Genomic DNA, 57,671 nt, shown 5'->3' with positions numbered 1-57,671 from the left:
CCGGGCGGTGAGGACGGCGGGCTCGGCCGGCGCCGCCGTGGCACGGGTCTTGCGCCGTCGCTGCGGCAGACCGTTGGTGGTCCGTTCGGTCACCAGGGGTGCGTGGTCGTCGGCCGGGCCCGTGGTCTGCGGGTCGGCCGACTGCGGACCGGTCGCCGGGCGCGCCGCGGGCGGTGTCTCGCCGGCGGCCGGTTCGACGGCGCCCCGGGGGCCCGAGGAGGTACCGATGCCGTGGGCGACGCCCGTGGCCGCGGACGCGGCGGTGATCAGTGCCTGCGGGACGACGAGGACGGCACGCACGCCGCCGTACGCGGAGGTGCGCAGGGAGACCTGGAAGCCGTAGGCCTGGGCGAGCCGGCCGACCACCGCGAGACCCAGCCGGGGCGTCTCTCCCAGGTCGTTGAGGTCGATGCCCTGCTGTGCCTGCCGGAGCATCCGCTCGGCCCGCCTGCGGGCCTCCTCACTCATGCTCACGCCGCCGTCCTCGATCTCGACGGCGATGCCCGCGTTCACGTCGACGGCGGTCAGATGGACCTTGGTCTGCGGCGGCGAGTAGCGGGTGGCGTTGTCGAGGAGCTCGGCCAGCGCGTGGATGAGCGGTTCGACTGCGGGGCCGACGACGGCGACCTCCGAGACCGAGTGGAGCTCCACGCGCTGGTAGTCGATGATCCGGGACATGGCGCCGCGCAGCACGCTGTAGAGCGGTACGGCCCTGCTCCACTGGCGGCCGGGCCGGGCCCCGCCGAGTACGGCGATGGAGTCGGCGAGCCGGCCGATGAGCGCGGTGCCGTGGTCGAGCCGCAGCAGATCGCCGAAGACGTCCGGTGTGCGGCCGTGCCGGTCCTCCATCTCGCGGAGTTCCTGGGCCTGCTGGTGCACGATCGCCTGGACGCGCCGGGCGATGTTCACGAAGGCGCGCTGCGCCGAGTCGCGCAGGTCCTCCTCGGCGACCACGGCCCCGAGCACCGAGCGCAGCACGGCCTGGTGCGCCGCCCTGAACTCGGGGGTCAGGCCCGGGTCGTGGGCGTGGGCGGAGTCCACGGAGGCGAGGACGTCCTCCGGGAACTCCCCCCTGCGCAACCGCGTGACGACATCGGGCAGCAGCACCTCGGCGAGCCGTACGGTCTCGGTCTCCTGGCGCGACAGGGCCGTGCGCTGTGCGGCCACGGCGGCCCGGAGTTCCGCGACGGTCCGGCCGCGCCGGGCGGCCACGCCACAGGACAGCGCGACCGCGACGAAGGCCATGGCGCCCAGCCAGGCCATCGGGGCGCGGGCCGGCGCGGCGACCAGCGAGACGGCGATGGCGGTGCCCGCGGCGGTCACGACGGCGGGCAGCGCCCATATGACGGGTGAGGTGGGCCCTGAACTACCGGGCGACGATCCCTCTCGAACCATCAGAACCCTCAAACGATCGAAAGTGAAAGATCATTGGTCAACGGCCCGGAAGCTTATCGGCTTTGTGCACGAGTCTTGACAGCGGGTCATGATGTGAACGTGTCACCGGAGTTGAGGCCTCGCCGCCTGCCCCGGAAACAGCCGGGAACGCCAAGGCGCCCCGGACCAGGGGCAGTCCGGGGCGCCTTGGCGTTCGTGCTTCTACTGGGCGGCGGCCGCGTCCGCCGCCTGGGCCTTCAGCGCACGCTCCACGCCCGCGCGCGACTCCGTCACCATGCGCCGCAGCGCCGGAGCCGGGTCGTTCGCCGAGATCCACGCGTCGGTCGCGTCCAGCGTCTCCTGGGAGACCTGGAGCGACGGGTAGAGGCCCAGCACGATCTGCTGGACGATCTCATGGCTGCGGGTCGCCGCGATGCCCTTGATCGCCGCGAAGTACTTCTCCGCGTACGGGGCGAGCAGCTCGCGCTGGTCGGTCTGGACGAAGCCCGCGATGACCGCCTCCTGCACGGCGTTGGCCAGCTTGTCGGCCTCCACGACCGACGCCCAGGCCTCCGCCTTCGCCGCCTCGGTCGGCCGGGCCGCGCGCGCGGTGGCCGCGTGGCGCTCGCCCGCCGCCGTCCGGTCGCGCTCCAGCTCGCCGGCGATCTCGGTCTCGTCGTAGACACCGGTCGCGGCCAGCCGCTCCACGAACGCCCAGCGCAGCTCGGTGTCCACCGCCAGGCCCTCGATCGTCTCGGTGCCCTCCAGCAGGCCCGTCAGCAGGTCCAGCTGCTGCGGGGTGCGGGCGGTCGCCGCGAACGCGCGCGCCCACGCCAGCTGGTGGTCGCTGCCCGGCTCGGCGGAGTGCAGATGCGCCAGCGTCGCCTCGGTCCACCGCGTCAGACCCGTCTCGCGCCACTGCGGCGCCGCGTACACGTCGATCGCGAGCTTCACCTGGCGGTGCAGCGACTGCACCACACCGATGTCGCTCTCCTTGCCGATGCCCGAGAGCACCAGCTCCAGGTAGTCGCGGGCGGCCAGCTCGCCGTCCCGGGTCATGTCCCAGGCGGACGCCCAGCACAGCGCCCGAGGCAGCGACTCGGTGAAGTCGCCCAGGTGCTGGGTGACGTTGGCCAGCGAGATCTCGTCCAGGCGGACCTTCGCGTACGACAGGTCGTCGTCGTTGAGGAGCACGACGGCCGGACGGGCGGTGCCGGCCAGCTGCGGTACGTCGGTCAGCTCGGCGGCCGCGATGTCCAGCTCGATCCGGTCAGTGCGGACGAGCTTGCCGTCCCGGAGCTCGTAGAGACCGATCGCGATCCGGTGCGGGCGCAGCGTCGCCTCGCCCTTGGCGCCCGCCGGCAGCGCCGGGGCCTCCTGGCGGACCTGGAAGGAGGTGATGACCCCGGCCGCGTCCGTCTCGATCTCCGGGCGCAGGATGTTGATGCCGGCCGTTTCCAGCCACGCCTTCGACCAGGTCTTCAGGTCACGCCCGGAGGTCTCCTCCAGCGCGCCGAGCAGGTCGGACAGGCGCGTGTTGCCGAACGCGTGGCGCTTGAAGTACGCCTGCACGCCGGCGAAGAACTCGTCCTGGCCCACGTAGGAGACGAGCTGCTTGAGCACCGACGCGCCCTTGGCGTAGGTGATGCCGTCGAAGTTGACCAGGACGTCCTCGAGATCGTTGATCTCGGCCATGATCGGGTGGGTGGACGGCAGCTGGTCCTGGCGGTAGGCCCAGGTCTTCTCCGAGTTGGCGAAGGTGGTCCAGGCGTTGGGCCAGCGCGAACCCTCCGCGTACGCCTGGCAGGCGACCGAGGTGTAGGTGGCGAACGACTCGTTCAGCCACAGGTCGTTCCACCACTCCATGGTGACCAGGTCGCCGAACCACATGTGGGCCAGCTCGTGCAGGATGGTCTCGGCCCGGCGCTCGTACGCCGCGTCCGTCACCTTCGAGCGGAAGACGTACTGGTCGCGGATGGTCACCGCGCCCGCGTTCTCCATCGCGCCCGCGTTGAACTCCGGCACGAAGAGCTGGTCGTACTTGGCGAAGGGGTAGTCGTAGGCGAACTTCTCCTGGAACCAGTCGAAGCCCTGCCGTGTCACCTCGAAGATCGCGTCCGCGTCCAGGAACTCGGCCAGCGACGGACGGCAGTAGATGCCCAGCGGAACGGACTGGCCGTCCTTCTCGTACGAGCTGTGCACCGAGTGGTACGGACCCACGATCAGCGCGGTGATGTAGGTGGAGATGCGCGGCGTCGGCTCGAAGACCCAGATGTCGTCCTTGGGCTCGGGCGTCGGCGAGTTGGAGTTCACCGTCCAGCCGGAGGGCGCCTTCACCGTGAACTGGAAGGTCGCCTTGAGGTCCGGCTGCTCGAAGCTGGCGAAGACCCGGCGCGCGTCCGGCACCTCGAACTGGGTGTAGAGATAGGCCTGGTTGTCGACCGGGTCGACAAACCGGTGCAGGCCCTCACCGGTGTTCGTGTACGCGCAGTCCGCGACGACCCTCAGCTCGTTGCGGCCCCGGCGCAGAGGGCCGAGGGCGATCCGCGAGTCCCGGAAGACGGCGGCCACATCGAGCGCGTGCCCGTTCAGTACGACCTCGTGGACGGCGGGGGCCACCAGGTCGATGAAGGTCTCCGCGTCGGCCTCGGCGGAATCGAAGCGGACGGTGGTGACGGACCGGTAGGTGCCGCCCTCCTGCGCGCCGGACAGATCGAGGTCGATCTCGTACGCGTCCACCGTCAGCAGCTTCGCCCGCTGCTGCGCCTCTTCACGGGTCAGGTTTGTGCCAGGCACCCGGTCATCTCCTCGGTTCGTGACGTTTGCGGCCATCCTTCCACGCCGTCCGGATGGCGGACCGGGCTCCGGTTCGGCCCCGGGCGAACGCCACGACCGAATTCCGCCAGCGTGGGCCCGCGCACGCGCGGAGGCTGGTCCCATGACCACCTACACCGCGCTGCCCATCCACCCCGACGCGCTGAAGCAGCTCCGCGACAGCGACGACGCGGGCCGTCCCTGTGAGCCCTACACCGACCTCACGGGCGGCGACCCGCTGCGCTGCTGCCTGCGGCCCAGCCGGATAGGGGAACGGATCGCGCTCGTCTCCTACGCCCCGCTGCGGCGGTGGGCCGCCGAGACCTGGGCCCGTCCCGGCGCCTACGACGAGCAGGGGCCGGTCTTCATCCACGCGGAGGAGTGCGAGGGGCCCGGGGAGCCGGAGGCGTACCCCTTCGCCAGGACCGGCGCCCTGCGCACCGTCCGGCGCTACGACTCCGAGGGCAGAATCGCCGGCGGCCGCCTCCTGGAGATCCCGGAGGCGGCCGACGAGGGGTTCGACGCGGCGTTCGCGGAGGCCTTCGCCGACCCGGAGGTGGCCCTGGTGCACGTCAGGGCCGTCGAGTACGGCTGCTTCCACTTCGAGGTCAGGCGCTGAACGCTCGGGCACCCAGAGGTCAGGCGCCGAGCTCCGCCGCGACCAGCTCCGCTTCGAGGTCAGGCGCTGAACGCTCGGGCACCCAGAGGTCAGGCGCCGAGCTCCGCCGCGACCAGCTCCGCGATCTGCACGGCGTTCAGCGCCGCGCCCTTGCGGAGGTTGTCGTTGGAGAGGAAGAGGGCGAGGCCGTTGTCGACGGTCTCGTCGACGCGGATGCGGCCCACGTACGAGGCGTCCTTGCCGGCCGCCTGGAGCGGCGTCGGGATCTCGGAGAGCTCCACGCCCTCGGCGTCCTTCAGCAGTTCGTAGGCGCGCTCCACGCTGATGGGACGCTCGAAGCGGACGTTGACCTGGAGGGAGTGGCCGGAGAAGACCGGCACTCGCACGCAGGTGCCCGAGACCTTGAGCTCCGGGATCTCCAGGATCTTGCGGGACTCGTTGCGGAGCTTCTGCTCCTCGTCGGTCTCGAAGGAGCCGTCGTCGACGAGGGAGCCGGCGAGCGGGACCACGTTGAAGGCGATCGGGCGCTTGTAGACACCCGGCTCGGGGAACTCCACGGCCTCGCCGTCGAACGCCAGCTGGTCGGCCTTCTCGGCCACCGCGCACGCCTGGGTGCGCAGCTCCGCGACGCCGGCCACGCCCGAGCCGGAGACGGCCTGGTAGGTGGTGGCGATCAGCGCGACGAGGCCGGCCTCCTGGTGGAGCGGCTTGAGGACGGGCATCGCGGCCATGGTGGTGCAGTTCGGGTTGGCGATGATGCCCTTGGGGCGGTCCTTGATCGCGTGCGGGTTGACCTCGGAGACGACGAGGGGCACCTCGGGGTCGCGGCGCCAGGCGGAGGAGTTGTCGATCACGACGGCGCCCTGGGAGGCGACCTTCTCGGCGAGGGCCTTCGACGTGGCGCCACCGGCGGAGAAGAGCACGATGTCCAGGCCGGTGTAGTCGGCCGTCGAGGCGTCCTCCACCGTCACGCCGTCCACGACGCTGCCGGCGGACCGGGCGGAGGCGAAGAGGCGCAGCTCGGTGACCGGGAAGTTGCGCTCGGTGAGGATCTTGCGCATGACCGTGCCGACCTGACCGGTGGCTCCGACGATTCCGACCTTCACCTGGAACTCCTTCATACGTGCGTGCGGCGTGGGTGCCGCGTCCATGATGCGTATGACCACGGCCGCCTTGTCCAATCCATTGTCCGATGGACGGACGGTGGCGCACATGAGAAGGGCGGGCGCCCTACGGACGCCCGCCCCCGTGTTTCTCACAACAGTGCTACGGCGTGACCTTGCCGATCACGACGCTGCCGGTGCCCGCGACGGTTCCGCGCGCGTTCACCAGCTGCACCTCGCCGAAGAACTGCCGGCCCTCGGGCGCGGCGCCGGCGACCAGCACCTCGGCGCCGACCTGGGCGCTCGCGCCGTTCGCCAGCTGTACCGACTTCGACTCGTCGACCTTCACGGTGCCGAGCGCGGCGGAGTAGTACACGTCCTTGTAGTCGTACGTGGTGCCCTCGGCCGCCTGGACCGAGTAGCCGTCGATGACGACCGTGTACGTGCCGGCGGCCGGCTTGACCAGGGAGACGGCCTCCTCCGAGTCACCGTCCGCGGACTGGCCGACCCTCGTGGCGCCCTTGTAGACCGTGAGGTCCAGGTCGGCCGCCTTGTCGGAGGTGTTGCCGATGACGACGTCGAGACGCTCGACGCCCTCACCGATGGTGATCTCGCGGGTCTGCTGCTCGTGGTGCTTGATGGTCGGGGTCTCGACCTTCGCGGAGCCCAGCGAGCCGCCCTTCAGCTTGCCCTCCAGCGCGGCGAAGCCGTTGGTGACCTTCCACTCGACGGCGGCCGGGGTGCCGACCTTCGCCTCGGGGACGGTCTGGGTGGCCGGGTCGAACGCGGCACCCAGCACCGTGACGTCCAGCTTGTACGGGTTGTCCAGGTCCGGCGACGTGCGACGGGCCTCGACCTCGATCTCCCAGACGCCCGGCGTCGGGTCCGCGTACGAGCGCAGGTCCGGACGGCAGGTGTTGGCCGGGTTGTAGTGCGGGTAGCAGACGTTCGACGCGGTGTCCTCGAGCGCCACACCGTACGGGTGGATGGAGATGAACCGGGTCTGGCTCTTCTCCTTCAGCCCGCCGATCGCCACCTCCAGCGACTTGGCGCCCTGCGGCACGGTCACGAAGTACGACTTGTGGCTGTTGCGCTGCACCGAGCCGGTCGCCGAGTAGGAGTAGCCCGGCTTGGCCAGCTGCTGGGAGGCGACCACGGTCGACAGGATCTGCTTGTCGATGCCCTCGGTGCGCTCGTCGTCCAGCTGCAGGATCGCGCTGTGGACGCCGGCGGTCTTCGCCGTGGCCTCGACCTTGACGGTCACCGGCTTGTTGAGCGGCAGGGTGATGTAGTCGTACGCGGTGGCGGCCTTGAAGGTGCCGTCGTTGTACTTCCAGCTCAGGTCGTGCCGCACGCCGTAGGACGGGCCCGAGGTCCGGGTGATGGTGACGTCGTACGTCTTCCTCTTGCCGGTCTTCAGACCGCCCTCGCGGTCGTAGATGCCGGTGCCCGTGTGCGGGGCCGGGAAGATCGCGGTGTCCACCGGAGCGGTGACCTTGTAGTCGTGCGCGGTCGCGCCCGCCTCGATCGACTGCCAGGCTTCCTTGATGTCGATCAGGCCGGAGCCCTGCTCGTGCGCGGCCACACCGGCGATCTTGTTCGCGGTGCTGGTGAGGGCGGTGCGCAGGGTGAGCGGGGAGAGCTCGATCTTCTTCTGCTTCGCGGCGGACAGCAGCAGCGCGGACGCGCCGGCGGCCTGCGGCGACGACATCGACGTGCCGTTGAGCATGCCGTAGCCGGCGGGCAGCGTGTAGCCGGCCTCGGCGACGCCCGAGCCCGCCTGCCAGGTCGGCGTGGTGTTCACGGCCGAACCGGGGGCGGTGATCGTCGGGGTGAAGCCGCCGTCCTCACGCGGACCGCGCGAGGAGAAGGGGAACATGGCGTACTTCTTCTCGACGGCCGAGCCGTAGTTGGCGGCCCAGGTCTCCTTGGAGATGGCCGCGCCGACCGAGATGACCTTGTCGGCCAGGCCGGGGTCGCCGATCGTGTTGATGCCGGGGCCCTCGTTGCCGGCCGAGATGACCAGCTGGACGCCGGTCTCGTCGATCAGGCGCGTGTAGAGCCGGGCGCGGACGTTGTCGCCGTCGTTCTGCGCGGGCAGGCCGCCGATCGACATGTTGACGATGTCGACGCCACGCTTCTCGACGAGGTCCGTCATGCCCTCCATGAGGGCGGTGTTGGTGCAGCCGCCGGACCATGTGCAGGCACGGGCGGAGACGATCTTCGCGCCGGGCGCGGCGCCGTTCATCCTGCCGCCGAACAGGCTGTGGGCGGCGGTGATACCGGCGACGTGCGTACCGTGCGAGGACTCGACGATGCCGATGTTGACGAAGTCGGCCTTCTTGCCCTCCCAGTCCGGACCCGCGGCGTCCATCGGGACGTCCTTGCGGATCTCGATGACGAAGGGGGTGCGCTCGGCGACCGGCGTGGACGGGTTGTCGGTACCGAAGTAGCCGATCTGGTACCCGTCCTTGTACGGCTTCATCGGCTCGTTGTCCGTGAAGTCGTTGTTCTGGTCGGTGTCCACGCGGACCGTGCCGGCGGCCGCGTCGTACAGCATGCCGAAGAGGTCGGTCTTGTCGCCGTCGCGGTTGATGTCACCCGCCGGGTCGCCGCCCGCGGTGATCGCCTCGTTGAAGCGGCTGAACTGGTAGGAGCCCGCAGGTGCCTTCCAGCTCTGCTGCGCGGCGGTGAAGACCGGGCCGTCGACCGGGGAGATCTGCGCGCGCCAGGTGGCGTCGCCCTCGGTCAGCGGGTCGGTCGCGGTGATCCAGTCGACGATCTTGCGCTCGCCGGTGGTGGTCTTCTGCAGCGCCGGGTGGCCGAGGTCGACACCCGAGTCGAGGATGCCGATGGTCACGCCGCGGCCGTCGGCCTTGGGGTGTTCCTTGACGAAGTCCACCGCGCCGGTCTCGAAGGACGGGTTGTACGGGTTCTTCGCCGGGGTCTGCGCACCCGGGGCCGGGTAGGTGTCCGCGGTGGCCGCGCCCGCCGGTCCGGTGGTGCCCGCGTCCGGGGTGGGGTCGTCCAGCTTGATCTCGGCCTGGAGGTCGATCGACTGGACCGAGGAGAGCTTGGAGGCCGCCTTGATCGCGGCGTCCGCCCGGCCGGTGGGCAGGGTGGCCCGGACGTAACCGAGCTTGTCGTGCGTCTTGCCGACCGACGCGCCCTGGACCGCGTCGAGCTGGTCGGCGACCTGCTCGGTCGCGCCGGGCGCGGTGGCGATCAGGACGGTGACGGACTTCTGCCCCTTGGCCTCCGCGTCGGCGAGCCGCTGCGCGTCGGTCGAGCCGAGCTTGTCGGCCGCGTCGGAGGACTTGACCGGGGGAGTACCCGCCGAGTCGTCGGCGGCGAGGACCGGTGCGGCGCCGGCCGCGACCAGTGCCGCCACGAGACCGGCGGCGGCGGCCACACGGGCCGCGCGTCTGTGCCCGGGCTTCGAGCGCCCGGATATGGAGCTCTGGGATTCGGGGGTGGTCATCTACATCCCTGTATGTGAAAGAGAGGGTCCGGAATACGGTGCCGGATGACCGCTCACCCTTTCGTAAGTGACAGGGGTTTGTGGAGACTTGTCGAGGGGTGGGATACGGCTGTGGCGCACATCCGCCACCGCTGGACATGCGCCACAGGGCCCAAACCACCCTCAACCCGTACAGGACGACGGGCACTTGGCTCGTTTTAGTTGTCCTTTGTACGAGCGTAATGACGCGAGGCCTTCGCGCGGTTGCCGCACGCGGCCATCGAGCACCAGCGACGGGTGCCGTTCCGCGAGGTGTCGAAGAAGTGCAGGATGCACGCCTCGTGGGCGCAGGCCCGGATCCGGTCGGGCGCGGTGCGCAGCAGGTCCAGGTAGTCGCGGGCGGCGGTCCAGCCCGGGCCCCAGGCCGGCTGGGCGAACTCGGCCTCCTCGCCGGGGCCGTCCGCGCTCAGCGTGGCCCTGATCCGGCCGTGTCCGAGCACGGAGTCCACCAGGGCGGCGGCCCTCGGGTCGCCGGGGCGGTCCACGATCGCGCTCAGCGCGTCACGGGCGGCGAGGGTGTGGCGCAGGGTCGTGGCGTCGGCGGTGAAGCGGTCGTCGAGCCCGTTGGACGCCAGCCAGACGCCCAGTCCGTCGGTGTCGGTGAGCAGGTCCTGGCGGACGCCCTCGTGGTTCCACCGGGTGTTGAGCAGGTCGAGGGAGACCGGCTCGCCGACGAGTGGCCGCGGATCGGAAACGGACATCCCGGCATCTCCTCTCTGTCTGCCCCCGCTGCTAACCCCTCAAGAGTACGTGAGTGGTTGACGCTCGTGGCATCTAACCTCTAAAGTCGAATTCAGCGGTTAGGTCGTACCGACGGGAACCGCACTGCCGAGAGAGGAACGCCATGACGGCGACCAGCACCCTGCGCACCGGCCACATCGGCCTGAACGTCACGGACATCGAGCGGTCCCTCGCCTTCTACGGGGACGTCCTCGGCTTCGAGGTGATCGGCGAGGGCAAGGAGGAAGGGCAGCGCTACGCCTTCCTCGGCCAGGAGGGCCGGCTCGTCCTGACCCTCTGGCAGCAGGCCGACGGCCCGTACTCCCCGCGGTTCGCCGGCCTCCACCACCTCGCCTTCGAGGTCGACTCCATCGAGCGGGTCAAGGACGCCGAGGCCAGGCTGAAGGACCGGGACGTCTCCTTCGCCTACGAGGGCGTGGTCGCCCACCGCGAGGGCTCCGCCTCCGGCGGGATCTTCTTCCACGACCCGGACGGCACCCGACTGGAGATCTACGCCCCCACCGGCGCCGAGGGCGCGCAAGCGCCGTCCGAGTCGGCTCCGACGTGCGGCTTCTTCTAGTCGTCCTCGTGGTGGGCACTCGCCGCGCGTGCGCGGAGCGGGTGGGCACCACTCGAACGCGCTCCCGCGCCGAGGCCCCGAGGCCCGGAGCCGGGGGCCCCCGCACCCTGAGAGGACCTCCTCATGGACCCGTACCACGCCGGCTCCCTCGCCGTGCAGACCCGCGCCGGCGTCCGCGAACGCGCGGCGCACGCCGGCCGCTCCATCGGCCCGGGCATCCGCCCTGTCGCGGCCGCCTTCCTGGAGCTGCAGCCCATGCTGGTGCTCGGCGCCGCCGACCGCGAAGGCCGGGTGTGGAGCTCACTGCTCACCGGGCAGCCCGGATTCGTACGGGCCACGGGACCGCACGCGGTGTCCGTCTCCGGCGGCTTGCCGCAGGGTGACCCGCTCGACGGGGCGATCGCCCTCGGCGGCACCCCCGTCGGAACCCTCGCCCTCGACCCCCGCACCCGGCGCCGTATGCGGCTCAACGGCACCGCGCACCCCACCGCGCGCGGTCTCGCCGTCGCCGCCGAGCAGGTCTTCTCCAACTGCCCGAAGTACCTGCAGAAGCGCGAACTGTACGAGCCCGTTCCCGGCACCGGGCCGGGTGCCGTGCGGCGCGGCGGACCACTCGACCCCGACCAGGAACGGTTCGTCCGCGCCGCCGACACCTTCTTCATCGCGACCGCCGCGCCCGACGGGGCCGACGCCAGTCACCGCGGCGGCAACCCCGGCTTCGTCCGCGTCGACTCGCCCACCACCCTCAGCTGGCAGGACTATCCCGGCAACGCGATGTTCCTGACCCTGGGCAATCTCGAGTCCGACGGCCGGGCCGGACTGCTCTTCCTCGACTGGGCCACCGGCAGCACGCTCCAGCTCACCGGAACCGCCCGTACCGAGTTCGGCCTCCACGGCCGCACGACACGGTTCGACATCCACCACACCGTGTGGACGGAGGCGGCGAGCCCGCTGCGCTGGTCCGCCCCCGAGTACTCACCGGCCAACCCGCCCCTCGCCCCCACCCAAGGAGACTGATGTGACCGCGTCGGCCCCGGCGCCGCCCCGCCCGCGCGTCCTGCTCACCGCCACGTCCCTCAGCGTCCTGGCGCTCCTCGCCGTCGTCGCCGTGGGCACCCTGATCCACCAGCCGCTGCTCATCCCGCCCCTCGCCGCCAGCATGGCGCTGGTCGCCGGCGCCCCCGACCTGCCGCTCGCCCAGCCCCGTTCCGTCGTCGGAGGACAACTGCTCTCCGCCCTCACCGGCTTCGCGGTCCTCACCGTGGCGGGACCCGGCCTCTGGAGCGCGGCCGTCGCCGGGGGTCTCGCGCTCGGCGTCATGTCGCTCGCGCGCACGCCCCACTCGCCGGCCGCCGCCACGGCTGTGATCGTGGCCCTCCAGGACCCGCCGTTCCGCTCCTTCCTCGGCCTGCTCGCCGTGGCCTGCGCCCTGCTGGTGGCCGTCGGCGTCGCCGGTGCGCGGGCGACGGGCCGCCCCTACCCCGCGTACTGGTGACCGGGGTGGCCCCGATGTCCGAGGCGCCCTTTAACCTCCCTTCATGAACAAGGAGTTGAGGGTGGCGGCCTACGCCGTGTGCGTACGGGACGACGAGATCCTGCTCGCCCGCTGGGTGGCCGGGGACGGCGCGAAGCGGTGGACGCTGCCCGGTGGCGGCATGGACCACGGCGAGGACCCCCTCGACACCGTCGTCCGCGAGGTCGAGGAGGAGACGGGCCACACCACCGAGGTGACCGCGCTCCTCGGCGTCGACTCGATCCGCCGCACCTACTCGCGCCGCTTCGGCGCCGCCGACTACCAGGGCCTGCGCATCGTCTACGAGTGCCGGGTCACCGGCGGCGAACTGCGCAACGAGATCGACGGCTCCACCGACCTGGCCGCCTGGTACCCGCTCGACGCGGTTCCGGCACTGGAACGGGTGGAACTCGTCGACACCGGCCTCGCGCTGTGGCGGGAGCGCCCCGCTCTCGGCAGGGTCGTACGGAACGGCTGAAAACCGCTCAACCCCCGCAGGCCCGCTCAACGCCGCACACCCCCGCGGAGTCCTGTCCCACGACCGCAGTCGACGAGCAGGGGAGCTCGCATGTCAGTACGCACGGTTCGGCCGGCCCGCACGGTGCTGGCGGTGGTGGCCACGGCCGCCGCCCTCGCCCTCACCGCACCCTCGGCGGCGACCGCCGCCGACACCGGCGCCGCCAAGGGGGGCGGTCACCGCGCCACCCAACGGGCCCTCGCGGAGGCCGTCAAGGAGGGCGTGCCCGGGGCCCTGGCGCAGGCCCGCGACGGACGCGCCACCTGGACCGGCAGCGCGGGCGTCGCCGACCTCGACACCGGCCGCGAGCGCCGGGGCCAGGACCGCTACCGGGTCGGATCCATCACCAAGACCTTCGTCGCCACCGTCCTTCTCCAACTGGAGGCGGAGGGGCGGCTCGACCTCGACGACCCCGTGGAGCGCTGGCTTCCGGGCGTGGTCCGGGGCAACGGCCACGACGGCCGGCAGATCACTCTGCGCCAACTCCTCAACCACACCAGCGGCATCTACAACGTCACCAGCGATCCCGAGTTCGTGAACAAGATCTTCGGCCCCGGGTTCCTGGAACACCGCTACGACCGCTGGACCCCCGGGCAGCTCGTGGCGCTGGCGATGAAGCACGAGCCGGACTTCGAGCCGGGTACCTCCTGGAACTACTCCAACACCAACTACGTGCTGGCCGGCATGGTGATCGAGAAGGTGACGGGCCGGCCGTACGGAAAGGAGGTCGAGCGCCGCATCCTGAAGCCGCTGAAGCTGCGCTCCACCACCGTCCCGGGCACGGAGGTGACCATGCCGAAGCCGAGCGGACGGGCGTACTCCAAGCTCGGCGGGGGCCCGGACGCGACGACCCACGACGTCACCGAACTGAGCCCCACGATCGCCTACTCCGCCGGGGAGATGATCTCCAACTCGGGGGATCTGCAGCGCTTCTACCGGGCACTGCTGGGGGGTGAGCTGCTGCCGCCCGCGCAGCTGAAGGCGATGACCGACACGGTCGCCATGAGCCCCGACGAGCCGTCGCTCCGCTACGGACTGGGGCTGATGCGGCAGAAGCTGAGCTGTGGCACGGAGGTGTGGGGCCACGGTGGTGGCATCCACGGATCGTCGTCGCAGGCCGTGGTCACGCGCGACGCCCGCCACTCGCTCGCGATGAACTTCAACGCCGACTGGGCCGGTGACAGTCAGAAGGTCGTCGAAGCGGAGTTCTGCGGCTAGGAGGACTCGGCCTAGCGGGGGAGGACGACGACATACGCGGAGGGGGACCGGTCCGTCGCCGCCATCAGCGCCGTGCGGACCACGGTCGCCTGCTGTTCCAGTGAATCCCGCAGCTTGCGGGGGGTGATGTGGACGACGGTGATGCCCAGCCGCTCCAGATGCTCCCGCTTGCGGGTGTACTCCGACCACAGGGCGTCGTCGTCGTGGCGGGGCGCACGCGTGTCCAGCTCCACGGCGACGGCCTGGTCGGGCCAGTAGGCGTCGAGGCCGCCGAGGTGCGGGCCGCCGGGCAGTCTGAGATCCACGTTCCACAGGGGGTCGGGCAGCCCGTAGGCCCGCACCATGTCGTACAGCCGGTCCTCGGCGATGGCCCGGCCCTCGGCGAGCAGCGAGTCCACGGCGTCCACCACATGCGGCCGTGACAGCAACCGGGCGCGGTTCAACTCCCTGACAATCGCCCCCGGTTCGCAGTGTCCGCCGCGCACCGCCTCGGTGAGCAGCCGGCGTACGACGGTCGGGTCGGTCAGCTCCGCCACCGCGTCGGCGAGTGCCCGGGCCACCGGTGCGACGGGCACGCCGGTGATCTGCTCCGGGACGGGCATGTCCTGCGCCCGGACGATCCGCACCCCGCCGAGGGACCGCAGCCGCCGGGTCCGGGTGACGAGAACCTCGATCCGGTCGAGGGACAACAGCGGGGGAGCGGCGGAGAACTGGCGCAGCGCGAGGGCCGCGAGGCCGGTGATCATGGCGGCGGAGCCGCCGTACAGGAGGGCCGCGTGCAGCCGCTCCTCGCTGGTGGGCGGCCCCGGGTGGAGCAGATACACACCGGGCAGCAGCTGCTGCCAGGGCCCGCCGGCCCGGCACTGCGCGCCGAGCTCGGCGGCGGAGACGCCGTGGGCGCGGAGCTGCGCGGTGGACATCACGCGCTGCCGGGAGTCGGCGAGGTCGGGGAAGGGGAGCGGGGAGAGCGGGGTGTTGTGGGTCATGCCGGGGGTCTTCCGCCGCCCGGGCCCTCACTAACCGCTGTTACAGTCCCGTCGACATTTAGGGACAACACCGCCCTAAAGTACGGACGTTCGACTGCCGATGAGGGGTGCCGCCGGGTGGGCGTCCCTGACGGACACCCACCCGGCGCGATCGGCTAGGCGGCAGCCTCGTCGCAGGCCTGACCCCGCAGCGCCCGTGCCAGGTCGTCACGCGCCTCGAGGACCAGCCTCCGCAGCGCCGGCGCCGCCGACTCGTGCTCCGCCAGCCACGCGTCCGCCGCCGCCAGCGTCCTCGTGTCGCCCTGCAGCGCGGGGAACAGCCCCCGCACCACGTCCATCGCGATCTGGATCGACCGGTCCGCCCACACCCGTTCGATCGCCTCGAAGTACGTGGGCGCGTACGGCGCGATCAGCGCGCGCTGCGACGGCTGCGTGAAGCCGGCGATCGTCGCCTCGACCAGCGCGTTGGACAGCGCGTCCGACTCCACGACCGCCGCCCACGCCTGCGCCTTGACCGCCTCGGAGGGCCGTGCGGCCAGGCATCGCACCTGGTGGCGCTTGCCGGTCGCCGTGTCGTCCCGGGCCAGCTCCGCCGCGATCACGGTCTCGTCCGCCCGGCCGTGCGCGGCCAGCGGCAGCAGGAAGCTCCAGCGCAGTTCCTGGTCGACGTCGAGGCCGTCGATCTTCGCCGTGCCGTCGAGCAGCCCCTCGAGAAGCTGGAAGTCCGCGTCCGAGGTGGCCGCCGCCGCGAAGAAGCGTGCCCAGGTCAGCTGGTGCTCGCTCGCCGGCTCGGCGAGCCGCAGCTCCTTCAGGGCGCCCTCCGCGAGGAGCCGCGCACCCTCCGCGCGCCACTGGGGAGACGCGTAGTTCACCAGCGCCGACTGGGCCCAGGCGTGGAGCATCTGCAGCACGCCGATGTCCGTCTCCCGACCGGCGAAGTCGAGCACGATCGAGATGAAGTCCCGGGCGGGCATCAGCGCGTCGCGCGTCAGGTTCCACAGCGCCGACCAGCACAGGGCCCGCGCCAGCGGATCGGTGATGTCGCCCAGGTGGGCGCGGAGCGTCGCCAGCGATCCCTCGTCGAAGCGGATCTTGCAGTAGGTCAGGTCGTCGTCGTTGACGAGGACGAGGTCCGGACGCGTCTCGCCCGCGAGCGCGTCCACGACCGTCCGCGCCCCGACCACGTCGACCTCGGCGCGGGCGTACCGCACGAGCTCGCCGTCCGTCGAGAGCCGGTACAGTCCCACCGCCGCGCGGTGCGGCCGGAGTTCGGTCCCGTCCTGGACCACGGCCAGCTCGGTGATCCGGTCGCCCGCGTCATGGGTCACCGCCGGCGCCAGCGTGTTCACACCGGACGTCTCCAGCCAGGACCGCGACCAGCTCCGCATGTCGCGCCCGGAGGTCTCCTCCAGGACGGAGAGCAGGTCGGCCAGGCGGGTGTTGCCGTACGCGTGCCGCTTGAAGTAGCGCCGCGCGCCCTCCAGGAAGGCGTCCCGTCCCGCGTACGCCACCAGTTGCTTCAGCACCGACGCTCCCTTGGCGTAGGTGATGCCGTCGAAGTTGAGCTTGGCGTCCTCCAGGTCACGGATGTCGGCCGTGATCGGATGGGTGGACGGCAGCTGGTCGGCGCGGTAGGCCCACGCCTTGCGGTTGTTGGCGAAGGTCACCCAGCTGTTGGTGAAGCGGGTCGCCTCCGCCAGCGAGAAGGAACCCATGAAGTCGGCGAAGGACTCCTTCAGCCACAGGTCGTCCCACCACACCATGGTGACCAGGTCGCCGAACCACATGTGCGCCATCTCGTGCAGGATGACGTTGGCCCGGCGTTCGTACGCCGCCTGTGTGACCTTGCCGCGGTAGATGTACTCCTCGCGGAAGGTGACCATGCCCGGGTTCTCCATCGCGCCGAGGTTGTACTCGGGGACGAAGGCCTGGTCGTACTTCCCGAAGGGGTACGGGAAGTCGAAGTTGTCGTGGAAGAAGTCGAACCCCTGCTTGGTGATCAGGAAGACGTCGTCCGCGTCGAAGTGCTTGGCGAGCCCCTTGCGGCACATCGCGCCGAGCGGGATCTCCAGGTCGCCGCGCTTGTAGGTGTCCGTGACGTAGTGGTACGGCCCCGCCACGACACAGGTGATGTACGTCGAGATCGGCGCCGTCTCGGCGAAGCGCCACACCCCGCCCTCCCGGCGCCCGCCATCGCCCTCGTTCGGATGCGCTTCGCGCCCGTCCCGTACCCGCTCGCCCACGCCGTTCGACCAGACCGTCCAGTCCTCGGGCGCGGTCACCTCGAAGCGGTAGGGAGCCTTCAGGTCCGGCTGTTCGAAGGTGGCGAAGACCCGGCGGGCGTCGGCCGGCTCGTACTGCGTGTACAGATAGACCTCGCCGTCCTCCGGGTCGACGAAGCGGTGCATGCCCTCGCCGGTGCGGCTGTACGCGCACTGCGCGTCGACCACCAGCACGTTCTCGTCGGCGAGGCCGTCGAGCGCGATGCGGGAGCCGTCGAAGACGACGGCCGGGTCCAGGGCGCGGCCGTTGAGCGTGACCGAGGTCACCGACGGGGCGATCAGGTCGACGAACGTCGTGTCCCCGGGCGCGGTCCGGCGGAAGCGCAGCGTGGTCACCGAACGGAAGGTCCGGGGCCCGGCCCCCTCCGGGACATCCCCGACCGCGGACCGCAGATCGAGGGCGACCTCGTACCCGTCGACGGACAGCAGCTCGGCCCGCTCGCGGGCCTCGTCGCGGGACAGATTCTCACCGGGCACGGGCACTCCTTCGTGACTCGTTCGACAGCAGCGATCCTCCCATGTGCCTCTGACGCCCGGCACCCGGGAATGCCCTCGCCGGGCGGAGGCGTTCCCCCCGTGGCGCACACTCGTCCGTATCCCTTGAGGAGAGACATGTCCGAGAGCAGGACCACCGCAGACTTCTGGTTCGACCCGCTGTGCCCGTGGGCCTGGATGACCTCCCGCTGGATGCTGGAGGTGGAGAAGGTCCGCCCGGTGGACGTGCGCTGGCATGTGATGAGCCTGGCGGTCCTCAACGAGGACAAGTTGGACCAGGTGCCCGCGGAGTACCGCGAGATGCTGGAGACGAAGGCCTGGGGCCCGGTGCGCGTGGTGATCGCGGCGCAGCAGCTGCACGGCGACGAGGTGGTGGGCAAGCTCTACACCGCGCTCGGCACCCGCTTCCACAACAAGGGCGAGGGCCCGACCCCGACGGCGATCCGCGAGGCGCTGGAGGACGTCGGCCTGCCCGTCTCGCTCGCCGCTTACGCCGACAAGGACACCTACGACGCCCAGCTGCGCGCCTCGCACAACGAGGGCATCAGCAAGGTCGGCCAGGAGGTCGGTACCCCGGTCATCGCGGTCCCGGGCGCGGACGGCGAGCAGATCGCCTTCTTCGGCCCGGTCGTCACCCCGGCCCCCAAGGGCGAGGAGGCGGCCCGACTGTGGGACGGCACGCTGATGGTGGCCTCGATTCCCGGCTTCTACGAGATCAAGCGCACCAGGACGCAGGGCCCGGACTTCAGCAACCTCTGAGTCCTCCCGGTACGCAGACGGCCCCCGCGAGTCAAGTCCTCGCGGGGGCCGTCCTTCATTCCGCCCGCCCGGTGAAGGTTGAGAAGACGATCACGAGCAGGACGATCGGGGCGCCTTACGGCGTGATGAGCGGCGTGCGGCCCTTGGCCTCGGTGTAGCGCCCGGCCACGTCCTGCCAGTTGACGACCTGCCACATCGCCTCGATGAAGTCCACCTTCTGGTTCTTGTACTGGAGGTAGAAGGCGTGCTCCCAGGCGTCGAAGACCAGGATCGGGACGGAGCCCTGACCGACGTTGCCCTGGTGGTCGTAGACCTGCTCGACGATCAGCCGGCCGCTCACCGGCTCGTACGCGAGGACACCCCAGCCGGAGCCCTGGGTCGTCGCGGCGGCCTTGGTCAGCTGGGTCTTGAACTTGGCGAAGGAGCCGAAGGACTCGGCGATCGCGTCCGCCAGCTCACCGACGCCGTCGGCCGCCAGCGGCTCACCGCCCCCACCGTCCTTCGGGCTGTTCATGTTGTGCCAGTAGATGCTGTGCAGGATGTGGCCGGAGAGGTGGAACGCGAGGTTCTTCTCCAGGCCGTTGATCGATCCCCAGGCTTCCTTGTCGCGCGCCTCCTCGAGCTGTTCGAGGGTGTCGTTGGCGCCCTTGACGTAGGCGGCGTGGTGCTTGTCGTGGTGCAGCTCGATGATCTGGGGATTGATCACCGGCTCGAGCGCCGCGTAGTCGTACGGAAGTTCAGGAAGTGTGTAGATCGCCATGTGCCGAGCCCTCCGACTGCTTATTGCAAGCTATGTGCAAATGCAGGCTAGCAGCAGGTGCGCATGAAGTTGATCAGCCCTTCGACCTAGGTCGCGTCCGCGCACACGAAGAACCCCGGACCGAAGGCGGTCCGGGGTTCTTCGCGCGAGCGGACGTGGTCAGGCGTTTCGGCCCGCGGCCACCTTCTGGCGGACGAAGCCGGCCACGGCGAGCGCCAGCGTCAGGCCGCCCGTGTAGTAGAGCTGCGTCCGGGTGCCCTCCTCACGGGCCATCAGGACGAACACCGCGGCGATGCCGACGAGCGCCACCCAGGTCAGGTACGGGTAGGCCCACATCTTCACGACCAGCTTCTCGGGCGCCTCGCGCTCCAGCCGGCGCCGCAGCAGCAGCTGCGAGGCGGCGATGAAGAACCAGACGACGAGGATGATCGCGCCGATCATGTTGAGCAGCCACATGAAGATGTCGTTGGGACGCCAGTAGCTGAGCAGCACGCAGGCGAAGCCGAAGACGGACGACGTCAGCACGGCCACCCGCGGCACCCCGCCGGAGATCGAGCCGAGCGCCTTCGGGCCCTGGCCGCGCGCCACCAGTGAGCCGGCCATGCGCGAGGCGCCGTAGATGTTGGCGTTCATGGCCGAGAGCAGGGCGACCAGGATGACGACCTTCATGATCGCGCCGGCGGCCGGCAGACCGAGGTACTCCAGCGTGGCCACGTACGAGCCCTTGTCCGGGTCGACGAGCGCCCCGTCGTTCCACGGAACCAGCGTCACGACGACGGCCATCGAACCGACGTAGAAGATCGCGATACGCCACATCGCCGTGCGCACGGCCTTGGCGACGCCCTGGACCGGGTGCTCGGACTCGGCCGCCGCGATGGTGACCGTCTCCAGGCCGCCGTAGGCGAAGACGGATGCGAGCAGGCCGACGATCAGCCCCTCGGAGCCGTTGGGCAGGAAGCCCCCGTGACCGGTGAGGTGGGTGGTGCCGGGGGCGTCCGTGTCGGGCAGGACGCCCGCGATGGCCAGCACGCCGATGCCGAGGAAGAGCACGATCGCGCCGACCTTCAGGGCGGCGAACCAGAACTCGAACTCGCCGAAGTTCTTCACGGCCGCGAGGTTGGTGGCGCAGAAGACCAGCATGAACAGGGCGACGAAGGCCCACTCGGGAACGCCCGGCACCCAGCCGTGCACGATCTTCGCGGCGCCGATGCCCTCCAGGCCCACCGCCACGCACAGCAGGAACCAGAACGACCAGCCCGCGGTGAAGCCGGCCCACGGCCCGATGGCCCGCTCGGCGTGCACGGAGAAGGAGCCGGAGGCCGGATTCGCGGCGGCCATCTCACCCAGCATGCGCATGATCAGCATGACGAGCGCACCGGAGATCGCGTACGCGAGGACGATCGACGGGCCCGCGGCGGCGATCGCGGTGCCGGACCCCACGAAGAGTCCGGCGCCGATGACGCCACCGAGGGCGATCATCGACAGATGGCGTTGCTTGAGTCCGTGCGAGAGCGGCGGATCGGCCGGAGTCGTCCGGTCGTCCTGTACGGGCGCGGTGGTCCGAGGCATGGGCGTGCCCTGTTCAGTAGCTGAGACGGGGGGAGCGGCCCACAGTCTGGGCGCGATCACCGGTCACAGGGAACAGATGTCCGCTATACGGTCACGATCTTCACACAAAGTGAAGACTCACCCACGCCTCGCGCGCAGTTCGCGTCCGGCGGCGACCAGCAGCACGGCGCCCGTCGCGGCACCCGACCACAACACCTGTGGCCGGGCGGCGTCGTCGGTCAGCATCAGGACCAGTACGGCCCCCATCGCCGCCAGCGCCGTCCAGGTCAGCCAGGGGAAGCCCCACATCCTCAGGGTGAGCGTCTCGGGCGCCTCCCGCTCGATCCGGCGGCGCAGCCTCAGCTGCGAGAGGGCGATGAGCCCCCACACGAACAGCAGTACCGCCCCCACCGCGTTGAGCATGTAGAGGAAGACGGAATCCGGCCACTTCAGATTGAGCAGGACGGAGACGAATCCGAAGGCCACGGACGCGAGCACCGCCCGCCGCGGAACACCGCCCCCGGACACCCTCAGCAGCCCCTTCGGCGCCTCGCCCCGCTCGGCCAGCGAGAAGACCATCCGGGAGGAGCCGTAGAGGTTGGCGTTCAGCGCGGACAGCAGTGCCACGAAGATGACGACGTTCATGATCTGGCCGGCCGCGGGGACTCCGATGCTGTCGAGGACGGCCACGTACGGGCTCTGGCCCGGCGTGATCGACGTCCAGGGCAACAGGGTCACGATGACGAGCATCGAGCCGACGTAGAAGAAGAGGATGCGCCAGACCGCGCTGCGCACGGCGCGGGCCACGTTGCGGGCCGGGTCCTTCGACTCCGCGGCCGCGATGGTCACGACCTCCAGGCCGCCGAAGGCGAAGACGACGACGAGGACGCCGGAGGTCACGCCCTCCCAGCCGTTCGGCAGGAAGCCGCCCCGCCCGGTCAGATTGGCCGTCCCGACCGGTTCGGTGTCCGGCAGAACTCCGAGGACGGCGAGCACGCCCAGGACGAGGAAGAGGACGATCGCGCCGACCTTCAGGGCCGCGAACCAGAACTCGAACTCGCCGAAGTTCTTCACCGCGGCCAGGTTGGTGAGGGTGAACACCACCATGAAGACGAGCACCCAGGTCCACTGCGGGACACCCGGCACCCATCCGTTCGCGATCTTCGCGGCGCCGGTCGCCTCCACCGCCAGGACCACCACCAGCAGGAACCAGTACAGCCAGCCGACGGAGAAGCCCGCCCAGCGGCCCAGCGCGCGTTCCGCGTGCACCGAGAAGGCGCCGGACGCGGGCATCGCCGACGACATCTCGCCGAGCATCCGCATGATCAGCATCGCGAGGGCGCCCGCGATCAGATACGACACGACGATGCCGGGTCCGGCGACCGCGATCCCGGCGCCCGAGCCCACGAACAGGCCGGCGCCGATGACCCCGCCGAGGCCCAGCATGGTCAGGTGACGCTGCTTCAGGCCGTGGGAGAGCGGTTCCGGCTCAGGGGCCAACGAGGTGTCGCGCATGTACTCGTACTCTCGGGGGGATTTATGGAGACCCCACAGTCTCTCTGCTGACCGTCCCTTGGCGCAAAAGGGACTACCAGCCATGTCCTCCCCAGTGACGAGCGTCACGCGAAACGGTACTGACCGGCGGGCCTTTGTTGGGTCTCCATGAAGGACCCAACCCCCGCTTTGTACGCGACTGATGGTGATCGGTCGTTCACCGCGGGGCTACCGTCAACTCGTCCGTCCCGCCCCTCACCCTCACGGAGTACACCGATGAGCACTGCAGCCGCCCCCGTCCGTCCCGGCGTGGTTCTGGCCGACCTGCTGCCCGCCAGCCGCACCCGCGACATCGCGCTGGTCCTCGGCGGCGCCGCGCTCACCGGCGTCGCCGCGCAGATCTCCGTGACGATCCACGGCTCGCCGGTCCCGGTCACCGGGCAGACGTTCGCGGCCCTGCTCGTCGGCACCGCGCTCGGCGCCCGCCGGGGATTCCTCTCCCTCGCGCTGTACGTGCTCGCCGGCATGGCAGGTGTGCCGTGGTTCGCCCAGGCCACCTCGGGATTCGGCATGCCGTCCTTCGGCTACGTCCTCGGCATGCTCCTCGCCTCGACCGTCGTGGGCGCGCTCGCCCGCCGCGGCGCCGACCGCTCCGTGCTCCGCACGGCCGGCACGATGGCGCTCGGCTCCCTGATCATCTACGCCGTCGGTGTGCCGTACCTCGCGCTGGCCACCGGGATGACGCTGTCTCAGGCGGTCGCTCTCGGTCTGGCGCCGTTCCTCATCGGCGACGCCCTCAAGGCGGCGCTGGCCATGGGCATCCTGCCGACCACCTGGAAGCTGCTCGGCCGCAACGGCTGACGCGAAAAAAGGCTCTCCGTCCACTCGGTGTGCACGGAGAGCCTTTCGCCGGTACCTGACGTCCGCCGTCAGGAATCAAGCCTTGGTGATCAGGCCTCGACGCCGGCCTTGCGGGTGCGGTCGAGCACCAGGCCGATGACCAGCACGACGGCCGCGACCAGCAGCGACAGCAGCACCACCTTGCGGTTCTCGTCGTCGTAGAGCATGTAGCCCAGAACGAACGTGATCATCGCGGCGGTCGCCCAGGTCAGATACGGGAAGAGCCACATCCGCACGGTCAGCTTCTCCGGCGCCTCGCGGAGCAGGATCCCGCGCATCCGCAGCTGGGTGAAGCAGATCACCAGCCAGACGAAGAGCGCGACGGCACCGGAGGAGTTCAGGAGGAAGTCGAAGACCGTGTCCTTGAACGCGTAGTTGAAGTACACGGCGGCGAAACCGAAGACGACCGAGGCCAGGATGGCGGCCATCGGCACGCCCTTGGCGTTGACCTTGGCGAAGACCTTCGGCGCGTCACCGCGCTCGCCCAGCGAGAACGCCATGCGGGAGGCCGTGTAGAGGCCGGAGTTGAGGCAGGAGAGCACGGCCGTCAGCACGATCACGTTCATGATCTGGCCGGCGTGCGGGATGCCGATGGAGTCCAGGGCCGCGACGTACGAGCCCTTCTCGACGATCGACTTGTCGTTCCACGGCAGCAGGGTCAGGACGACGAGGATCGAGCCCAGGTAGAAGACAGCGATGCGCCAGATCACGCTGTTGGTGGCCTTGGTGACCGCGCGCCGCGGGTCCTCGGACTCGCCGGCGGCGAGCGTGACGATCTCGCTGCCCATGAACGAGAAGACCACCATCAGCACACCGGTGAGGATGGCGCCCGCGCCGTTGGGCAGGAATCCACCGGCGTCCGTGAGGTGCGCGAAGCCCGCGCCGGGGTTGTCGGAGCCGGGCAGTATGCCGAACACGGCCAGCAGGCCGATGATCACGAAGCCGCCGATGGCGACGACCTTGATGCCCGCGAACCAGAACTCGAACTCGCCGTAGGACGACACCGACGCGAGGTTGGTCGCCGTCAGCACGACCATCACGATCAGCGCCCAGGCCCACTGCGGAACGGCCGGAACCCAGCCCTCGAGGATCACCGCGCCCGCGGTCGCCTCGACCGCCAGCACGACGACCCAGAAGAACCAGTACAGCCAGCCGATGGAGAAGCCCGCCCAGCGGCCGAGCGCGCGGTCGGCGTACGCCGAGAAGGAGCCGGAGTTCGGGCTCGCGGCCGCCATCTCGCCGAGCATCCGCATCACGAAGACGACCAGCGCGCCGACGAGTGCGTACGACACGAGGATGCCGGGACCGGCCTTGGCGATGCCGCCGGAGGAGCCGACGAAGAGGCCCGCGCCGATCACGCCACCGATGGCGATCATGGACAGATGGCGGTTTTTCAGGCCGGCCTTGAGACCGTCGGAGGACTGCGGAGTACCGGGTTCACCGGTGCCTACGCCTTCCTTCTGCAGGGTCGGCTGCGAGGTCATGGACGAATCCTTACGTCTGGAGGGCACTCGGGTTACGAGCCCGTGCATTGAAACCCGAGACCCGGAGAGGCCGGAAGTCCCGAATCCGGATCGTGATGCGAGGGCGGACGTCCCGACCCCGCTGACCGCTACCCGGCCCCCGCCGTGCCACACTCGGACCCATGCGCGTGTACCTCGGCTCCGACCATGCCGGCTACGAACTCAAGAACCACCTCGTCGAGTGGCTGACGGCCCACGGGCACGAGCCCGTCGACTGTGGTCCCCACATCTACGACGCCCAGGACGACTACCCGCCGTTCTGCCTGCGTGCCGCCGAGAAGACGGCCGCGGACCCGGACGCGCTGGGCATCGTGATCGGCGGCTCCGGCAACGGCGAGCAGATCGCCGCGAACAAGGTCAAGGGCGTCCGCGCGGCGCTGGCCTGGAGCGAGCAGACCGCCGCTCTCGGCCGCGAGCACAACAACGCCAACGTCGTCGCGATCGGCGGCCGGATGCACTCGCTGGAGGAGTCCACCAAGTTCGTGGAGATCTTCCTCAGCACGCCGTACTCCGGTGAGGAGCGTCACACCCGCCGCATCGAGATGCTCTCGGCGTACGAGACCACCGGCGAGCTCCCCCCGATCCCGGCCCACCACCCGCAGCAGGGCTGACCCGCCCCACCCCGTGCCGCCGGTTCCCCCGGCGGCACGGCCATGCCGTCCCGTCGTCCAGGAGAGCAGCCGTGCCCGAGGGGCATACGATCCACCGCCTCGCCGAGGACCATCTCGCCCGCTTCGCCGGGTGGCCCGTGCGCGTCACCAGTCCGCAGGGCAAGTTCTCCGACAGCGCGGCCCTTCTCGACGGCCGGGTCCTCGACGGCGTCGACGCCCACGGCAAGCACCTCTTCCTCGGCTTCGAGGACACCGGCTGGGTCCACATCCACCTCGGTCTCTTCGGCAAGCTCGGCTTCGGTACGACTCCGGCCCCGCCCCCCACGGACACCGTCCGGCTGCGCCTCGTCAACGGCGACCACTACGCCGATCTGCGCGGGCCGACCACCTGCGCCCTGATCACCGGACCCGAGAAGCACGCGATACACGACCGCCTCGGGCCCGACCCGCTCCGCGCGGGCGACGACCCCGGCAAGGCCTGGCAGCGGATCTCGCGGAGCCGCACCACGATCGCCGCGCTCCTCATGGACCAGAAGGTCATCGCCGGCGTCGGCAACGTGTACCGCGCCGAGGTGCTCTTCCGGCACGGCATCGACCCGTACCGCCCGGGCAAGGACCTCACCGAGCGCGAGTGGGCCGCCCTGTGGGCCGATCTGGTGGCGCTGATGCGGGAAGGCGTACGGAACAACCGCATCGACACCGTCCGCCCCGAGCACACCCCGGAGGCCATGGGGAGGCCGCCGCGCGTCGACGACCACGGCGGCGAGGTCTACGTGTACCGCAGGGCGGCCATGCCCTGTCATCTCTGTGGTGGCGAGATCCGCACCGCCGGTCTCGCCGCCCGCAATCTCTTCTGGTGCCCGGGGTGCCAGCGGCGTTAGCCGTGGCCGGGGCGCTCGGGACGGCCGCGCCGGCTCAGAAGCCGTGCGGCAACCAGGGTGCCACCGGAGAGCCGAAGGCGATCGACGCCTCCGCCAGCGCGCCCCCGCGAAGCTCCCGCACCCGGCCCGCGGCCGCCAGCGAGGCCAGCGAGACCCCGCCCAGATACGCGGCGCCCAACTCCCGTACCGACAGCGCCAGATCGGCCGCCTCCTCGGTCCGCGCGCAGGACGCCCCTTTCGCGTCCCCGGTCAGCCGCCAACGGCCCTCGTTCCACGGGCAGAAGCCGTCCGTCACCTCCAGCACCACATCCACGGGCGTCTGATACGTACGGGCCTCCAGCGCGGCGCCCACCTCCACCAGCCGTACGTGCAGGCTGTCGCGCAGCCGCGGCCTGCACCGCCGCAGGTCGGAAACCATGTGCTGCCACGCGTCGTCCACCGGGCGGCCGACGACCTGGAGGGTCGAGGTCAGATCGATCCCGAACAGGAACCGCCACAGCGCCCCGTCCGCCGCCGGGTCCAGCGCGCCGATGTCGTGCAGGATCACCGTGCCCCTGGGGCCGGCCGCGTCCCACTCCGGCTTGATGGCGTACAGCGCGAACCCGACGGTCTCGCCGTCCCGCTCGGCCAGGACGCACTGCAACGGCGACGCGCCCTCGCGCCCCTCCGGCGGGTCCAGCAGCGGCAGCCGCTCCCAGCCGGGCCGGCGCTCCAGCATCCCGGGGCGCCGGGGGACCAGCGCCGCGTACACCGCCTCGCAGGCGGGCCCCGCCTCGACCGGTACGACCTGGCGCAGGGAGACGGCGTCCGTGCCCTCGGGGACCGTGAGCCGCACCCGGGCCGTGTCGATGTCGGCGCGCAACTGCCAGGTGCCGATGCCGTATCCGTACCGACCGTAGATCTCCGGCTCGGACGCCGTCAGCACGGCGAGCGGCTCACCCCCCGCGCGTACGTCATCGAGCTGACGCCGCATCATCGAGGTGAGCAGCGAGCGTCTGCGGTGGGTGGCCGCCACGCTCACCATCGTCACCCCGGCCGTCGGCACCACCGCGCCACCCGGAACCGAGAGTCCGAACGAGAACGCGCCGGCCGTACCGACGCACACGTCGCCGTCCCACACACCGATCGAGCGCTCGTGCTCGGTGAGCGACTGCCACAGCTCGCGCTCCTGTGGATGCTCCGCGACCCCACCGAACGCGAGTTCCAGCTGTCCGTACCACTGGTCCCACTCGGCAGGCCGCAGGACCCGCAGTTCTGTCGTCATATGCCATGCCTACCAGGGGTCCGAGGGCCGGGGCGACCCGATTTCGAACGCAATGTCACGGGGGTCCCCCTGCGCGGGAGCCGGACGGGTGGATAGGGTCCAGGCCAATGGCCGGTAGCGCGGGAGTGGACTCGTACACGGCCCGGTTGCGCAGAACGACGCACCGGGCCCGCATCACGCTGCGCAAATCGGGAGTCGACTACTTCCGCGGCGACGGCTCGGACTGGATCGCCCTGGCCGGCCTGCTGCTCACCGTCCCCGCCATCACCTGCGGCACGATCGCGATGCCGGTCTGGTGCTCGCCCACCGCTCTCGTCCTGCCGATCGTCGCGGGCGGACTGCTGCTGCGGCCCGCCAGTCTGCTCGGTCTGTACGCGGCGGCGGCGGGCGCGCTGATCGTGGAGTCGATAGCGCTCGGCCCCTACACCCAGGGACCCGGGAGAGTGACACCCGGCACGGTCCTGGTGGTCGCCGCGTGCGGACTGTTCGGGCTGCTGATCGCGCAGTTCCGGGCCAGGGTCGGCGTGCCATGGAGACGCGGCGGCACCATGCTCTTCGACCTCCGCGAGCGGATCAGGGTCCAGAGCGCCCTCCCGCGCCTGCCGAAGGGCTGGCACCGGGAGATGGCGCTACGGCCGGCCGGAGGCCAGTCCTTCTCGGGCGACTTCGTCGTCGCCGCCCGAACCAACGGCGGCCGGACCCTGGAGGTCGTCCTCACCGACGTGTCCGGCAAGGGTATGGACGCGGGCTCCCGCGCCCTGCTGCTCTCCGGCGCCTTCGGCGGACTGCTGGGCTCACTGCCCCCGCACGGCTTCCTCTCCGCCGCCAACGGCTACCTGCTGCGCCAGGACTGGGACGAGGGGTTCGCCACCTCCATCCACCTCGTCCTGGACCTCGACTCCGGGGACTACGAACTCCTTTCCGCCGGCCACCTCCCGGCGCTCCAGCTGCACGCGGGCAGCGGCCGCTGGGAGGAGAAGGCCGGGGAGGGGCCCCTCCTCGGCGTCTACGACGGCGCGGACTTCCACCCGGTGAAGGGCTCCCTGCGCCCCGGCGACGTCCTCATGCTCTTCACCGACGGACTGGTCGAGTCGGCCGACCGCGACATCGCCGAGGGCATCGACCGCCTGACCGGCGAGGCGGACCGCTATGTCACCGCCGGCTTCGAGGGCGCCGCCTGGCACCTGATCGAGGCCTGCGCCAAGGACGTCAACGACGACCGGGCCCTGCTGCTGATCTCGCGCGAGGCATAGGGCGCACCGGCCCCTTCCACCGGGACGGGCGTCCCCACCGGCGCGGGCGCCCCGCGCGGCCTACGCTGACCTCCATGCCGAACCTCACGCTCGCCCAGGTCGAGGCCATCGCCCGCACGGCCCACGCCGACCAGAAGGACAAGTCCGGTCGTCCCTACACCGAGCACATCCAGGCCGTCGCCGACGGCGTACGGGCCCGCGGCGGCAGCGACGACCAGATCGCGGCGGCCTGGCTGCACGACGCGATCGAGGACGACAAGCTGTCGCCCGAATGGCTGGCCGACGCCCAGCTGCCGCGCGAGGTCAAGGACATGATCCTCGCCGTCTCCAAGCACGACGGCGAGGACCTGGAGTCCTACACCCGTCGCATCCTCGCCACCCCCGGCGCGCTGCTCATCAAGGAGGCCGACCTCGCGCACAACTCCGACCCCGGGCGCCTCGCCCTGCTCGACGAGGCGACCAGGGCCAAGCTGACGTCCAAGTACGCCCGGGTCCGCGAGCTGCTCGGCCTCACGTCCGGCTGACGTCCCGGCGGAAGGCCCACTCCATCCGGGGCTCCGTCACGCACCGCAGCGCGCGGCGCACCGGAGGCGTACAGAGCAGGGTCACCGCCCCGGCCGCCGCCACCGAGACGACGACCAGCCCGGCCGGCGAGGAGAGCCACGGGTGGTCCCCGGCGAGGTGCGCGTACTCCACGCCCTTCACCAGGAACCCGTGCAGCAGGTACCCGCAGATGGTCCCCGCGCCCAGCACCGTGAACCAGGTCGTGCGCCCGGGCACCCACGCCAGGAACGCCGCCGTGAGCAGCAGCGCGCAGCCGAAGAGCACCAGCGTCATCACCGGCCCGCTCCACCAGGGCGCCCCCAGCTCCTCGGCGCTGCTGGCGCGGTAGAACCAGCCCAGCTGGAGCCGGGGCGTCACGGCGTACGCGACGACCGCCGCGACGGCGACGACCGGCACGGCCAGCATCCGCGCCTCGCGCCGCCGCAGCAGCTGGAAGTGCTCGGGCCGCAGGCACAGGCCCAGCACGAAGAACGGCAGGAACTGCAGGACGCGGCGCAGATCGAAGTCGTCCCCGATCCCGGGGGTCAGGGAGCCCAGTGCGGCGACGGCCAACGCGATCGGCAGCGGCCGGCGTACCGAGAGCCACAGCGGCGTCGACAGCCGCCAGACGAAGAGCGCCGCCAGGAACCACGTCAGATAGAAGGGATCGGTGAGGCTGAGCGGCTGCCCGGGGGTGCCCCCGGCCCAGCGCCGGAACAGCGAGTACGCCACCTCGAAGACGACATAGGGCACGACGAGCCCGGTCACCAGCCGTCTGATCTGCTCGGGACGCCCGCTGAAACTCCGTGAGAAGTAACCGGAGATGACGATGAACGCGGGCATGTGGAAGGTGTAGACGAGCATGTACAGCGCCCGGGTGGCCCGGCTGCCGTCCATCACCGGCTCCCAGGCGTGCGCCACCGCGACCAGCACGATCGCCAGGTACTTGGCGTTGTCGAAGTAGGCGTCCCGGGAGTTCCGTGCGGGCTGAATCGTGAGCGGGGTCGTCTGAATTCCGTGGGGGGCGTACAACATTCCGGCACCCTAGTGGCGCCCGAAGGATTTCGTAAAACGCCGTTCCGGCGCTGTCCATTCACATCTGACACCGCCACCAAACGCCCCCTATGCCCCGATTAATCTCTCTTAAAGGGTGCATACTGCTTCGCGTGGGCGCCGCTTGTCCGTCAAGCGTTCGCGCAGTGGAATTGGGCCGCCTCATGCCTGCGAATTTCCTGTGACGGACATGTGCCCGGAGGGAAACGATCAAGCCGAATTCCCGTGACGATTTCCGCCGCCGACGCGCCGGCGGACCGCCGCGCGCCCGTCCGGCCTCGGCGGCGGCCCCGCCGTGTGGCGTGATCCATACGCCGATGATTCGTCACCCGGCAGCGCTCACAGGGAGGTTGGTGGCACGATGGGGGGCAGCGGGGGTGTGCTGTGGCGTGCGCTCCCGGGCCGGCAAGGCGGACCGACCGAGGGTGTGATCAGTTGTGGTCCTTTCACTGTCTGTGGTGCTTCTTTTGGCGATCGTCCTCGTGGTGCTGATCCGCGGAGGCTCCCTCAAAGCCGGCCCCGCCGTCGTCGCGGCTCTCTTCGGGTTCTTCCTGGCCTCCACGGGCATGGCCGACGACATCCAGCGCTTCCTCAACTCGATAGCGCAGACCATCAACTCGATTAAGTTCTGACGCCCCGGCTCCGACGGGAGCCGGGCGCGCGGCCGCCTTGTTCCGGCGCTGTTCCGGCATGCGAAAGACCTCCGGCCCGGTGGACTGAGTCCACCGGGCCGGAGGTGTGAAGAGCGGGCGACGGGAATCGAACCCGCGTAGCTAGTTTGGAAGACTAGGGCTCTACCATTGAGCTACGCCCGCAAGCATCGCGCCGCAGGTCACAAGGGCCGCGGCACGGACAGCATCGTAGCGGGTCCCAGGCGGTCGACGCACACCCTTTCCGGGAGGGCGTCGCACAGTCCGCGTGCATGTACCCTACGTGTCGCACCGACGGGGTGTGGCGCAGCTTGGTAGCGCGTCCGCTTTGGGAGCGGAAGGCCGTGGGTTCAAATCCCGCCACCCCGACCACCATGATCATGAGCGCAACCAAGATCACATTGTGGGCCTCATCCCGCTTGCGGCTACTATGCAAGCTGCGTGCCCGTGTGTCTCTCTGACCGGGGCCGATCGGCTGGACCGCCACCATGCGGGGCCCAGCAGAATCCAAGAATCAGCCACCAAGGAGACCGAACCGTGAAGAGCGCCGTGGAGACCCTGAACCCGACTCGGGTTCGGCTCACTGTCGAGGTGCCCTTCGAGGAGCTCAAGGACAGCCTCGACGCGGCGTACAAGAAGATCAACCAGCAGGTCACGGTCAAGGGCTTCCGTAAGGGCAAGATCCCGGCTCGTGTGATCGACCAGCGGTTCGGCCGTGGTGCGGTGCTGGAGGAGGCCGTCAACGACGCGCTCCCGAAGTTCTACACCGAGGCGGTCAACGAGGCCGAGCTCAACCCGCTGGGCCAGCCCGAGGTCGACATCACCGAGCTGAAGGACGGCGAGACGCTGGCCTTCACCGCCGAGGTCGACATCCGCCCGACGATCGAGATCCCGGACTACTCCGGCATCGAGGTCACCGTGGACGCGGTCGAGGTCAGCGACGAGGACGTCGAGAAGTCCGTGGAGCAGCTCCGCGAGCGCTTCGCCTCCACCAACCCGGTCGAGCGCGCCGCCGCCGAGGGTGACGTCGTCACCCTCGACCTGGAGGCCAAGGTCGACGGCGAAATCCTCCCCGACGGTGTCGCCGAGGGTGTGCAGTACACCATCGGTTCCGGCGAGCTCCTCGAGGGCATCGACGAGGCCGTCACCGGCCTGGAGGCCGGCGGCGAGGCCACCTTCACCTCGCAGCTGAAGGGCGGCTCCGCCGAGGGCAAGGACGCCGAGGTCACGGTCAAGGTCACCGCCGTCGCCGCCCGTGAGCTCCCCGAGCTCGACGACGACTTCGCGCAGATGGCGTCCGAGTTCGACACCCTCGACGAGCTGAAGGCCGACAGCCGCAAGCGCCTCGAGAACATGAAGCAGTTCGACCAGGCCACCCAGGCCCAGGAGCGCGTCCTCGACGAGCTGCTGAAGCTGGCCGAGGTGCCGATCCCCGAGAAGCTCCTCGAGGACGAGGTCAACACCCGCAAGCACAACCTTGAGCACCACCAGCTCGGCCAGATGGGCCTCGACCTCGCCAAGTACCTGGAGATCCAGGGCAAGAGCGAGGAAGAGTTCGACGCCGAGACCAAGGAGCAGGCGGTCAAGGGCATCAAGACGCAGTTCATCCTCGACGAGCTCGTCAACAAGGAGAAGCTGAACGTCAGCCAGGAGGAGCTCACCGAGCACCTCATGCGCCGCGCCGCCTCCTCAGGCATGAGCCCGGACCAGTTCGCCCAGGCCGTCGTCGAGGGTGGCCAGGTGCCGATGCTCGTCGGCGAGGTCGCCCGCGGCAAGGCCCTCGCGGTCGTCGTCGAGGCCGCCAAGGTCGTCGACACCAACGGTGAGCCGGTCGAGCTGGAGGACGACGAGGAGACCGAGGCCGCCGCCGACGCGGCCGAGGCCGCTGTCGAGGGTGACGCCGCGGCCGAGGAGAAGTCCGAGGCCTGAGCCTCGCACTGATCTGCCCCACGGGCCCGGACGCACCGCTGTGCGTCCGGGCCCGTGCCCGTACTCCAGGGCCCCTGTGCGGCCCGTCGGGCCCCGGAGCCCACTGGGAACGCCGCGGGGCCCGTACGGCCCCTCCAGGGCCCCCTGGGCGCCCCAACTACCTTGCGCTCCCAGCGAACAGTTCGGGAAGCGGGATGGCGCCCGCCGACCAGCGCGTTAGGGTCCATGAATACGAGGGCAGGGTCGTACCCGCCCCCAGTACGAGACGCTGAGACGGCCGGAGCCGTCAGAGACGAGCAGGTGGATACGTGACGAATCTGATGCCTTACGCCGCGGGTGAGCCGTCCATCGGTGGTGGCCTCGGCGACCATGTCTACAACCGGCTGCTCGGTGAGCGCATCATCTTCCTCGGCCAGCAGGTCGACGACGAGATCGCCAACAAGATCACGGCGCAGATGCTCCTCCTGGCCGCCGACCCGGACAAGGACATCTACCTCTACATCAACAGCCCCGGTGGCTCGGTGACGGCCGGCATGGCCATCTACGACACCATGCAGTACATCCCCAACGACGTCGTGACCATCGGTATGGGCATGGCGGCCTCGATGGGCCAGTTCCTGCTCACCGGTGGCTCCAGCGGCAAGCGCTTCGCGCTGCCGAACACCGACATCCTGATGCACCAGGGCTCCGCGGGTATCGGCGGCACCGCATCGGACATCAAGATCCAGGCCGAGTACCTCCTCCGTACGAAGAGGCGCATGGCCGAGATCACCGCGCACCACTCCGGCCAGACCGTCGAGGCGATCATCCGCGACGGCGACCGCGACCGCTGGTTCACCGCGGAGGAGGCCAAGGACTACGGCCTCATCGACGAGATCATCTCTGCCGCTTCGAACGTTCCGGGCGGCGGCGGCACCGGCGCCTGAGGCTCCCCGGACCCCCAGCACCGAACCCCAGCCCGCCGAACGCCACCAGGATGGTGAACACCCACATGAGCAACTTCCCCGGCCTCCCCGGAGCCTCCGCGAGCGGCCTCTACACCGGCCCCCAGGTGGACAACCGGTATGTCGTCCCGCGCTTCGTCGAGCGCACCTCGCAGGGCGTGCGCGAGTACGACCCGTACGCGAAGCTGTTCGAGGAGCGCGTGATCTTCCTCGGCGTGCAGATCGACGACGCCTCCGCCAACGACGTCATGGCGCAGCTGCTGTGCCTGGAGTCGATGGACCCGGACCGCGACATCTCGATCTACATCAACAGCCCCGGTGGCTCGTTCACCGCGCTGACGGCCATCTACGACACCATGCAGTTCGTGAAGCCCGACATCCAGACGGTCTGCATGGGCCAGGCGGCCTCCGCCGCGGCTGTGCTCCTCGCCGCCGGTACGCCCGGCAAGCGGATGGCCCTGCCCAACGCCCGCGTGCTGATCCACCAGCCCTCGGGCGGCACCGGGCGTGAGCAGCTCTCCGACCTGGAGATCGCGGCCAACGAGATCCTCCGGATGCGTACGCAGCTGGAGGAGATGCTGGCCAAGCACTCCTCGACGCCGATCGAGAAGATCCGCGACGACATCGAGCGCGACAAGATCCTGACGGCCGAGGACGCCCTGGCCTACGGCCTCGTCGACCAGATCGTCTCTACCCGCAAGAACGTGGCCTCAGCGGCCTGACCCGGGCTCGGGCACACAGCCGGCGCCCTTGGCGCGGTGCACACGTCAAAGTGAACCGCGCCAAGGGGGGCCCGAACGGGGGGCTCGGCAAGGTACCGTCGGATATGGCACCAGGAGCTGGCTGAACCAAGCTGCTCCCAGGCGAAGGGGAAGCACCTCGTGGCACGCATCGGTGATGGCGGCGACCTGCTCAAGTGCTCGTTCTGCGGAAAGAGCCAGAAGCAGGTGAAGAAGCTCATCGCAGGCCCCGGTGTGTACATCTGCGATGAGTGCATCGACCTCTGCAACGAGATCATCGAGGAGGAGCTCGCCGAGACCTCCGAGGTGCGGTGGGAGGAACTTCCCAAGCCGCGCGAGATCTACGAGTTCCTTGAGGGGTACGTCGTCGGGCAGGAGCCCGCGAAGAAGGCCCTCTCGGTCGCGGTGTACAACCACTACAAGCGCGTCCAGGCCGGCGAGAACGGCGGCGCGCAGGGCCGGGACGACGCCATCGAACTGGCGAAGTCCAACATCCTCCTGCTGGGCCCCACCGGCTCCGGCAAGACGCTGCTGGCCCAGACGCTCGCCCGCATGCTCAACGTCCCGTTCGCCATCGCCGACGCGACGGCGCTCACGGAGGCGGGCTATGTCGGCGAGGACGTCGAGAACATCCTGCTCAAGCTGATCCAGGCGGCCGACTACGACGTCAAGAAGGCCGAGACCGGGATCATCTACATCGACGAGATCGACAAGGTCGCCCGTAAGAGCGAAAACCCGTCGATCACCCGCGATGTGAGCGGCGAGGGCGTGCAGCAGGCCCTGCTGAAGATCCTGGAGGGCACCACCGCCTCCGTTCCGCCCCAGGGCGGGCGCAAGCACCCCCACCAGGAATTCATCCAGATCGACACGACGAACGTGCTGTTCATCGTGGGCGGCGCCTTCGCCGGCCTGGAGAAGATCATCGAGTCGCGGGCCGGCGCGAAGGGCATCGGCTTCGGCGCGACGATCCGCTCCAAGCGGGAGATCGAGGCGAGCGACCAGTTCCAGGAGGTCATGCCGGAGGACCTGGTGAAGTTCGGGATGATCCCCGAGTTCATCGGCCGTCTCCCCGTCCTCACCTCCGTCCACAACCTGGACCGCGAGGCCCTCCTCCAGATCCTGGTGGAGCCCCGCAACGCCCTGGTGAAGCAGTACCAGCGCCTCTTCGAACTCGACGGTGTGGAGCTGGACTTCGACCGCCCGGCCCTGGAGGCCATCGCCGACCAGGCGATCCTCCGCGGCACCGGCGCGCGTGGCCTGCGGGCCATCATGGAAGAGGTCCTGATGTCGGTGATGTACGAAGTCCCGTCCCGCAAGGACGTGGCCCGGGTCGTCATCACGGCGGACGTCGTCCACAACAACGTCAACCCGACGCTGGTGCCGCGCATCGTGAAGAACGACGGCCGCCACGAGAAGTCGGCCTGATCACAGCCCAAGAGAGGAGCCCGGCCAGTCCCTCCAACTGGCCGGGCTCCTCTGCGTGTTGAGCGGTCCCGGTGACTACTTGATCTCGACCCGGGCGTCGTTGCGGACCTTCGCCGTCAGCGCGGCCGCGTCCGACAGCGGCGTGGACGTGCCGGCCATGATGGCCGCCGGGTCGGACTGAATGACGTACGCGAGCGTGCTGTGGTCACCCCAGATGCACAGCGGCATCTTGAAGCTCTTGGGCGTCAGACCGCTGCCACCGCCGGGTACCGAGTACTCGGCCTCCTGGCACTTCATGACGCCGTTCTCGAATCCGGCGGGCTCGAACTCCTGGGGGCTACCGACGAGCTTGACCTTCTCGTCCTTGCCCTCGTCGGACTTCTTCTGCATCTCGGCGAACATGGCGTCGACGACCTTCTCCGGGTCCTCGATCTCCCCGTAGACACCACTGAGCTGCAGGTTCTTCGCCGTCTGGCCGGTCCCCGACTTGTAGGAGCCAGTGACGTTCTTGGGGTTCTTCACGCCCCACTTGGCCGCGTCCTTGGTGTCCTCGGCGTCGGCTTCCTCGGACTTGGAGGACTCCTTCTTGTACTCCGTCGCCACCGTCTCCGGCGTCGTGAGCTGGTACTTCTTGCCGTCATCGGCGACCGAGCCGCTGCCGCCGCCGACCATGAAGTACGCGCCCACGGCCACCGCGGCGACCGCCGCGACGGCGATGCCGACGATCAGACCGGTCTTCTTCTTGCCGGCCGGCGGCGGGTATCCGCCGGGGGCGCCGTAGGGGGGCTGCTGGCCGTACGGCGGCTGCGGGGCCTGCCCGTACGGACCGGGCTGCTGGGGCTGCTGCTGCTGCGGGTACCCGTACGGCTGCTGCGGCGGCACACCCTGCGGAGCCTGCTGCGGATATCCGTAGCCGGGCTGGGGCGCCTGCGGCTGCTGGCCGTAAGGGCCCGGCTGACCGTACGGTCCGGGCTGCTGGGGCTGACCGCCGTACGGGCCCGGCTGGTTGTAGCTCATTGAGGCGTTCCCCTCCAGATACTTATGCTTTCCGAACATCCTGTCGCAGGCCGTCATCGCCGAGGGCGGTGGGGGTCACACCGTTACGGAACATTCCCGTTTCAGTACGGCCCTGTGACACCCCTAAACTGAGCCCGTGACCGAGAACACTCAGCAGCAGACAGCAGCCACTCCCGAACTGCCGACCCAGTACGCGCCGGCCGAGGTAGAGGGGAAGCTGTACGAGCGCTGGGTAGAGCGCGGTTACTTCGAAGCGGACGCGAAGAGCGAGAAGCCGCCGTACACGATCGTCATCCCGCCGCCGAACGTCACGGGCAGCCTGCACCTGGGCCACGCCTTCGAGCACACGCTGATCGACGCCCTGACCCGCCGCAAGCGGATGCAGGGGTACGAGACGCTGTGGCAGCCGGGCATGGACCACGCGGGCATCGCCACGCAGAACGTCGTGGAGCGCGAGCTCGCCAAGGAGGGCAAGTCCCGCCATGATCTGGGGCGTGAGGCGTTCGTCGAGCGTGTCTGGCAGTGGAAGGGCGAGTCCGGCGGCCAGATCTCCGGCCAGATGCGGCGTCTGGGCGACGGCGTCGACTGGTCCCGTGAGCGGTTCACGATGGACGAGGGCCTGTCCCAGGCCGTCCAGACCATCTTCAAGAAGCTGTACGACGACGAGCTGATCTACCGCGCCGAGCGCATCATCAACTGGTGCCCGCGCTGTCTGACGGCCATTTCGGACATCGAGGTCGAATACCAGGACGACGACGGCGAGCTGGTCTCGATCCGCTACGGCGAGGGCGACAACGCCATCGTCGTCGCCACGACCCGCGCCGAGACCATGCTCGGAGACACGGCTGTCGCCGTCCACCCGGACGACGACCGCTACCGGCACCTGGTCGGTACCGAGATCGAGCTGCCGCTCACCGGCCGCCGTATCCCGGTCGTCGCCGACGAGCACGTCGACCCCGAATTCGGCACCGGCGCGGTCAAGGTGACTCCCGCGCACGACCCGAACGACTTCGAGATCGGTCAGCGTCACAACCTGCCGAACATCGCCGTCATGGACGAGCACGCCGTCATCACGGTCCACGGCCCCTTCCAGGGCCTGGACCGGCTGGAGGCCCGCTCCGCCATCGTCGCCGCGCTCCGCGCCGACGGCCGGATCGTCGCCGAGAAGCGCCCGTACGTCCACTCCGTCGGCCACTGCTCGCGCTGCAAGACCACCATCGAGCCGCGTCTGTCGATGCAGTGGTGGGTCAAGGTCGGCCCGCTCGCCAAGGCCGCCGGTGACGCGGTCCGCGACGGGAAGGTCAAGATCCACCCCCAGGAGATGGAGAAGCGGTACTTCGACTGGGTCGACAACCTCCACGACTGGTGCATCTCGCGCCAGCTCTGGTGGGGCCACCGCATTCCGGTCTGGTACGGCCCGAACGGCGAGGTCGTCTGCGTCGGCCCCGACGAGCAGCCGCCCACGGGCGAGGGCTGGCACCAGGACACCGATGTCCTCGACACCTGGTTCTCCTCCGGCCTGTGGCCCTTCTCCACCCTCGGCTGGCCCGAGCAGACCGAGAGCCTGGCGAAGTTCTACCCGAACTCCGTCCTGGTCACCGGCTACGACATCCTCTTCTTCTGGGTCGCCAGGATGATGATGTTCGGCCTCTACGCGATGGACGGCACCCCGCCGTTCCACACCATCGCCCTGCACGGCATGGTCCGTGACCAGTTCGGCAAGAAGATGTCGAAGTCCTTCGGCAACGCGGTCAACCCGCTGGACTGGATGGACACCTACGGCTCCGACGCCGTCCGCTTCACGCTGGCCCGCGGCGCCAACCCGGGCGTCGACGTCCCGATCGGCGAGGACTGGGTCCAGGCGTCCCGGAACTTCGCCAACAAGATCTGGAACGCGACGCGCTTCGCGCTGATGAACGGCGCGACGGTCGACGGCCCGCTGCCCGAGCCGTCGCAGATGTCCGCCACCGACCGGTGGATCCTCTCCCGTCTCAACAAGACGGTCGCCGAGGTCGACGCGTACTACGAGGACTACCAGTTCTCGAAGCTGTCCGACGCCCTCTACCACTTCGCGTGGGACGAGGTCTTCGACTGGTACGTCGAGCTGTCCAAGACGACCTTCTTCGAGGGCGGCGAGCAGGCCCGGGTCTCCGGACGCGTCCTGGGCGAGGTCCTCGACGTCGCCCTGCGTCTGCTGCACCCGGTCGTCCCGTTCGTCACCGAGACGCTCTGGACCACCCTCACCGGCGGCGAGTCCCTCGTCATCGCCGACTGGCCCGAGGACAGTGGCTTCCGTGACGACGCCGCCGAGCGTGAGATCGAGCTCGTCCAGCGGGTCGTCACCGAGGTCCGCCGGTTCCGTTCCGACCAGGGGCTCCAGCCCGGGCAGAAGGTCCCGGCCCGTCTCACCCTGACCGGCACGCCGCTCGCCCCGCACGAGCCCGCCATCCGCCAGCTGCTGCGCCTCCAGCCGGAGGGCGAGGGCTTCGCCGCCACCGCCTCGCTGCCGGTCGCCGGCGCCGAGGTGGCGCTCGATCTGTCCGGCACGATCGATGTCGTCGCCGAGCGGAAGCGGCTCGCCAAGGACCTGGCGGCCGCCGAGAAGGAGAAGGCCCAGGCGCAGGGGAAGCTCGGCAACGAGGCCTTCCTGGCCAAGGCGCCGGACAACGTGGTCGACAAGATCCGTACGCGGCTGGCGAAGGCCGACGAGGACATCGCCCGTATCGGGGCGCAGCTCGAGCGGCTGCCGAAGGCGTAGCGAGCGAGCGGGCGTCACGCGGATGCGTGTGCGACTGTAGACCCGGAAGGGCCCCGGAACCGACCGACCGGTACCGGGGCCCTTTCGTCTGCCCGGACGCTCCCGACCGGCGGCGGACGGTCCTGGGTGGAGCCGTGCCCGGGGTTGTCGGTGGGGCTCCGTAGACTGGGCCTGTGAGTGAGCAGCCCCCGGCAAGTGACAGCTTCGACGACGACTTCGACGACATCGTGGAAGCGCAGACGTCCCGTGACCCCGACCTGGCGGTGATCGAGGCCGGAAGCCGCACCCTGCGCGCCCAGTCCGGTGCCCTCCAGGCTGACGCCGTGCCCGCCCGGCCCGCCGATCCCGAGGTGGACAAGGCGCTGCGCGAGGTCGAGGCGGACCTCGCCACCCGGTGGGGCGAGACCAAGCTGGAGCCGTCGGTGGCGCGCATCGCGGCCCTGATGGACGTGCTGGGCGAGCCGCAGCGCGCGTACCCCTCGATCCACATCACCGGGACCAACGGCAAGACGTCCACGGCCCGGATGATCGAGGCCCTGCTCTCCGCCTTCGAGCTGCGCACCGGCCGGTACACCTCGCCGCACGTCCAGTCGATCACCGAGCGGATCAGCCTGGACGGCGCCCCGATCAGCGCCGAGGGCTTCATCGAGACGTACAACGACATCAAGCCGTACGTCGAGATGGTCGACGGGGGGCAGGAGTTCCGGCTCTCCTTCTTCGAGGTCCTCACCGGTATGGCGTACGCCGCGTTCGCGGACGCTCCGGTGGACGTGGCGGTCGTCGAGGTGGGTATGGGCGGCAGCTGGGACGCGACGAACGTGATCGACGCGTCGGTCGCCGTCGTCACCCCGATCGATCTGGACCACACGGACCGGCTGGGCTCCACGCCCGGTGAGATCGCGGGGGAGAAGTCCGGGATCATCAAGCCGGGCGCGACCGTGATCCTCGCGCAGCAGCCGGTCGACGCGGCACAGGTGATGCTGAAGAAGGCCGTCGAGGTGGACGCGACGGTGGCCCGCGAGGGCATGGAGTTCGGTGTCGTCGGGCGCGAGATCGCGGTCGGCGGCCAGCTGGTGACGCTGCGCGGCCTCGGCGGCGAGTACGAGGAGATCTTCCTCCCGCTGTACGGGGCGCACCAGGCGCACAACGCGGCGGTGGCGCTCGCCGCGGTCGAGGCGTTCTTCGGGATCGGGGCGCAGCAGGCCCGCACGCTCGACATGGACACCGTCCGCAAGGCGTTCGCGTCGGTGGTCTCGCCCGGCCGGCTGGAGGTGGTCCGCCGCAGCCCCACCATCGTCCTGGACGCCGCGCACAACCCCGCGGGGGCCCGCGCGGCCGCCGACGGCATCACCGAGTCCTTCGGCTTCTCCCGCCTGATCGGTGTGGTCGGCTCCAGCGGCGACAAGGACGTCCGGGGTCTCCTGGAGGCCTTCGAGCCGATCTTCGCGGAGATCGTGGTCACGGCGAACTCCAGCCACCGCGCCATGGACGTGGACGAGCTGGCGGCCGTCGCGGTCGAGGTCTTCGGCGATGAGCGGGTCGTGGTCGAGCCGCGTCTGGACGACGCGCTGGAGGCGGCGATCACCCTGGCCGAGGAGGAGGACGAGTACGCCGGCGCGGGCGTGCTCGTGACCGGTTCCGTCATCACGGTCGGCGAGGCCCGGCTGCTCCTGGGGAGGCGCTGACCCCGATGCGTACGCTCTGTGCATCCACGCTGATCGGTGAATTCTTCGTGATCGGTTTCGGCGGTCTCGTGGCGATGAAGGACGACAGCCTGGCCATGAGCACGGTCTGGACGGTCTGTGGCGTCGGCATGCTGCTGTCCGTGCTGCTCTGCGGGATGCTCACCCGTCCGGGTGGGGTCCAGCTGGGCTGGGCGCTCCAGATCCTGCTGGTGATCAGCGGCTTCGTGGTGCCGGTGATGTTCTTCCTGGGGCTGGTCTTCGCCGGTCTGTGGTGGGCGTCGGTGCATTACGGGCGGCAGATCGACGCGACCAAGGCCCGCTGGGCCGAGGCCCAGGCCGCCGCCGAGGCTTCCGCTGAGCCTGACGCTGCGTAATCGGCGCAGGGGGAAGCCCTGTAGCCTCTGAGTGCCTGCCGTCGCACCCCCACGCGGCAGGTCCTGCATCCGCACATGAAGGAGCCCGTACCGTGAGCCAGCGCACGCTCGTCCTGCTCAAGCCCGACGCCGTACGCCGCGGCCTGATCGGCGAGATCATCGGCCGCATCGAGCGGAAGGCCGGCTGGACCATCAGCGCGCTGGAGCTTCGCCACCTGGACCAGGAGACCCTGGAGCAGCACTACGGCGAGCACAAGGGCAAGCCGTTCTACGAGCCGCTGGTCGCCTTCATGTCCTCCGGCCCGGTCGTCGCGCTCGTCGTCGACGGCGAGCGGGTCATCGAAGGTGTACGCCAGCTGGCGGGTCCGACCGACCCGATCGCCGCAGCGCCCGGCTCCATCCGGGGCGACTTCGGCACCATCGTCCGGGAGAACCTGATCCACGCCTCGGACTCCGAGGAGTCCGCCATTCGGGAACTGAAGATTTTCTTTCCTGGCCTTTCCTGACCTGGCGTCAGCCGAACAGCGCTCATGACCTGGGGCGACCGAAGGAATTTCGGTCGCCCTTCGGTATAGGAACGCGCTGACCGGGAACGCATCGCCCCAACACCACGTCAGCTATACAGAGGTGGATCCACCGCGCCGTGTGCGTGGGGGCGGCACTACGATGAAGCCTCCACGCCACAGCAGCCACCTCGCACCCACCTCGCCTGCCTGAGAAGCCATCAACGCTCGATTTGGGAAGGCCCGACGCATCCTCATGGGAAACAAGGGGAACTCAATGTCGTTCATCGGCCGTGACATGGCTATCGACCTCGGGACTGCCAACACGCTGGTGTACGTCAGGGGGCGCGGCATCGTTCTGAACGAGCCGTCTGTCGTCGCGATCAACACCAACACCGGCGGCATCCTGGCGGTCGGGGCCGAGGCCAAGAAGATGATCGGCCGGACACCGGGCAACATCGTCGCCGTCCGGCCGCTGAAGGACGGCGTGATCGCCGACTTCGAGATCACGGAGCGGATGCTCCGCTACTTCATCCTCAAGATCCACAAGCGCCGCTACCTGGCCCGCCCGAGGGTCGTCGTCTGCGTGCCCTCCGGCATCACCGGAGTGGAGCGCCGCGCCGTCATCGAGGCCTCCACGCAGGCCGGCGCCCGTCAGGTGCACATCATCGAGGAGCCCATGGCCGCGGCCATCGGCTCGGGCCTCCCCGTCCACGAGGCCACCGGCAACATGGTCGTCGACATCGGCGGCGGCACCACCGAGGTCGCCGTCATCTCCCTCGGCGGAATCGTCACGGCACAGTCCATCCGGGTCGCCGGTGACGAGCTGGACAACGCGATCATCCAGCACATCAAGAAGGAGTACTCGCTCCTCCTCGGTGAGCGCACCGCCGAGCAGATCAAGATCACCATCGGCTCGGCGTACGACCTCGACAAGGACGAGCACACCGAGATCCGCGGCCGTGACCTCGTCTCCGGTCTGCCCAAGACCGTGGTCATCTCCGCCGCCGAGGTCCGCAAGGCCATCGAGGAGCCGGTCAACGCCATCGTCGACGCGGTCAAGACGACCCTGGACAAGTGCCCGCCGGAGCTCTCGGGTGACGTGATGGACCGTGGCATCGTTCTCACGGGTGGCGGCGCCCTGCTGCGCGGCCTCGACGAGCGGCTCCGCCGCGAGACGGGAATGCCGATCCACATCGCCGAGGACCCGCTGGACTCGGTGGCGCTCGGATCGGGCAAATGCGTGGAGGAGTTCGAGGCGCTCCAGCAGGTTCTGGACGCCCAGCCCCGCCGCTAGAGGTGTACCGGCGTCCCCCCAGGGCCCCGTGGTCCTGGGGGGACCGCCCGTATGGCCCCTGCCCGACCCGTACGGCGGATCGTTGATATAACGGCACAAAACAACCGAACCAACACAAGAACATTCCTACGAGGAAGGCACGGCCGCCGCACGTGAGGGACACACGAGAGAGCCGGCTGCTCCTGGTGCTGCTGATCGCCATCGCTTTCGCACTGATCACGGTGGACATCCGCGGCGGCGAGGAGTCACCGGTCGACGGCGCCCGGCAGGCCGCGGCCACGGTCTTCGGACCGGTCGAGAACGGCGTCGCGGCAGCCGTCGACCCGATCGGCAACGCCATAGGAGCCGTTCGCGACTCCGGCGAGCGCCACAGCCGGATCGCCCGCCTGGAGCAGGAGAACGCGGCGCTCAAGGCGAGGCTCGGCAGCGACGCGCGCAACCAGAGCCGGATCCGCGAGCTCGACAGCATGCTCAAGACGGCCGGCTCGGGCCAGTACGGCATCAAGGGCGCCGAGGTCATCGCCATAGGAGCCGCGCAGGGCTTCTCCTGGACCGTCACCATCGACGCCGGTTCCCGCGACGGCATCCAGCGCGACATGACCGTACTGAACGGCGCCGGGCTCGTCGGCCGCGTCACCACCGTCGGCCCGGAGACCGCGACCGTACTCCTCGCCAGCGACCCGGACTTCACCGTCGGCACCCGGATGGAGAAGACCGACGAACTCGGCTTCGCCACCGGTCAGGGCGACCGCCCGCTCCTGGTCCAGATGCTCAACGGCAAGGCCAAGGTCAAGCCCGGCGACCGCCTCGTCACCTTCGGGTCGCAGGCCGACAAGCCGTTCGTCCCCGGCGTCCCGGTCGGCGAGGTCGTCCGGGTGGATCCGGCCGGCGGCGACCTCACGCGCAACGTCTACGTCCGTCCGTACGTCGGCTTCAGCAAGCTCGACATCGTCGGTGTCGTCGTCCAGCCCCCGCGCGAGGACCCCCGCGACATGGTCCTGCCGGCCAAGCCCAGGCCCAAGCCCGTGCCGACAGTCACCGTGACGGTGACCCCGTCCGCGCCCCCCAGGGACGGCGAGCAGCAGCCGGGTGACGGCCAGGACACCGCCCAGAACGACGAGAGGTAGAGCCCATGCGAATCAACCGGATGCTGCTCTCCGTCACCCTCGTCGTCGTCGCCCTGGTCGTCCAGGTCTCCGTACTCGCCCGTCTCCAGCTCCCCGGCGCCGTCCCCGACCTGGTCCTGCTCACCGTCCTCGGGCTGGCCTTCGTCTACGGACACGTCAGCGGCGCCCTCATCGGCTTCGGCGCGGGGCTCCTCGCCGACCTCGCCCCGCCGGCCGACCACGCGGTCGGCCGCTACGCCCTCGTGCTCTGCGTCATCGGCTACGCGGCGGGTCTGCTGCGCCCCGAGACCGGCCCGATCAAATCGGCCGCCGGCCCGATGGTCGGTGTCGTCGTCGCGGCCGTCGGCTCGACCATGCTGTACGCGATGGTCGGCGCCCTGGTGGGCGACACCGCGGCCCGCCATGTCGGCCTGGTCTCGCTGCTGTTCACCGCCGTCCTGTACGACCTGCTGCTCGCGCCGTTCACCGTGCCGCTGATCATGGCCCTGGCGAGACGCGCCGACAGCGATCCGCTCGCGGAGCCCGCGGGCAGCGGCGACGTCACCTCCGGCTGGCTGTCCTCGGGCACGGGCCTGCGCATCGGCAACCAGCGAGGCGGCCTGCGGGTGAAGGCGGCCCGCTCCCGGGCCTCACGGGCCGGACGGATCAAGGGAGTCAAGCGACTGTGACCGAGGGGGCACACGCGGTATGAGCAACATCCCGGAGACCGGGCGGACCCGCCGGGTCCAGATCCGGCTCGTCATCATCCAGGTCCTCGTCTTCTCCCTCCTGCTCACCCTCGGTGGCCGCCTCTGGTACCTCCAGGTCCGCAACGGCCAGGAGTACACCGACGAGGCCAGGAACAACCACGTCCAGCAGGTCGTCCAACCCGCCGTTCGCGGATCCATCCTCGACGCCCGCGGCGTCCCGCTCGCCGACAACGAGACCCGTCTCGTCGTCTCGGCGTCACGCACCGACCTGTTGAAGATGAAGGACGACGGCAAGGGCGTCCTCACGCGCCTCGCCAAGGTCCTCGGCATGGCGCCCAAGGACGTCATGGACAAGGTCCGGCTCTGCGACTCCAAGACCCCCCAGCCCTGCTGGAACGGCTCGCCCTACCAGCCGATCCCGGTCACCGACGAGGCCACCACCCAGCAGGCCCTGCAGATCCGCGAGCGGGCCGAGGACTTCCCCGGCATCACCGCCGAACCCACCGCCGTACGCCGCTATCCGGCCCCCGGCCTCGCCAAGACCTCCCAGGTCCTCGGCTACCTCTCGCCCGTCACCGACGAGGAGATCGAGAAGGCCAAGGACACCGACTCGCCGTTCCTGCGCTCCGACCAGGTCGGCCGGTCCGGCCTGGAGCGCACCTACGACAAGGCGCTGCGCGGCAAGGCCGGCGTCACCCGCTACGAGGTCGACAACCTCGGCCGGGTGATAGGAGTGGCGGAGCGGGACGCGGGCCGGCCCGGTTCCAACGTCGTCACCTCCATCGACGCCCGGGTCCAGGCCGTCGCCGAGTACGAACTCCACCAGGCGATGAAGACCGTCCGGCAGGAGACCGACAACATCACCGGCCGCAAGTACGAGGCCGACTCCGGCGCCGTCGTCGTCATGGAGGCCAAGACCGGCCGCGTCGTCGCGATGGCCTCCCAGCCCGACTACGACCCCAACGCGTGGGTCGGCGGCATCTCCGGCAAGGAGTACGCCGCGCTCACCGGCAAGAACTCCAACTACCCGCTGCTCAACCGCGCCATCCAGGGCCAGGCACCCGCCGGCTCCATCTTCAAGGTGGTGTCGGCGAGCGCGGCCGTGCGGGCCGGCTACGACTTCGACGGCCTCTACAACTGCAGCAGCTCCTACAACATGGGCGGCCGGAGCTTCGCGAACTTCGAGTCCAAGGGACACGGCCCCATCTCCCTCGGCGACGCACTGAAGTTCTCCTGCAACACCGTCTTCTACCGCCTCGGCCACCAGGAGTGGCAGCGTGACGGCGGAATAAAGCCGAAGAAGGACGCCCACGACTGGTTCTACCGGACCGCCCACGAGTTCGGCTTCGGCGCCGAAACCGGCATCGACCTGCCGAACGAGGTCACCGGACGCATCCCGGACCGTCAGTGGAAGAAGAACTTCTGGAAGGCCAACAAGGACGCCTGGTGCAAGCAGGGCAAGAAGGGCGGCACCTACGTCGAGCAGATCGCCTATGAGAGCTGCCTCGAAGGCAACCAGCTGAAGGCCTTCGACAGCATCAACTTCGCGATCGGCCAGGGCGACGTGCTCGTCACCCCGATCCAGATGGCCACCGCCTACGCCGCCATCAGCAACGGCGGCACGCTCTACAACCCCATCGTCGGCAAGGCCGTGATCAGCCCCGACGGCAAGACGATCGAGGAGATCAAGCCCAAGGCCCACGGCCGGCTGCCGGTCGACGCCAAGACCATCAGCAACCTCGACAAGGGCCTGCGCTCCGTCGTCGGGCCGGGCGGCACCGCCAACTGGCGGTTCCTGGGCTGGCCGCAGGACAAGATCCCGATGCGGGCCAAGACCGGCACCGCCCAGGTCTACGGCAAGCAGACCACCTCGTGGTTCGCGACCTACACCGACGACTACACGATCGTCATGACGATCTCCCAGGGTGGTACCGGATCCGGTGCCTCGGGCCCCGCCGTACGCAACATCTACGACGCGATCTACGGCCTCGACGACGAGGGGAACCAGGACCTCAAGCGCGCCCTGCTGCCCACGCCGCAGACGACCCTTCCGAAGATCCAGCCGGACGGCTCCATCGACGCACCGGTCGTCAAGCCGTACGACCCGGACTCGCAGAAGGTCGACCCCGACAAGAAGAAGAACGACCAGCAGCAGCTCGCGGGTCCGCCCCCCGGGCGGAGGGACTGAACCGATGACCGCGCCCCACGGCTTCTCCGTCTCGCGGTACGCCCCCGATCGCGGTGTCTGGACCAAACTGACGGCCCGCGACTCGGTGATGCGGCGGCTGGACTGGCCGCTGCTGTTCTCCGCGCTCGCCCTGTCCTTCATCGGCTCGCTGCTGGTGTGGTCCGCGACCCGGGGCCGGACCGAGCTCAACCACGGGGACCCGTACTACTTCCTCGTCCGCCACGTCCTCAACAGCGGCATCGGCCTCGCTCTGATGATCGGCACGGTCTGGCTCGGCCACCGCACCCTGCGGGGAGCCGTCCCGGTCCTCTACGGGCTCTCCGTCCTGCTGATCGTCGCCGTCCTCACCCCCCTCGGCGCCACCATCAACGGCGCCCACGCCTGGATCGTCATCGGCGGCGGGTTCTCGCTCCAGCCCTCCGAGTTCGTGAAGATCACGATCATCCTGGCGATGGCGATGATGCTCGCCGCCCGCGTCGACGCGGGCGACCAGGTCCATCCCGACCACGGCACCGTCGCCAAGTCGCTCGGCCTCGCCGCGCTTCCCATGGTGATCGTCATGCTGATGCCGGACCTCGGCTCGGTCATGGTCATGGTGGTGATCGTCCTCGGCGTGCTCCTCGCCTCCGGCGCCTCCAACCGCTGGGTCCTCGGCCTCATCGCCGCGGGGGCGACCGGGGCCGTCCTCGTCGCCGCCCTCGGCGTCCTCGACGAGTACCAGATCAACCGCTTCGCCGCCTTCGCCAACCCCGAACTCGACCCGGCGGGCGTCGGCTACAACACCAACCAGGCACGCATCGCGATCGGCTCCGGCGGCCTCTACGGCGCCGGTCTGTTCAACGGCCACCAGACCACCGGGCAGTTCGTGCCCGAACAGCAGACCGACTTCATCTTCACCGTCGCGGGCGAGGAGCTCGGCTTCCTCGGCGCCGGACTGATCCTCGGGCTGCTCGGAGTGATCCTCTGGCGCGCCTGCCGGATCGCCCGGGAGACGACCGAGCTCTACGGCACGATCGTCGCCGCCGGCATCATCGCCTGGTTCGCCTTCCAGTCCTTCGAGAACATCGGCATGACACTCGGCATCATGCCGGTCGCCGGTCTGCCGCTGCCGTTCGTGTCGTACGGAGGCTCGTCCATGTTCGCCGTCTGGGTGGCCGTCGGGCTGCTCCAGTCGATCCGGGTCCAGCGGCCGATAACGGCATAGAAGCTCCGTCACTGGGCACTTGATTTCGAATGAGGGCCGATACGAAGCGCGAGATCGAGCGGAAGTACGAAGCCACCCCGGACACCCGGGTGCCCGACCTGACCGGGGTGGCCGGGGTGTCGGCCGTCGTGGACCGGGGCGTCGCCGAACTGGACGCCGTCTACTACGACACCCCCGGGCTCCGCCTGGCCGCCGACTCCATCACCCTGCGCCGCAGGACGGGCGGCGCGGACGCCGGCTGGCACCTCAAGTTCCCCGTCGGGACGGGCGTCCGCGACGAGATCCGCGCGCCGCTCGCCGACACCCCGCCGGACACGCTCCGCGGCCTGCTGCGCTCCCGGGTCCGCGAGAGCCGGCTGGAGCCGGTCGTCCGGCTGCACTCCTCCCGCGACGTCCACCACCTGGTCGACGACCGCGGCGCACTGCTCGCCGAACTCTCCGTGGACACCGTCCACGCCCAGCGCCTGACCGACGGCGGCGGCAAGGCGGCCTGGACCGAGATCGAGGTGGAGCTCGCGGACGACGTGGACCCCTCGGTCCTGGACGCGCTGGAGAAACGCCTGAAGAAGGCGGGCGTACGGCCCTCCTCGGCGCCGTCCAAGCTGGCACGGGCCCTGGAGGAGACCGCCGACGCCCCCGGCGCCCCGGGCGACGGGAAGCGGAAGAAGAAGGGGAAGGCGAAGACGCGGCGGGGGCCGGACGAGGACACCGCCGGCGCCCTCGTCCTCGCGCACCTGCGTCACCAGGTCGAGGCCCTGGTCGCACTCGACCCCGGCGTCCGGCGCGACCTGCCCGACGCGGTCCACAGGATGCGCGTCGCCACCCGCCGACTGCGCAGCGCGTTCACGTCGTACGGCAAGGTCCTCGACCGGAACGTCACCGACCCCCTCGGCGACGAGCTGAAGTGGCTCGCCGCCGAACTGGGCGTCGCCCGCGACCAGGAGGTCCTCGCCGAGCGGCTGCGCGAGCGGATCGACGCCGTACCCACCACCCTGCTTCTCGGACCAGTCCAGAGCCGGCTGCGGGTCTGGGCCGCCTCCCACGAGACCGACGCGCGCCGGCGGACCCTCGGGGCGCTGGACAGCGAGCGCTACCTCACCCTGCTCGACACGCTCGACGCCCTGCTCGCCGCCCCGCCCCTGCTTCCCGCGGCCTCGAAGGACCCCGCCACGGTCCTGGCCAAAGCGGTCCTCAAGGACTACGCGCGCCTCGCCCGCCGGGTGGATCACGCCCTGTCCCTCCCGCCGGGCCACGACCGCGACCTCGCCATGCACCAGGCCCGCAAGGCGGCCAAACGCGTCCGCTACGCCGCGGAGGCCGCCGAGCCCGCAGTCGGCAAGCCCGCCAAGCGCTTCGCGAAGCGCGTGAAGGCCGTCCAGCGCGTTCTCGGCGACCACCAGGACAGCGTCGTCGCCCGTGACGCCCTGCGCACCCTCGCCATCCAGGCCCACGCGGCGGGGGAGTCCGCCTTCGTCTGGGGCCTCCTGCACGGCCAAGAGGCGGCGGTGGGAGCCGACCGGGAGCGCGAGCTGCCGGAGGTCTGGGCGAGGGCGTCGGTCCCCGAACTGAGGGCGGCGCTGAGGTCCTGAGGCCGGGGTACGCTTGTGAGTCGCCCCCTGCCAGCTCACGAAGGTTCGAGATGTCTGCTGCCGAGTCTGTCTTCCCGCAGCTCGAAGCTCTGCTTCCGCACGTGCAGAAGCCGATCCAGTACGTCGGTGGAGAGCTGAACTCCACGGTCAAGCCCTGGGAGAGCTGCGATGTCCGCTGGGCGCTCATGTACCCGGACGCGTACGAGGTCGGGCTGCCCAACCAGGGCGTCATGATCCTCTACGAGGTCCTGAACGAACGCGAGGGCGTTCTCGCGGAGCGCACCTACAGCGTCTGGCCGGACCTCGAAGAGCTGATGCGTGAGCACAAGGTGCCGCAGTTCACCGTGGACAGCCACCGGCCCGTCGGCGCCTTCGACGTCTTCGGGCTGAGCTTCTCCACCGAGCTCGGTTACACCAACATGCTCACCGCCCTGGACCTCGCCGGCATCCCGCTGGAGGCCAAGGACCGCGGCCTCGACGACCCGATCGTCCTGGCCGGCGGCCACGCGGCCTTCAACCCGGAGCCGATCGCCGAGTTCATCGACTGCGCGGTCATCGGCGACGGCGAGCAGGCCGTCCTCGACATGACGGAGATCATCCGAGCCTGGAAGGCGGAGGGCCGCCCCGGTGGCCGCGAGGAGGTCCTCTTCCGCCTCGCCAGGACCGGCAACGTCTACGTCCCCGGCTTCTACGACGTCGAGTACCTGCCCGACGGCCGGATCGCCCGCGTCGTACCGAACAAGTCCGGCGTGCCGTGGCGCGTGTCCAAGCACACCGTCATGGACCTCGACGAGTGGCCCTACCCCAAGCAGCCGCTCGTGCCGCTCGCGGAGACCGTCCACGAGCGCATGTCCGTCGAGATCTTCCGCGGCTGCACCCGCGGCTGCCGTTTCTGCCAGGCCGGCATGATCACGCGCCCCGTGCGGGAGCGAAGCATCACCGGCATCGGCGACATGGTGGAGAAGGGCCTCAAGGCGACCGGCTTCGAGGAGGTCGGCCTCCTGTCGCTGTCCTCCGCGGACCACACCGAGATCGGTGACATCGCCAAGGGCCTCGCCGACCGGTACGAGGAGGACAAGATCGGCCTGTCCCTCCCGTCCACCCGCGTCGACGCCTTCAACGTGGACCTCGCCAACGAGCTGACCAGGAACGGCCGCCGGTCCGGTCTGACCTTCGCCCCCGAGGGCGGCTCCGAGCGCATGCGCAAGGTCATCAACAAGATGGTCTCGGAGGAGGACCTGATCCGTACGGTCTCCACCGCGTACGGCAACGGCTGGCGCCAGGTGAAGCTGTACTTCATGTGCGGCCTGCCCACCGAGACCGACGAGGACGTCCTGCAGATCGGTGACATGGCCGTCAAGGTCATCGCCGAGGGCCGCAAGGTCTCGGGCCAGAACGACATCCGCTGCACCGTCTCCATCGGCGGCTTCGTGCCCAAGCCCCACACGCCGTTCCAGTGGGCGCCGCAGCTGAGCGCCGAGGAGACGGACGCGCGGCTGGAGAAGCTCCGGGACAAGATCCGCGGCGACAAGAAGTACGGCCGCTCGATCGGCTTCCGCTACCACGACGGCAAGCCCGGCATCGTCGAGGGCCTGCTCTCGCGCGGTGACCGCCGCGTCGGCGCCGTCATCCGCGCGGTCTACGAGGACGGCGGCCGTTTCGACGGCTGGCGTGAGCACTTCTCGTACGACCGCTGGATGGCCTGCGCCGAGAAGACGCTGCCGGCCTTCGGCGTGGACGTCGACTGGTACACCACGCGCGAGCGCACCTACGAGGAGGTCCTGCCCTGGGACCACCTGGACTCCGGTCTGGACAAGGACTGGCTCTGGGAGGACTGGCAGGACGCGCTCGACGAGACCGAGGTCGAGGACTGCCGCTGGACGCCGTGCTTCGACTGCGGTGTCTGTCCGCAGATGGACACGCAGATCCAGATCGGCCCCACCGGCAAGAAGCTGCTTCCGCTGACGGTCGTCAAGTAGCCGGCAGTGGACTGACGCGGTCGACCAACGCCTGTGCGACGGCCCGGCTCCGGGGAACCCGGAGCTGGGCCGTCGCGTCTTGGGTGGGCGTCCCGGGCCGTCGGCCGTTGCGATTCAAGTGGCCCGCCCAAAGCCTCGCCGGGCCGGCCCGTCCGCCGGCGCTACCCGGCGTCGTCGCGCCCGCCGGCCGCCGGGTGCGCGACAGCGTCGGGACGCCGGTGCGGACATCGGTCACCGAGGCCGGCCGGCGGCCGGCGCGGCACTCGGTTCCGCGCGGGGGCCGTGCGCCAGGCCCGCCGGGACGCCTGGCGCGCGCTCACCGGCGGAGCGCGCCCGTCCGAGCCTGGGGAACCGGTGAGGGCCCTTGCGCGTACTCTGGGCAGTACAACAAACGCCCCAGGCACGGCTGCCTCACCCGAGATCTCCCCGCGAAAGCCGGGATGAGCCGGGCGGCGCCCGCCGGGGTCACCGCAGTCACGAGGGCGGCGCGCCACCCGCGCCCGCCCCGCACCGAGGAGAAGAACCACTGGGCAAGCGACAGCCCGAAGGCCCGCCGCCCGCACCGGCGGTGCAGCGCATCCGACTGCGCTACACCAAGCGCGGCCGCCTCCGGTTCACCAGCCACCGCGATTTCCAGCGTGCGTTCGAGCGGGCGCTGAGGCGCGCCGAGGTCCCCATGGCGTACTCGGCGGGCTTCACCCCGCACCCGAAGGTGTCGTACGCCAACGCCGCTCCCACCGGCACCGGCTCCGAGGCCGAGTACCTGGAGATCGCCCTCACCGAGGCACGCGACCCCGACAAGCTGCGCGAGCTGCTCGACGAGTCGCTGCCGACGGGCCTCGACATCACCGACGCGGTCGAGGCCCGGACCTCCGGCCTCGCCGACCGGTTGACCGCGTCCGTGTGGGAGATGCGGCTCGACGGAGTGGAGCTCACCGACGCCCAGCAGGCCGTCGACACCTTCCTCGCCGCCGGGACGGTCGAGGTCCAGCGCAAGACCAAGAACGGCATGCGGACCTTCGACGCCCGCAGCGCCGTGGCCGACCTGCAGGCCCTTCCTCCCCCGGCTGATAGGCCGGGGCCGGAGCCCTGTGCGATACTGCGGCTGGTTGTTCGGCACGTGACACCTGCCGTGCGACCCGACGACGTCCTGTCCGGTCTCCGAGCTGTGGCCGACCTGGCGCCGCCGGTCCCCGCAGCGGTGACCAGGCTGGCGCAGGGGCTCTTCGACGAGGAGTCCGGCACGGTGACCGACCCGCTCGCGCCCGACCGCGAGGCAGTCACGGCCGCTCCACCCAAGGCCGCCGCGACCGCTTCAGCGACGGCGCCCGGTACCGGTGCCGCGTAGGGAGCGGTCGTCGTAGCGCAGCCCTCGTACTCGGGAGCCACCTGGGTCGGGCCGCGCACTGACCAGAAGACTTTCGCCAGGCCGTGCGTGCAACGCGTACGGAACCGGCGAGCCACACATAGAGCTCCCGTGCGGCGCCCGCGCCCCGGACAGCGGCACCGCGTCAATCGCGCGGACGTGCCGCCGGACCGGAATCAGGCGCGGCGCCCGGGAGCGTGACGGGAGAACCGCCCGCATGCTCGGACCGAACGAACCCGGCAACAACGCCGCGGACCACAACGACAACAGCCCCAGCGACACGCTGCCGCCGCGCCGCAGGCGCCGCGCGGCGTCCCGCCCCGCGGGCCCGCCGGTGAACGCCGCTGTGGCGGACGTCACCGAAGCGCCGGCCGCCGCCGTGTCGGCGCCGGACACCACGAACGCCCCCTCCGCCGACGCGCCCGCCGCCGAGGCTGCTCCGGCCCGTACGCGTCGCCGTGCGACCCGTAAGGCGACGGCTGCGGCCGGTGCGCCCCAGGCCGAGGTCGTCGAGGAGGCCCCCGAGGCCGCTCCGGCCGCCGAGCCGGTCGAGGAGACCGGGGCTCCGGCCCGTACGCGTCGCCGTGCGACCCGTAAGGCCACGGCTGCCGCCGGCGCGCCGAAGGCCGAGGCCGCCGAGGAGCCCGTCGAGGCCCCTGCCGCTGCCGAGGAGGCCGCCCCGGCCCCCCGCGCACGCCGCCGTGCCACCGCCGCCGCGGGCGCCCCGCAGGCCGAGGCCCCTGAGGCCGCCGAGGCCGCTCCGGTGGACGAGCCGGTCGAGGAGACCGCCGCTCCGGCCCGTACGCGTCGCCGTGCGACCCGTAAGGCGACGGCTGCGGCCGGTGCGCCCCAGGCCGAGGTCGTCGAGGAGGCCCCCGAGGCCGCTCCGGCCGCCGAGCCGGTCGAGGAGACCGCCGCTCCGGCCCGTACGCGTCGTCGTGCCACCCGTAAGGCCACGGCTCCCGCCGGCGCGCCGAAGGCCGAGGCCGCCGAGGAGCCCGTCGAGGACGGCGAGTCCCTGCCGGCGGACACCGTCGCCCAGATCGCCGCGTCCGAGGCCGAGGTCAGCGCCGCCGAGAAGGCCGCGACCCGTGGCCGTACGCGCCGCCGCGCCGCCTCCCCCGAATTCACCGCGGAGCCCGCCGCGCCCGCCAAGGCCGAGCAGTCCCGCGGCCGCCGCGCCGCCCGGCCCGCCGTCGCCGTGTTCCAGGCGCCGGTCTTCACCGAGCCGATGTTCCAGACCCCGGAGACGGCCGCCGCAGCGCACGCGGCTCGCGCCGCCGAGCCGGACGAGGTCGAGGAAGAGATCACCGAGCCGGAGGTCACCCCGGTGGCCGAGGCCGCCGAGAAGCCCGAGGCGGGTGGCCGTCGTCGCCGCCGCCGTCGCGGTGAGCACGCCGCGGAGGCCCCGGCCGCCGCCGCGCCGGTCGAGCCGGTCGAGGCCGAGGAGGAGCCCGAGGGCGAGGAGGCCGCGGTCGAGGCCGAGGCCGAGGAGTCCGACGAGTTCGAGGACCGCCCCTCGCGCCGCCGTCGCCGCGGTGGACGCCGCCGTCGCCGTGGCGAGCTCGCCGACGCCGACGAGGCCGCCGAGTACCGCGCGGACGAGACCGCCGAGCAGGCGGCCGAGCCCGAGGACGAGGAAGAAGAGGACGAGGAGTCCGAGGAGCACGAGGGCGACACCCCCTCGGCCGCGGGCACCAGCAGCTCCCGTCGCCGTCGCCGTCGCCGTCGCCGCTCCGGTGACGCCGGGACCGACGCCGAGGCCGGCGCGGAGGAGGACGGCGTCCGTACGGTCGTCAAGGTCCGTGAGCCGCGCCCCGCGCGCGAGAAGGCCGAGCCGTCCGACGAGGTGCAGTCCATCAAGGGCTCGACCCGTCTGGAGGCGAAGAAGCAGCGCCGCCGGGAGGGTCGCGAGCAGGGCCGCCGCCGTGTGCCGATCATCACCGAGGCCGAGTTCCTGGCCCGCCGCGAGGCCGTCGAGCGGGTGATGGTCGTCCGCCAGAACGGCGAGCGTACCCAGATCGGCGTCCTCGAGGACAACGTGCTCGTCGAGCACTACGTCAACAAGGAGCAGGCCACCTCGTACGTCGGCAACGTCTACCTGGGCAAGGTCCAGAACGTCCTGCCGTCCATGGAGGCCGCCTTCGTCGACATCGGCAAGGGCCGCAACGCCGTCCTGTACGCCGGTGAGGTCAACTTCGAGGCGCTCGGCATGGCCAACGGGCCGCGCCGCATCGAGACCGCGCTCAAGTCCGGCCAGTCCGTCCTGGTGCAGGTCACCAAGGACCCGATCGGTCACAAGGGCGCCCGTCTGACGAGCCAGGTGTCCCTGCCCGGCCGCTACCTGGTGTACGTGCCCGAGGGCTCGATGACCGGTATCAGCCGCAAGCTGCCCGACACCGAGCGCGCGCGTCTGAAGACCATCCTCAAGAAGATCGTCCCCGAGGACGCGGGCGTCATCGTGCGCACCGCCGCCGAGGGCGCGAGCGAGGACGAGCTGCGCCGCGACGTCGAGCGTCTGCAGGCGCAGTGGGAGGAGATCCAGAAGAAGGCGAAGAGCGGCAACGCCCCGACCCTTCTCTACGGTGAGCCGGACATGACCGTCCGCGTCGTCCGCGACATCTTCAACGAGGACTTCTCGAAGGTCATCGTCAGCGGCGACGAGGCATGGCAGACCATCCACGGTTATGTGTCGCACGTCGCGCCGGACCTGACCGACCGCCTGTCCCGCTGGACGAGCGAGGTCGACGTCTTCGCGACCTACCGGATCGACGAGCAGCTGATGAAGGCGCTGGACCGCAAGGTCTGGCTGCCCTCCGGCGGTTCGCTGGTGATCGACAAGACCGAGGCGATGATCGTCGTCGACGTCAACACCGGCAAGTTCACCGGCCAGGGCGGCAACCTCGAAGAGACCGTGACGAGGAACAACCTCGAAGCGGCCGAGGAGATCGTGCGCCAGCTGCGCCTGCGCGACCTGGGCGGCATCGTCGTCATCGACTTCATCGACATGGTCCTGGAGTCCAACCGCGACCTGGTGCTGCGGCGCCTGCTCGAGTGCCTGGGCCGGGACCGTACGAAGCACCAGGTGGCCGAGGTCACCTCGCTGGGCCTGGTCCAGATGACCCGCAAGCGGGTCGGCCAGGGACTGCTGGAGTCCTTCTCCGAGACCTGCGTCCACTGCAACGGCCGCGGCGTGATCGTGCACATGGAGCAGCCGACCGCCCCCGGTGGCGGTGGCGGCGGCAAGCGGTCCAAGAAGCGTGGCCGGGGTGGCGCCGACCACACGCACGAGCACGAGCACCTCGAGGTGGTCGAGACCGAGGACGAGACCGAGGCGGAGGTGGCGGCCGAGGCCGCGGAGCCGATCGCGCTCCCCGAGCCCGAGTTCGTCCCGGACGAGGAGCTGTACAGCAGCCCCGCCGAGGCGGAGGCCGCTGCCACGCGTGGCCGTGGCCGCCGTCGGGCCGGCCGTAAGGCGTCCGCTCCGGCGGGTGCGCCGAAGCGGGTCGAGGAGCCGGTGCTCGAGGTCGAGGCCCCGGTCGTCGAAGCCCCCGTCGTGGAGGCCGAGGTCGAGGCCCCGGTCGTCGCGGCGCCGGTGGTGGAGGCCGAGCCGGTCGCCGAGGAGGCCGCCCCGGCTCCCCGCGGTCGTCGTCGCGCCACGCGCAAGGCCACGGCCCCGGCCGGTTCGCCGAAGCCGGCGGACGAGGCCGAGGCCGCCGCGGTGATCGTCGTCGCCGAGCCGGAGAGCACGCCGGAGCCGGTGGCGGAGGCGCCCGTGGCCGAGGCTCCCGTCGAGGAGGCGCCCGTCGCCGCCCCGCCGAGGGCCCGTCGCCGGGTGGTCCGCAAGGTCACCGCTCCCGCCGGTTCGCCGGCGGGT

At 70.4% G+C, this 57,671-nt stretch carries 44 protein-coding genes and 2 tRNA genes (2 of these 46 cut by a window edge); 31 read left to right on the top strand and 15 right to left on the bottom strand.

Features of this window, described 5'->3' with window-relative positions; translation table 11 throughout:
- Both ACZ7J0_RS07785 and pepN (ACZ7J0_RS07780) read right to left on the bottom strand, forming a co-directional pair.
- Positions 1–1,395, bottom strand: the 5' portion of a protein-coding gene (locus ACZ7J0_RS07785; protein ID WP_470884977.1) for a sensor histidine kinase. The gene continues 177 nt to the left of window position 1, outside the view; the window shows 1,395 of its 1,572 coding nt (coding positions 1–1,395); it begins with the start codon at positions 1,393–1,395; its stop codon lies off the left edge, out of view.
- Between the two features lie 201 nt (positions 1,396–1,596).
- A complete protein-coding gene (gene pepN / locus ACZ7J0_RS07780) occupies positions 1,597–4,170 on the bottom strand; it encodes an aminopeptidase N (RefSeq protein WP_470884975.1) in 2,574 nt (857 codons plus the stop codon).
- A 142-nt stretch (positions 4,171–4,312) separates the two neighbouring features.
- Between pepN (ACZ7J0_RS07780) and ACZ7J0_RS07775 the strand changes: the two genes are divergently transcribed.
- Complete coding sequence (locus ACZ7J0_RS07775; RefSeq protein WP_470884973.1) at positions 4,313–4,807, top strand: DUF1203 domain-containing protein; 495 nt, start codon at positions 4,313–4,315, stop codon at positions 4,805–4,807.
- Between the two features lie 89 nt (positions 4,808–4,896).
- On the opposite strand, the gene ACZ7J0_RS07770 is transcribed toward ACZ7J0_RS07775, so the two are convergent.
- From ACZ7J0_RS07770 to ACZ7J0_RS07760, 3 genes are all read right to left on the bottom strand, one after another.
- Entirely contained in the window at positions 4,897–5,913 is a 1,017-nt protein-coding gene (locus tag ACZ7J0_RS07770; protein WP_470885175.1) for an aspartate-semialdehyde dehydrogenase, read from the bottom strand.
- 160 nt (positions 5,914–6,073) lie between these two features.
- Positions 6,074–9,391: a S8 family serine peptidase gene (locus ACZ7J0_RS07765; protein WP_470884971.1), complete on the bottom strand. Its 3,318-nt coding sequence runs from the start codon at positions 9,389–9,391 to the stop codon at positions 6,074–6,076.
- A 197-nt stretch (positions 9,392–9,588) separates the two neighbouring features.
- Complete coding sequence (locus tag ACZ7J0_RS07760; protein ID WP_470884969.1) at positions 9,589–10,131, bottom strand: CGNR zinc finger domain-containing protein; 543 nt, start codon at positions 10,129–10,131, stop codon at positions 9,589–9,591.
- Positions 10,132–10,274: 143 nt separating this feature from the next.
- On the opposite strand from ACZ7J0_RS07760, the gene ACZ7J0_RS07755 reads away from it, so the two are divergent.
- From ACZ7J0_RS07755 to ACZ7J0_RS07735, 5 genes are all read left to right on the top strand, one after another.
- Positions 10,275–10,730 (top strand): VOC family protein, encoded by a 456-nt coding sequence (locus tag ACZ7J0_RS07755; protein WP_468705994.1) that lies wholly within the window; start codon positions 10,275–10,277, stop codon positions 10,728–10,730.
- Between the two features lie 123 nt (positions 10,731–10,853).
- Positions 10,854–11,747, top strand: a complete 894-nt coding sequence (locus ACZ7J0_RS07750; protein WP_470884967.1) for a pyridoxamine 5'-phosphate oxidase family protein — start codon at positions 10,854–10,856, stop codon at positions 11,745–11,747.
- A gap of 1 nt (position 11,748) precedes the next feature.
- Positions 11,749–12,225 carry an HPP family protein gene (locus ACZ7J0_RS07745; RefSeq protein ID WP_470884965.1) on the top strand — a complete coding sequence of 159 codons (477 nt, stop codon included), beginning with the start codon at positions 11,749–11,751 and terminating at the stop codon, positions 12,223–12,225.
- Between the two features lie 43 nt (positions 12,226–12,268).
- Complete coding sequence (locus tag ACZ7J0_RS07740; RefSeq protein WP_470884963.1) at positions 12,269–12,721, top strand: NUDIX hydrolase; 453 nt, start codon at positions 12,269–12,271, stop codon at positions 12,719–12,721.
- A gap of 90 nt (positions 12,722–12,811) precedes the next feature.
- Positions 12,812–13,978 carry a serine hydrolase domain-containing protein gene (locus ACZ7J0_RS07735; RefSeq protein ID WP_470884961.1) on the top strand — a complete coding sequence of 389 codons (1,167 nt, stop codon included), beginning with the start codon at positions 12,812–12,814 and terminating at the stop codon, positions 13,976–13,978.
- Positions 13,979–13,989: 11 nt separating this feature from the next.
- On the opposite strand, the gene ACZ7J0_RS07730 is transcribed toward ACZ7J0_RS07735, so the two are convergent.
- Together ACZ7J0_RS07730 and pepN (ACZ7J0_RS07725) are read right to left on the bottom strand one after the other, a co-directional pair.
- On the bottom strand, positions 13,990–14,964 hold the full coding sequence (locus tag ACZ7J0_RS07730) for a hypothetical protein (protein WP_470884960.1): 975 nt from the start codon (positions 14,962–14,964) through the stop codon (positions 13,990–13,992).
- A gap of 155 nt (positions 14,965–15,119) precedes the next feature.
- Positions 15,120–17,723 carry an aminopeptidase N gene (gene pepN, locus ACZ7J0_RS07725; protein ID WP_470884958.1) on the bottom strand — a complete coding sequence of 868 codons (2,604 nt, stop codon included), beginning with the start codon at positions 17,721–17,723 and terminating at the stop codon, positions 15,120–15,122.
- Between the two features lie 135 nt (positions 17,724–17,858).
- Here pepN (ACZ7J0_RS07725) and ACZ7J0_RS07720 point away from each other — a divergent pair, with 135 nt between their 5' ends.
- Positions 17,859–18,500, top strand: coding sequence for a mycothiol-dependent nitroreductase Rv2466c family protein (locus ACZ7J0_RS07720; RefSeq protein ID WP_470884956.1), 642 nt, complete (start codon positions 17,859–17,861; stop codon positions 18,498–18,500).
- 115 nt (positions 18,501–18,615) lie between these two features.
- Here ACZ7J0_RS07720 and ACZ7J0_RS07715 read toward each other — a convergent pair whose 3' ends face one another.
- The 3 genes from ACZ7J0_RS07715 to ACZ7J0_RS07705 all read right to left on the bottom strand — a co-directional run bounded on the left by ACZ7J0_RS07715 (position 18,616) and on the right by ACZ7J0_RS07705 (position 22,323).
- Entirely contained in the window at positions 18,616–19,260 is a 645-nt protein-coding gene (locus tag ACZ7J0_RS07715) for a superoxide dismutase (protein ID WP_470884954.1), read from the bottom strand.
- A 159-nt stretch (positions 19,261–19,419) separates the two neighbouring features.
- The gene (locus ACZ7J0_RS07710) at positions 19,420–20,829 is read right to left on the bottom strand and encodes an amino acid permease (RefSeq protein ID WP_470884952.1); all 1,410 of its coding nucleotides are present in this window, start codon (positions 20,827–20,829) and stop codon (positions 19,420–19,422) included.
- A gap of 117 nt (positions 20,830–20,946) precedes the next feature.
- Positions 20,947–22,323 (bottom strand): amino acid permease, encoded by a 1,377-nt coding sequence (locus tag ACZ7J0_RS07705; protein ID WP_470884950.1) that lies wholly within the window; start codon positions 22,321–22,323, stop codon positions 20,947–20,949.
- 255 nt (positions 22,324–22,578) lie between these two features.
- Here ACZ7J0_RS07705 and ACZ7J0_RS07700 point away from each other — a divergent pair, with 255 nt between their 5' ends.
- On the top strand, positions 22,579–23,163 hold the full coding sequence (locus ACZ7J0_RS07700; RefSeq protein ID WP_470884948.1) for a biotin transporter BioY: 585 nt from the start codon (positions 22,579–22,581) through the stop codon (positions 23,161–23,163).
- Positions 23,164–23,252: 89 nt separating this feature from the next.
- Here ACZ7J0_RS07700 and ACZ7J0_RS07695 read toward each other — a convergent pair whose 3' ends face one another.
- Positions 23,253–24,686, bottom strand: coding sequence for an amino acid permease (locus ACZ7J0_RS07695; RefSeq protein ID WP_470884947.1), 1,434 nt, complete (start codon positions 24,684–24,686; stop codon positions 23,253–23,255).
- 161 nt (positions 24,687–24,847) lie between these two features.
- Between ACZ7J0_RS07695 and ACZ7J0_RS07690 the strand changes: the two genes are divergently transcribed.
- Both ACZ7J0_RS07690 and ACZ7J0_RS07685 read left to right on the top strand, forming a co-directional pair.
- Entirely contained in the window at positions 24,848–25,336 is a 489-nt protein-coding gene (locus ACZ7J0_RS07690; RefSeq protein ID WP_468705959.1) for a ribose-5-phosphate isomerase, read from the top strand.
- Positions 25,337–25,407: 71 nt separating this feature from the next.
- Positions 25,408–26,217 carry an Fpg/Nei family DNA glycosylase gene (locus ACZ7J0_RS07685; protein WP_470884945.1) on the top strand — a complete coding sequence of 270 codons (810 nt, stop codon included), beginning with the start codon at positions 25,408–25,410 and terminating at the stop codon, positions 26,215–26,217.
- Between the two features lie 34 nt (positions 26,218–26,251).
- Here ACZ7J0_RS07685 and ACZ7J0_RS07680 read toward each other — a convergent pair whose 3' ends face one another.
- Entirely contained in the window at positions 26,252–27,481 is a 1,230-nt protein-coding gene (locus tag ACZ7J0_RS07680) for a GNAT family N-acetyltransferase (protein ID WP_470884943.1), read from the bottom strand.
- A gap of 107 nt (positions 27,482–27,588) precedes the next feature.
- Here ACZ7J0_RS07680 and ACZ7J0_RS07675 point away from each other — a divergent pair, with 107 nt between their 5' ends.
- Entirely contained in the window at positions 27,589–28,734 is a 1,146-nt protein-coding gene (locus ACZ7J0_RS07675; RefSeq protein WP_469118539.1) for a PP2C family protein-serine/threonine phosphatase, read from the top strand.
- Positions 28,735–28,808: 74 nt separating this feature from the next.
- Positions 28,809–29,258: an HD domain-containing protein gene (locus ACZ7J0_RS07670; protein ID WP_470884941.1), complete on the top strand. Its 450-nt coding sequence runs from the start codon at positions 28,809–28,811 to the stop codon at positions 29,256–29,258.
- Here the strand turns inward: ACZ7J0_RS07670 and ACZ7J0_RS07665 are convergent.
- Positions 29,245–30,312, bottom strand: a complete 1,068-nt coding sequence (locus ACZ7J0_RS07665) for an acyltransferase family protein (RefSeq protein WP_470884939.1) — start codon at positions 30,310–30,312, stop codon at positions 29,245–29,247. The genes ACZ7J0_RS07670 and ACZ7J0_RS07665 overlap by 14 nt on opposite strands.
- Positions 30,313–30,767: 455 nt before the next feature.
- On the opposite strand from ACZ7J0_RS07665, the gene ACZ7J0_RS07660 reads away from it, so the two are divergent.
- A complete protein-coding gene (locus tag ACZ7J0_RS07660; RefSeq protein WP_028797525.1) occupies positions 30,768–30,962 on the top strand; it encodes a hypothetical protein in 195 nt (64 codons plus the stop codon).
- 112 nt (positions 30,963–31,074) lie between these two features.
- Here the strand turns inward: ACZ7J0_RS07660 and ACZ7J0_RS07655 are convergent.
- Positions 31,075–31,145, bottom strand: a tRNA-Gly gene (locus tag ACZ7J0_RS07655).
- Between the two features lie 130 nt (positions 31,146–31,275).
- On the opposite strand from ACZ7J0_RS07655, the gene ACZ7J0_RS07650 reads away from it, so the two are divergent.
- The 5 genes from ACZ7J0_RS07650 to clpX all read left to right on the top strand — a co-directional run bounded on the left by ACZ7J0_RS07650 (position 31,276) and on the right by clpX (position 36,018).
- Positions 31,276–31,352 (top strand) — tRNA-Pro (locus ACZ7J0_RS07650).
- A 165-nt stretch (positions 31,353–31,517) separates the two neighbouring features.
- Positions 31,518–32,909, top strand: coding sequence for a trigger factor (tig, locus tag ACZ7J0_RS07645; RefSeq protein WP_470884937.1), 1,392 nt, complete (start codon positions 31,518–31,520; stop codon positions 32,907–32,909).
- Between the two features lie 320 nt (positions 32,910–33,229).
- The gene (locus tag ACZ7J0_RS07640; RefSeq protein ID WP_470885173.1) at positions 33,230–33,835 is read left to right on the top strand and encodes an ATP-dependent Clp protease proteolytic subunit; all 606 of its coding nucleotides are present in this window, start codon (positions 33,230–33,232) and stop codon (positions 33,833–33,835) included.
- A 50-nt stretch (positions 33,836–33,885) separates the two neighbouring features.
- Positions 33,886–34,575, top strand: a complete 690-nt coding sequence (locus tag ACZ7J0_RS07635) for an ATP-dependent Clp protease proteolytic subunit (protein WP_469118534.1) — start codon at positions 33,886–33,888, stop codon at positions 34,573–34,575.
- 159 nt (positions 34,576–34,734) lie between these two features.
- Entirely contained in the window at positions 34,735–36,018 is a 1,284-nt protein-coding gene (gene clpX, locus ACZ7J0_RS07630; protein WP_147978018.1) for an ATP-dependent Clp protease ATP-binding subunit ClpX, read from the top strand.
- A 75-nt stretch (positions 36,019–36,093) separates the two neighbouring features.
- On the opposite strand, the gene ACZ7J0_RS07625 is transcribed toward clpX, so the two are convergent.
- On the bottom strand, positions 36,094–37,035 hold the full coding sequence (locus ACZ7J0_RS07625; protein ID WP_470884935.1) for a hypothetical protein: 942 nt from the start codon (positions 37,033–37,035) through the stop codon (positions 36,094–36,096).
- 136 nt (positions 37,036–37,171) lie between these two features.
- Between ACZ7J0_RS07625 and ACZ7J0_RS07620 the strand changes: the two genes are divergently transcribed.
- From ACZ7J0_RS07620 to ACZ7J0_RS07560, 13 genes are all read left to right on the top strand, one after another.
- Positions 37,172–39,793 carry a valine--tRNA ligase gene (locus tag ACZ7J0_RS07620; protein WP_470884933.1) on the top strand — a complete coding sequence of 874 codons (2,622 nt, stop codon included), beginning with the start codon at positions 37,172–37,174 and terminating at the stop codon, positions 39,791–39,793.
- Between the two features lie 173 nt (positions 39,794–39,966).
- The gene (gene folC, locus ACZ7J0_RS07615; protein WP_470884931.1) at positions 39,967–41,478 is read left to right on the top strand and encodes a bifunctional tetrahydrofolate synthase/dihydrofolate synthase; all 1,512 of its coding nucleotides are present in this window, start codon (positions 39,967–39,969) and stop codon (positions 41,476–41,478) included.
- Between the two features lie 5 nt (positions 41,479–41,483).
- Entirely contained in the window at positions 41,484–41,852 is a 369-nt protein-coding gene (locus ACZ7J0_RS07610) for a DUF4233 domain-containing protein (protein ID WP_470884930.1), read from the top strand.
- Between the two features lie 92 nt (positions 41,853–41,944).
- Positions 41,945–42,358: a nucleoside-diphosphate kinase gene (gene ndk, locus ACZ7J0_RS07605; protein WP_468705927.1), complete on the top strand. Its 414-nt coding sequence runs from the start codon at positions 41,945–41,947 to the stop codon at positions 42,356–42,358.
- Between the two features lie 274 nt (positions 42,359–42,632).
- Positions 42,633–43,652 carry a rod shape-determining protein gene (locus ACZ7J0_RS07600; RefSeq protein ID WP_030317599.1) on the top strand — a complete coding sequence of 340 codons (1,020 nt, stop codon included), beginning with the start codon at positions 42,633–42,635 and terminating at the stop codon, positions 43,650–43,652.
- 152 nt (positions 43,653–43,804) lie between these two features.
- Entirely contained in the window at positions 43,805–44,779 is a 975-nt protein-coding gene (gene mreC / locus ACZ7J0_RS07595; RefSeq protein ID WP_470884927.1) for a rod shape-determining protein MreC, read from the top strand.
- A gap of 5 nt (positions 44,780–44,784) precedes the next feature.
- Positions 44,785–45,447: a rod shape-determining protein MreD gene (mreD, locus tag ACZ7J0_RS07590; RefSeq protein WP_470884926.1), complete on the top strand. Its 663-nt coding sequence runs from the start codon at positions 44,785–44,787 to the stop codon at positions 45,445–45,447.
- Positions 45,448–45,466: 19 nt separating this feature from the next.
- Positions 45,467–47,656 carry a penicillin-binding protein 2 gene (gene mrdA, locus ACZ7J0_RS07585; protein WP_470884924.1) on the top strand — a complete coding sequence of 730 codons (2,190 nt, stop codon included), beginning with the start codon at positions 45,467–45,469 and terminating at the stop codon, positions 47,654–47,656.
- Positions 47,657–47,660: 4 nt separating this feature from the next.
- Entirely contained in the window at positions 47,661–48,860 is a 1,200-nt protein-coding gene (rodA, locus tag ACZ7J0_RS07580) for a rod shape-determining protein RodA (RefSeq protein WP_470884922.1), read from the top strand.
- A 29-nt stretch (positions 48,861–48,889) separates the two neighbouring features.
- Complete coding sequence (locus tag ACZ7J0_RS07575; RefSeq protein ID WP_470884920.1) at positions 48,890–50,449, top strand: CYTH and CHAD domain-containing protein; 1,560 nt, start codon at positions 48,890–48,892, stop codon at positions 50,447–50,449.
- A gap of 50 nt (positions 50,450–50,499) precedes the next feature.
- On the top strand, positions 50,500–52,428 hold the full coding sequence (locus tag ACZ7J0_RS07570) for a TIGR03960 family B12-binding radical SAM protein (protein WP_470884918.1): 1,929 nt from the start codon (positions 50,500–50,502) through the stop codon (positions 52,426–52,428).
- Positions 52,429–52,996: 568 nt separating this feature from the next.
- The gene (locus ACZ7J0_RS07565) at positions 52,997–53,776 is read left to right on the top strand and encodes a TIGR03936 family radical SAM-associated protein (protein WP_470884916.1); all 780 of its coding nucleotides are present in this window, start codon (positions 52,997–52,999) and stop codon (positions 53,774–53,776) included.
- Positions 53,777–54,011: 235 nt separating this feature from the next.
- Positions 54,012–57,671 carry the 5' portion of an Rne/Rng family ribonuclease gene (locus tag ACZ7J0_RS07560; RefSeq protein ID WP_470884914.1) on the top strand. The gene runs 234 nt beyond the window's last position, so only the first 3,660 of its 3,894 coding nucleotides appear in the window; its start codon is at positions 54,012–54,014; its stop codon lies beyond the right edge, outside the window.

It is taken from the genome of Streptomyces sp. NPDC038280 (assembly GCF_055600045.1).
Note: the sequence above shows the minus strand (reverse complement) of the source record. Positions and strands in the feature narration are given on the sequence as shown.

What these genes read in the sequence shown, in the direction of transcription:
- ACZ7J0_RS07775 (WP_470884973.1), top strand. Translation starts at nt 4,313, where the DNA reads ATGACCACCTACACCGCGCTGCCCATCCACCCCGACGCGCTGAAGCAG.
- ACZ7J0_RS07765 (WP_470884971.1), bottom strand. Translation starts at nt 9,391, where the DNA reads ATGACCACCCCCGAATCCCAGAGCTCCATATCCGGGCGCTCGAAGCCC.
- ACZ7J0_RS07760 (WP_470884969.1), bottom strand. Translation starts at nt 10,131, where the DNA reads ATGTCCGTTTCCGATCCGCGGCCACTCGTCGGCGAGCCGGTCTCCCTC.
- ACZ7J0_RS07755 (WP_468705994.1), top strand. Translation starts at nt 10,275, where the DNA reads ATGACGGCGACCAGCACCCTGCGCACCGGCCACATCGGCCTGAACGTC.
- ACZ7J0_RS07750 (WP_470884967.1), top strand. Translation starts at nt 10,854, where the DNA reads ATGGACCCGTACCACGCCGGCTCCCTCGCCGTGCAGACCCGCGCCGGC.
- ACZ7J0_RS07740 (WP_470884963.1), top strand. Translation starts at nt 12,269, where the DNA reads ATGAACAAGGAGTTGAGGGTGGCGGCCTACGCCGTGTGCGTACGGGAC.
- ACZ7J0_RS07735 (WP_470884961.1), top strand. Translation starts at nt 12,812, where the DNA reads ATGTCAGTACGCACGGTTCGGCCGGCCCGCACGGTGCTGGCGGTGGTG.
- ACZ7J0_RS07730 (WP_470884960.1), bottom strand. Translation starts at nt 14,964, where the DNA reads ATGACCCACAACACCCCGCTCTCCCCGCTCCCCTTCCCCGACCTCGCC.
- ACZ7J0_RS07720 (WP_470884956.1), top strand. Translation starts at nt 17,859, where the DNA reads ATGTCCGAGAGCAGGACCACCGCAGACTTCTGGTTCGACCCGCTGTGC.
- ACZ7J0_RS07715 (WP_470884954.1), bottom strand. Translation starts at nt 19,260, where the DNA reads ATGGCGATCTACACACTTCCTGAACTTCCGTACGACTACGCGGCGCTC.
- ACZ7J0_RS07710 (WP_470884952.1), bottom strand. Translation starts at nt 20,829, where the DNA reads ATGCCTCGGACCACCGCGCCCGTACAGGACGACCGGACGACTCCGGCC.
- ACZ7J0_RS07705 (WP_470884950.1), bottom strand. Translation starts at nt 22,323, where the DNA reads ATGCGCGACACCTCGTTGGCCCCTGAGCCGGAACCGCTCTCCCACGGC.
- ACZ7J0_RS07700 (WP_470884948.1), top strand. Translation starts at nt 22,579, where the DNA reads ATGAGCACTGCAGCCGCCCCCGTCCGTCCCGGCGTGGTTCTGGCCGAC.
- ACZ7J0_RS07695 (WP_470884947.1), bottom strand. Translation starts at nt 24,686, where the DNA reads ATGACCTCGCAGCCGACCCTGCAGAAGGAAGGCGTAGGCACCGGTGAA.
- ACZ7J0_RS07690 (WP_468705959.1), top strand. Translation starts at nt 24,848, where the DNA reads ATGCGCGTGTACCTCGGCTCCGACCATGCCGGCTACGAACTCAAGAAC.
- ACZ7J0_RS07680 (WP_470884943.1), bottom strand. Translation starts at nt 27,481, where the DNA reads ATGACGACAGAACTGCGGGTCCTGCGGCCTGCCGAGTGGGACCAGTGG.
- ACZ7J0_RS07675 (WP_469118539.1), top strand. Translation starts at nt 27,589, where the DNA reads ATGGCCGGTAGCGCGGGAGTGGACTCGTACACGGCCCGGTTGCGCAGA.
- ACZ7J0_RS07670 (WP_470884941.1), top strand. Translation starts at nt 28,809, where the DNA reads ATGCCGAACCTCACGCTCGCCCAGGTCGAGGCCATCGCCCGCACGGCC.
- ACZ7J0_RS07665 (WP_470884939.1), bottom strand. Translation starts at nt 30,312, where the DNA reads ATGTTGTACGCCCCCCACGGAATTCAGACGACCCCGCTCACGATTCAG.
- ACZ7J0_RS07640 (WP_470885173.1), top strand. Translation starts at nt 33,230, where the DNA reads ATGCCTTACGCCGCGGGTGAGCCGTCCATCGGTGGTGGCCTCGGCGAC.
- ACZ7J0_RS07635 (WP_469118534.1), top strand. Translation starts at nt 33,886, where the DNA reads ATGGTGAACACCCACATGAGCAACTTCCCCGGCCTCCCCGGAGCCTCC.
- ACZ7J0_RS07625 (WP_470884935.1), bottom strand. Translation starts at nt 37,035, where the DNA reads ATGAGCTACAACCAGCCGGGCCCGTACGGCGGTCAGCCCCAGCAGCCC.
- ACZ7J0_RS07610 (WP_470884930.1), top strand. Translation starts at nt 41,484, where the DNA reads ATGCGTACGCTCTGTGCATCCACGCTGATCGGTGAATTCTTCGTGATC.
- ACZ7J0_RS07600 (WP_030317599.1), top strand. Translation starts at nt 42,633, where the DNA reads ATGTCGTTCATCGGCCGTGACATGGCTATCGACCTCGGGACTGCCAAC.
- mreD (WP_470884926.1), top strand. Translation starts at nt 44,785, where the DNA reads ATGCGAATCAACCGGATGCTGCTCTCCGTCACCCTCGTCGTCGTCGCC.
- mrdA (WP_470884924.1), top strand. Translation starts at nt 45,467, where the DNA reads ATGAGCAACATCCCGGAGACCGGGCGGACCCGCCGGGTCCAGATCCGG.
- rodA (WP_470884922.1), top strand. Translation starts at nt 47,661, where the DNA reads ATGACCGCGCCCCACGGCTTCTCCGTCTCGCGGTACGCCCCCGATCGC.
- ACZ7J0_RS07575 (WP_470884920.1), top strand. Translation starts at nt 48,890, where the DNA reads ATGAGGGCCGATACGAAGCGCGAGATCGAGCGGAAGTACGAAGCCACC.
- ACZ7J0_RS07570 (WP_470884918.1), top strand. Translation starts at nt 50,500, where the DNA reads ATGTCTGCTGCCGAGTCTGTCTTCCCGCAGCTCGAAGCTCTGCTTCCG.